The 57,671-nt window shown below is 37.1% G+C and carries 49 protein-coding genes and 1 tRNA gene (2 of these 50 running past the window's edge); 25 read left to right on the top strand and 25 right to left on the bottom strand.

Annotated features, from left to right (window positions below; genetic code table 11):
• The 11 genes from HDE68_RS17330 to HDE68_RS17280 all read right to left on the bottom strand — a co-directional run.
• A protein-coding gene (locus HDE68_RS17330; RefSeq protein ID WP_183883475.1) for a hypothetical protein crosses the window boundary here: on the bottom strand, positions 1-328 show its start. It extends 809 nt beyond the left edge of the window; only the first 328 of its 1,137 coding nucleotides appear in the window; its start codon is at positions 326-328; its stop codon lies beyond the left edge, outside the window.
• A 117-nt stretch (positions 329-445) separates the two neighbouring features.
• Positions 446-1,585, bottom strand: coding sequence for an alpha/beta hydrolase (locus HDE68_RS17325; RefSeq protein WP_183883474.1), 1,140 nt, complete (start codon positions 1,583-1,585; stop codon positions 446-448).
• A 56-nt stretch (positions 1,586-1,641) separates the two neighbouring features.
• Positions 1,642-2,208: a TetR/AcrR family transcriptional regulator gene (locus tag HDE68_RS17320; RefSeq protein WP_183883473.1), complete on the bottom strand. Its 567-nt coding sequence runs from the start codon at positions 2,206-2,208 to the stop codon at positions 1,642-1,644.
• Between the two features lie 136 nt (positions 2,209-2,344).
• Positions 2,345-3,043: a hypothetical protein gene (locus HDE68_RS17315; RefSeq protein ID WP_183883472.1), complete on the bottom strand. Its 699-nt coding sequence runs from the start codon at positions 3,041-3,043 to the stop codon at positions 2,345-2,347.
• Positions 3,044-3,144: 101 nt separating this feature from the next.
• Positions 3,145-4,065 (bottom strand): helix-turn-helix domain-containing protein, encoded by a 921-nt coding sequence (locus tag HDE68_RS17310; protein WP_183883471.1) that lies wholly within the window; start codon positions 4,063-4,065, stop codon positions 3,145-3,147.
• Between the two features lie 57 nt (positions 4,066-4,122).
• Positions 4,123-4,950 carry an SDR family NAD(P)-dependent oxidoreductase gene (locus tag HDE68_RS17305; protein ID WP_183883470.1) on the bottom strand — a complete coding sequence of 276 codons (828 nt, stop codon included), beginning with the start codon at positions 4,948-4,950 and terminating at the stop codon, positions 4,123-4,125.
• 198 nt (positions 4,951-5,148) lie between these two features.
• Positions 5,149-6,282 carry an epoxide hydrolase family protein gene (locus HDE68_RS17300; protein ID WP_183883469.1) on the bottom strand — a complete coding sequence of 378 codons (1,134 nt, stop codon included), beginning with the start codon at positions 6,280-6,282 and terminating at the stop codon, positions 5,149-5,151.
• 30 nt (positions 6,283-6,312) lie between these two features.
• On the bottom strand, positions 6,313-8,481 hold the full coding sequence (locus tag HDE68_RS17295) for a hypothetical protein (protein ID WP_183883468.1): 2,169 nt from the start codon (positions 8,479-8,481) through the stop codon (positions 6,313-6,315).
• A 151-nt stretch (positions 8,482-8,632) separates the two neighbouring features.
• Positions 8,633-9,259, bottom strand: coding sequence for an NAD(P)-dependent oxidoreductase (locus HDE68_RS17290; protein ID WP_183883467.1), 627 nt, complete (start codon positions 9,257-9,259; stop codon positions 8,633-8,635).
• 13 nt (positions 9,260-9,272) lie between these two features.
• On the bottom strand, positions 9,273-10,085 hold the full coding sequence (locus HDE68_RS17285) for an inositol monophosphatase family protein (protein WP_183883466.1): 813 nt from the start codon (positions 10,083-10,085) through the stop codon (positions 9,273-9,275).
• 74 nt (positions 10,086-10,159) lie between these two features.
• Positions 10,160-11,023, bottom strand: a complete 864-nt coding sequence (locus HDE68_RS17280; protein ID WP_183883465.1) for a helix-turn-helix domain-containing protein — start codon at positions 11,021-11,023, stop codon at positions 10,160-10,162.
• Positions 11,024-11,406: 383 nt separating this feature from the next.
• On the opposite strand from HDE68_RS17280, the gene HDE68_RS17275 reads away from it, so the two are divergent.
• Positions 11,407-12,357 (top strand): alpha/beta fold hydrolase, encoded by a 951-nt coding sequence (locus HDE68_RS17275; RefSeq protein ID WP_183883464.1) that lies wholly within the window; start codon positions 11,407-11,409, stop codon positions 12,355-12,357.
• 39 nt (positions 12,358-12,396) lie between these two features.
• Here the strand turns inward: HDE68_RS17275 and HDE68_RS17270 are convergent, their stop codons facing one another.
• Entirely contained in the window at positions 12,397-13,449 is a 1,053-nt protein-coding gene (locus HDE68_RS17270; protein ID WP_183883463.1) for a hypothetical protein, read from the bottom strand.
• Between the two features lie 170 nt (positions 13,450-13,619).
• Entirely contained in the window at positions 13,620-16,007 is a 2,388-nt protein-coding gene (locus tag HDE68_RS17265; protein ID WP_183883462.1) for a TonB-dependent receptor, read from the bottom strand.
• 254 nt (positions 16,008-16,261) lie between these two features.
• On the opposite strand from HDE68_RS17265, the gene HDE68_RS17260 reads away from it, so the two are divergent.
• From HDE68_RS17260 to HDE68_RS17250, 3 genes are all read left to right on the top strand, one after another.
• Positions 16,262-16,855, top strand: coding sequence for a TetR/AcrR family transcriptional regulator (locus tag HDE68_RS17260; protein ID WP_183883461.1), 594 nt, complete (start codon positions 16,262-16,264; stop codon positions 16,853-16,855).
• A gap of 24 nt (positions 16,856-16,879) precedes the next feature.
• Positions 16,880-17,275 (top strand): VOC family protein, encoded by a 396-nt coding sequence (locus HDE68_RS17255; RefSeq protein WP_183883460.1) that lies wholly within the window; start codon positions 16,880-16,882, stop codon positions 17,273-17,275.
• Between the two features lie 215 nt (positions 17,276-17,490).
• Positions 17,491-18,849 carry an OmpA family protein gene (locus tag HDE68_RS17250; RefSeq protein ID WP_183883459.1) on the top strand — a complete coding sequence of 453 codons (1,359 nt, stop codon included), beginning with the start codon at positions 17,491-17,493 and terminating at the stop codon, positions 18,847-18,849.
• Positions 18,850-18,899: 50 nt separating this feature from the next.
• On the opposite strand, the gene HDE68_RS17245 is transcribed toward HDE68_RS17250, so the two are convergent.
• From HDE68_RS17245 to HDE68_RS17225, 5 genes are all read right to left on the bottom strand, one after another.
• On the bottom strand, positions 18,900-19,928 hold the full coding sequence (locus HDE68_RS17245) for an LD-carboxypeptidase (RefSeq protein WP_183883458.1): 1,029 nt from the start codon (positions 19,926-19,928) through the stop codon (positions 18,900-18,902).
• Between the two features lie 65 nt (positions 19,929-19,993).
• Positions 19,994-20,719: an ATP-binding protein gene (locus tag HDE68_RS17240; protein ID WP_183883457.1), complete on the bottom strand. Its 726-nt coding sequence runs from the start codon at positions 20,717-20,719 to the stop codon at positions 19,994-19,996.
• Positions 20,720-21,868: an efflux RND transporter periplasmic adaptor subunit gene (locus HDE68_RS17235; RefSeq protein WP_183883456.1), complete on the bottom strand. Its 1,149-nt coding sequence runs from the start codon at positions 21,866-21,868 to the stop codon at positions 20,720-20,722. It abuts the gene before it with no gap.
• A 14-nt stretch (positions 21,869-21,882) separates the two neighbouring features.
• Positions 21,883-26,247, bottom strand: coding sequence for a CusA/CzcA family heavy metal efflux RND transporter (locus HDE68_RS17230; protein WP_183883455.1), 4,365 nt, complete (start codon positions 26,245-26,247; stop codon positions 21,883-21,885).
• A gap of 85 nt (positions 26,248-26,332) precedes the next feature.
• On the bottom strand, positions 26,333-26,707 hold the full coding sequence (locus HDE68_RS17225) for a hypothetical protein (RefSeq protein ID WP_183883454.1): 375 nt from the start codon (positions 26,705-26,707) through the stop codon (positions 26,333-26,335).
• Between the two features lie 303 nt (positions 26,708-27,010).
• On the opposite strand from HDE68_RS17225, the gene HDE68_RS17220 reads away from it, so the two are divergent.
• The 7 genes from HDE68_RS17220 (at position 27,011) to HDE68_RS17190 (ending at position 35,836) form a co-directional block, all read left to right on the top strand.
• Positions 27,011-28,273, top strand: a complete 1,263-nt coding sequence (locus HDE68_RS17220; RefSeq protein ID WP_260171797.1) for an aminotransferase class I/II-fold pyridoxal phosphate-dependent enzyme — start codon at positions 27,011-27,013, stop codon at positions 28,271-28,273.
• Positions 28,257-28,931, top strand: coding sequence for a TetR/AcrR family transcriptional regulator (locus HDE68_RS17215; RefSeq protein WP_221300776.1), 675 nt, complete (start codon positions 28,257-28,259; stop codon positions 28,929-28,931). Before HDE68_RS17220 ends, HDE68_RS17215 begins: the two co-directional genes overlap by 17 nt.
• A gap of 328 nt (positions 28,932-29,259) precedes the next feature.
• Positions 29,260-29,883: a TauD/TfdA family dioxygenase gene (locus HDE68_RS17210; RefSeq protein WP_183883453.1), complete on the top strand. Its 624-nt coding sequence runs from the start codon at positions 29,260-29,262 to the stop codon at positions 29,881-29,883.
• A gap of 28 nt (positions 29,884-29,911) precedes the next feature.
• Entirely contained in the window at positions 29,912-30,184 is a 273-nt protein-coding gene (locus HDE68_RS17205; protein WP_183883452.1) for a UBP-type zinc finger domain-containing protein, read from the top strand.
• A gap of 280 nt (positions 30,185-30,464) precedes the next feature.
• Positions 30,465-33,515 carry a SusC/RagA family TonB-linked outer membrane protein gene (locus tag HDE68_RS17200; protein WP_183883451.1) on the top strand — a complete coding sequence of 1,017 codons (3,051 nt, stop codon included), beginning with the start codon at positions 30,465-30,467 and terminating at the stop codon, positions 33,513-33,515.
• A gap of 11 nt (positions 33,516-33,526) precedes the next feature.
• Entirely contained in the window at positions 33,527-35,107 is a 1,581-nt protein-coding gene (locus HDE68_RS17195; protein WP_183883450.1) for a SusD/RagB family nutrient-binding outer membrane lipoprotein, read from the top strand.
• Positions 35,108-35,371: 264 nt separating this feature from the next.
• Positions 35,372-35,836 carry an Lrp/AsnC family transcriptional regulator gene (locus HDE68_RS17190; RefSeq protein ID WP_183883449.1) on the top strand — a complete coding sequence of 155 codons (465 nt, stop codon included), beginning with the start codon at positions 35,372-35,374 and terminating at the stop codon, positions 35,834-35,836.
• 22 nt (positions 35,837-35,858) lie between these two features.
• On the opposite strand, the gene HDE68_RS17185 is transcribed toward HDE68_RS17190, so the two are convergent.
• Both HDE68_RS17185 and HDE68_RS26565 read right to left on the bottom strand, forming a co-directional pair.
• On the bottom strand, positions 35,859-38,318 hold the full coding sequence (locus HDE68_RS17185; RefSeq protein ID WP_183883448.1) for an outer membrane beta-barrel protein: 2,460 nt from the start codon (positions 38,316-38,318) through the stop codon (positions 35,859-35,861).
• A gap of 169 nt (positions 38,319-38,487) precedes the next feature.
• The gene (locus tag HDE68_RS26565; RefSeq protein WP_260171796.1) at positions 38,488-38,619 is read right to left on the bottom strand and encodes a hypothetical protein; all 132 of its coding nucleotides are present in this window, start codon (positions 38,617-38,619) and stop codon (positions 38,488-38,490) included.
• Between the two features lie 304 nt (positions 38,620-38,923).
• Between HDE68_RS26565 and HDE68_RS17180 the strand changes: the two genes are divergently transcribed.
• The 7 genes from HDE68_RS17180 (at position 38,924) to HDE68_RS17160 (ending at position 45,264) form a co-directional block, all read left to right on the top strand.
• Positions 38,924-39,949, top strand: coding sequence for a GntR family transcriptional regulator (locus HDE68_RS17180; RefSeq protein WP_183883447.1), 1,026 nt, complete (start codon positions 38,924-38,926; stop codon positions 39,947-39,949).
• A gap of 175 nt (positions 39,950-40,124) precedes the next feature.
• A tRNA-Pro gene (locus HDE68_RS17175) sits at positions 40,125-40,198 on the top strand.
• Between the two features lie 1,184 nt (positions 40,199-41,382).
• On the top strand, positions 41,383-41,940 hold the full coding sequence (locus tag HDE68_RS26560) for a phage integrase SAM-like domain and Arm DNA-binding domain-containing protein (RefSeq protein ID WP_260171795.1): 558 nt from the start codon (positions 41,383-41,385) through the stop codon (positions 41,938-41,940).
• 7 nt (positions 41,941-41,947) lie between these two features.
• Complete coding sequence (locus HDE68_RS26555; RefSeq protein ID WP_260171794.1) at positions 41,948-42,190, top strand: phage integrase SAM-like domain-containing protein; 243 nt, start codon at positions 41,948-41,950, stop codon at positions 42,188-42,190.
• On the top strand, positions 42,163-42,552 hold the full coding sequence (locus tag HDE68_RS26550) for a site-specific integrase (RefSeq protein ID WP_260171801.1): 390 nt from the start codon (positions 42,163-42,165) through the stop codon (positions 42,550-42,552). Before HDE68_RS26555 ends, HDE68_RS26550 begins: the two co-directional genes overlap by 28 nt.
• Before the next feature lie 593 nt (positions 42,553-43,145).
• Positions 43,146-44,462, top strand: coding sequence for a serine hydrolase domain-containing protein (locus HDE68_RS17165; protein WP_183883446.1), 1,317 nt, complete (start codon positions 43,146-43,148; stop codon positions 44,460-44,462).
• 619 nt (positions 44,463-45,081) lie between these two features.
• Positions 45,082-45,264: a hypothetical protein gene (locus HDE68_RS17160; RefSeq protein ID WP_183883445.1), complete on the top strand. Its 183-nt coding sequence runs from the start codon at positions 45,082-45,084 to the stop codon at positions 45,262-45,264.
• A 260-nt stretch (positions 45,265-45,524) separates the two neighbouring features.
• Here HDE68_RS17160 and HDE68_RS17155 read toward each other — a convergent pair whose 3' ends face one another.
• Both HDE68_RS17155 and HDE68_RS17150 read right to left on the bottom strand, forming a co-directional pair.
• Positions 45,525-45,953: a nuclear transport factor 2 family protein gene (locus tag HDE68_RS17155; RefSeq protein WP_183883444.1), complete on the bottom strand. Its 429-nt coding sequence runs from the start codon at positions 45,951-45,953 to the stop codon at positions 45,525-45,527.
• Between the two features lie 134 nt (positions 45,954-46,087).
• Positions 46,088-46,654: a TetR/AcrR family transcriptional regulator gene (locus HDE68_RS17150; RefSeq protein WP_183883443.1), complete on the bottom strand. Its 567-nt coding sequence runs from the start codon at positions 46,652-46,654 to the stop codon at positions 46,088-46,090.
• Between the two features lie 110 nt (positions 46,655-46,764).
• Between HDE68_RS17150 and HDE68_RS17145 the strand changes: the two genes are divergently transcribed.
• Positions 46,765-47,778 carry a hypothetical protein gene (locus tag HDE68_RS17145; protein ID WP_183883442.1) on the top strand — a complete coding sequence of 338 codons (1,014 nt, stop codon included), beginning with the start codon at positions 46,765-46,767 and terminating at the stop codon, positions 47,776-47,778.
• 71 nt (positions 47,779-47,849) lie between these two features.
• Here HDE68_RS17145 and HDE68_RS17140 read toward each other — a convergent pair whose 3' ends face one another.
• A complete protein-coding gene (locus HDE68_RS17140; RefSeq protein WP_183883441.1) occupies positions 47,850-48,698 on the bottom strand; it encodes a hypothetical protein in 849 nt (282 codons plus the stop codon).
• A gap of 183 nt (positions 48,699-48,881) precedes the next feature.
• Here HDE68_RS17140 and HDE68_RS17135 point away from each other — a divergent pair, with 183 nt between their 5' ends.
• Positions 48,882-49,952 carry a sensor histidine kinase gene (locus HDE68_RS17135; protein ID WP_183883440.1) on the top strand — a complete coding sequence of 357 codons (1,071 nt, stop codon included), beginning with the start codon at positions 48,882-48,884 and terminating at the stop codon, positions 49,950-49,952.
• Positions 49,949-50,716 (top strand): LytR/AlgR family response regulator transcription factor, encoded by a 768-nt coding sequence (locus tag HDE68_RS17130; protein WP_183883439.1) that lies wholly within the window; start codon positions 49,949-49,951, stop codon positions 50,714-50,716. Before HDE68_RS17135 ends, HDE68_RS17130 begins: the two co-directional genes overlap by 4 nt.
• Positions 50,717-50,734: 18 nt before the next feature.
• Here the strand turns inward: HDE68_RS17130 and HDE68_RS17125 are convergent, their stop codons facing one another.
• Positions 50,735-52,111: a M20/M25/M40 family metallo-hydrolase gene (locus HDE68_RS17125; RefSeq protein ID WP_183883438.1), complete on the bottom strand. Its 1,377-nt coding sequence runs from the start codon at positions 52,109-52,111 to the stop codon at positions 50,735-50,737.
• Between the two features lie 53 nt (positions 52,112-52,164).
• On the bottom strand, positions 52,165-52,644 hold the full coding sequence (locus HDE68_RS17120) for an OsmC family protein (protein WP_183883437.1): 480 nt from the start codon (positions 52,642-52,644) through the stop codon (positions 52,165-52,167).
• 181 nt (positions 52,645-52,825) lie between these two features.
• Between HDE68_RS17120 and HDE68_RS17115 the strand changes: the two genes are divergently transcribed.
• The 4 genes from HDE68_RS17115 to HDE68_RS17100 form a co-directional block, all read left to right on the top strand.
• Positions 52,826-54,868 (top strand): XAC2610-related protein, encoded by a 2,043-nt coding sequence (locus tag HDE68_RS17115; RefSeq protein ID WP_183883436.1) that lies wholly within the window; start codon positions 52,826-52,828, stop codon positions 54,866-54,868.
• A 25-nt stretch (positions 54,869-54,893) separates the two neighbouring features.
• On the top strand, positions 54,894-55,985 hold the full coding sequence (locus tag HDE68_RS17110) for a hypothetical protein (RefSeq protein WP_183883435.1): 1,092 nt from the start codon (positions 54,894-54,896) through the stop codon (positions 55,983-55,985).
• Between the two features lie 99 nt (positions 55,986-56,084).
• On the top strand, positions 56,085-56,459 hold the full coding sequence (locus HDE68_RS17105) for a hypothetical protein (protein WP_183883434.1): 375 nt from the start codon (positions 56,085-56,087) through the stop codon (positions 56,457-56,459).
• Positions 56,460-56,542: 83 nt separating this feature from the next.
• Positions 56,543-57,671, top strand: the 5' portion of a protein-coding gene (locus HDE68_RS17100) for a TolC family protein (protein ID WP_183883433.1). 263 nt of this gene lie beyond the right edge of the window; the window shows 1,129 of its 1,392 coding nt (coding positions 1-1,129); its start codon is at positions 56,543-56,545; its stop codon lies beyond the right edge, outside the window.

Here is a 57,671-nt window from a genome sequence, read left to right as displayed (position 1 = left end):
CAGGAGATAAGGATTTAATTTTTGCTGATATTGTATTGATTGTATATGGATCAATTTCCAGAATATAGTTGTCGAACTTAATATTATTGATAATCGCATTTGTGAAGTAAGGTACTTCATTGCTGAAATGTGACTCACCCAATAACACAGAATTGTTTTTGCTGATTTCATCCAGTAGGGTAATCCATCCTTTGCCTTCGAAAGCGTTGTTATTGTTTTTTTTAAAGGTGGAGTAGTTTTTTTGAATTAAACTATCCATTAATGTGGTTTGTGCGTAACTGAAATTGGCAATAAAAAGGGTTAGAATTAGTAGTTTGATTTTCTTCATATATTTTTTTCAGAAAGATACAATAAATTGAATTTATCATTCTGAAGATTATTTTTTTTATTACCTGATATTAAAATCAAGGAAAACGTGCCCTATTTAATGTTCCATTTTTAATTGTTACTTCAGCTCATTCAATTTAACCCATGAGCGTATAGTCTCTATAATTTCGTGTTTACGCTCCAAAGCTACCCAATGTCCCGAAGGCTGATCGATCACGGTAAGATTTGAACAGGCTGCCCGCATAGGATTTCCTATTTTACTGAGATTAATATTCGAAAACGGTTCATATTCATCATTGACAAATAGAACAGGCAGGCTCAGCTTACCCTTGTTTAGCGCAGTTTTAGCGTAAGCAATGTTGGCATCATCATTCAGATAATAGGAATTACATGGACGGAAACCTGTTTTTTTGAATGCAGCAACCAGGGCATCGAAATCAGGTTTAGGCCATAAAGTATAGTCTGGCTTCGTTGCGGGTGCCCGGTGCGCAGTACCATAACGTCCGCCATGGGCAGTCACTAACGCTGAAGGAGACAATTTTCCGGCTGAGGCAGCAACGCCCTTCGTAAAGATAGATGCAAGTGTTGCCGGCACATCAGCATCCATGTCGCTCACTGCCTGGTCAAAATGGGTCAGGTAGAAACGCCAGTAGTCCCATTGTCCGTCCGGATATTTATTGGCGGGGTAAAGGGTTCGGTCAACCAGCGGTATCAAATTTGGCAATGCCCAGCCATCCGGCAAATAAGGTACAGACAACAGTACTATCCCCCGGCTGATCTTAGGGTAATGTGCAGCAAGAGATCCGGCTACCACACTTCCCCAATCGTGTCCGACCCAAATTGCTGCTTTACCACCCAGGTGGGCATTAAGTTCTACCATGTCATTAACGATTTCCTTAATAGCATAAGCTCCTTTTACCCTGGGTACCGATGAATCACCGAAACCGCGCAGGTCAGGTGCAATACATCGCCATCCTTCGGCGGCAAAGGCTTCCATTTGTGCACGCCACACTAATCCAATCTCCGGCCACCCGTGAACAAAGATCATCAATGGACCATTAGCTGGCCCGGCTTCCCAATAATGCGTCGTAGTGCGCTTTGAGGTAAATGTATGCGAAGTTAATACTGGCTCTTTTTGCTTTAAACTTAGCCTTTGATCTTTGCTGGGAACAGCGTCTGCCCGAAGACTTAAGATACTTATGAAAATGCCCGCCGCAAAGGCAGCCCCTGCTTTAATAAAATCCCTTCGTAAACTCATGATTATGTGGTTTAATTGTTTTTTATCTGGCTATTTAATTTTTAATTTCTTTTCATTTAAAGTAGTTTTTGAATTATTGCCCTGGCCGACTGCAAATCATCTGCCTGTTTAAATATAGAGGCTGCGACAATGCCTCCTTCCAGCATCATGAATATCAGACCGGTCAATTCTTTATCCGTTAAAAGCTTTTGATGTCCTGAATTAACCACCAACTCAGCTATAAAATCCTTAAGGTGCTGCTTTGCCTTCTGGATCTCCGCTAATACCCGTTCATCACTCATCCCGGCTTCGTCATTTGCTTTTATAAAGCGACAGCCGTTGTATCCATTCTTTAGCTGACGTTCACGGTGATAGTCAAATAGCGTTAATAATTTTTCTTTGGGGTCGGCTATTTTATTGACATCGTCTCCAAGTCTATCAAACCAGCGTTCATGTGTACGCTGCAGGTAAGCTAGTAACAAGTCAGTTTTTGATTCGAAATGTTTATATAACGATGCTTTGGCAATGTCAGCTTCTTCTACCACCTGGTTAATTCCTGTCACATTATAACCCTGTTTAAAAAACAGTCTTTCTGCTGTATCCAGAATTTTATCAGCTACTACTTGTCCTCTTTTCCTGATCATATAGTAAAATAACCTATTAAATATACAAGTCTGTATATTTAATACGTAAATTATTTTGTCCTGCTATAGACCTTCGGTTCCATGGCTATATGTCAAGTATGCGTGTAAAGTGGCTGCGATTTTTAAAAGGCAGTGATTAACAGATCAGCAACAGCCTATTCTGTCCGGATTCTTCCTTTGGTGCACGGTGAAGACAAGGGGGAACCTGACTTCCAGGATGATCAACTGCCAATCTCCAAAGGTGACCAAGGCCTAAGCTTATTGGACGTGCATCAGGTTTAGCCTGATAGTGAAGATCAAAGAAATTTTCACTTAAGAAGGACTCGAAATCTTCATCTGCTCCATCATATAGTTTTTCGAGTTCAACGCGTATTTCTGGAATAAGTATTTTCTGTGTGCCTTGTGAATTTGGCAATATTTCACTTGAATCACCATAGTAAGTACATAAAAAGGTATCGGTTGGTATAGGAGAGCGATCTACATGAAAAGAATAAACATCAGTTGGAAAAAGCGGATAGCTATCATCCCGGTCATAGTAACTGATCACATTAAGAACTGGTGATGCGCCATGAGCTTTCAATACCTTCAAGTCATTTAAGAGAATTTCACGGGCAAATTGTCCTTGTTCGCTTAACTGAAGTTCACGAAGTTCTTCTTGTTCAACTTCAGTTATATTTCCATTTAGCGCTACCTTTTTAACGATTTCAGAAAAATCACCTATTAGCTTACGAGTCCAGCAAATCGCATTCATTTCTCCATTAAATGGCGTAGAAACAAGATCCTGAAAATTCGGGACACAATGAATTTGATGTTCAGCGTAAGATAAATCTATCATAGTAGCAATATAAAATCATTTCACAACAAAGCTAACAATCCTTAATCATATCAGCTGGTAAAAAGGGTCATTTCCTAACCCATCCAGACAATTGGGACATCTTAATTAAAGGAATGCCGAAATTCAAGCGGAGAAGTATTAGTCTTACTTTTAAAAAGCTTGTTGAATGATTGCGGATGTTCAAATCCTAACTGGTATGCAATCTCGCTTACAGATTGCGATGTGGTGCTTAGAATCTCTTTGGCCTTTTCAATGAGTTTATCATGGATATGTTGCTGTGTGCTTTGCCCCGTAACCGCTTTTAACATATCGCTTAAATATTTGGGTGACACATTCAGCTGGTCAGCCAGATATTGTACTGTAGGTAATCCATTTTGCGTAGTTTCCATACTTGAGAAATAGGCAGCCAGCAATTCTTCCAGCTTGCTCAGCATATCATTACTGGCCTGTTTGCGGGTAATGAACTGCCGGTTGTAAAAACGGTTGCAGTAATTTAAAAAAAGTTCCAGATAAGAAATGATTACATCCTGGCTAAATTGATCGGTAGCGGAAACGGATTCCAGCGCAACCTTATTAATAATATCTTCCAGCATAGACTCTTCATCTTCCGACAAATGCAAAGCCTCATGCACTGCATAGGAGAAAAAACCGTAACCGGCTATCTTCTTTGCCAGAGAGGTATGCTGAATAAAATCAGGATGAACAACCAGCCACCAGCCAGATAGCTTTTTGTCATAGTTGATTTCTGTGGTCACCACCTGGCCAGGGGAAAAAAAAGTCATCAGCCCTTCATCAAAATCATAATAATTCTGCCCGTATTTCATTTTGCCTTCAAAATTCTTCTTAACGGCAATGCAATAAAAATTATAGGACACGCTTCTCAATTTTTCCTCAGAGTAACACTTAATCCTTTCAAAATCGATCACACTTACCAGCGGATGCTTCGGTTTTGGCAGTTCCAGTATACGATGTAGTTCCGAGATCGATTGAATCTGATATGGAGTAAAAGCCTGTTTGCTCATAATACAAAATAATAAAGGAAAGCCTTTAGCTAAAAAGGACTTTTCCAATAAGGTGGTTTAATCAAAATCAGTTGACAAGGTAACATTTTTCCATACAGCTATTTCCAGCTTTTCCTTTTCACGATGTTCAGTAACCAGTTGATAAGTATCCGGGCCCAATAAAAGATGCAGCGGTGGTTCAGGAAGATTTACCAGGTCAACTATGATCTGCACCAGCTTTGCGGGATCTCCCCTTTGCATTCCACTGCACTCACGCCACATTTTCTCTGCCTCCGCCAACTTGTAAACCGGAAGTTTATTTTCAGCAAAAACCAGTGAATCCATAAAGCTGGTTCTGAATTGCCCTGGCGCGATTACTGTCACCTTAATACCAAACTGCTTTGTTTCCTCAGCCAGCGCTTCAGAAATACCTATCACAGCAAATTTGGCGGCGTTGTAGCTCGAAGCATTAGCAAAACCTATATAACCGGCATTAGAAGAAATATTTATTATATGTCCAGAACCCTGATTTCTGAAATATGGCACAGTAGCCCTGATCACGTTTACAGTGCCGAACAGGTTAACATCTATTGTTTCCCGAAACTCCTGATCTGTTAACTCTTCCATGCTTCCTACTATAGAATAACCAGCATTATTCACTACTACATCCAGCCCGCCAAAGTGAGTTATTGTTTGCTGAATACTTTCTTTAACATTTTCATCCGAAGTGATATCAACCGCTAAAGGCAATAAATGATTAGGATATGCTAACAACAGTTCATCAAACACACTCAAATTCCTGGTGGTTGCAACAACCTTATTTCCCTTAGAGAGGAGTAATTTAACAAGTGCCAGCCCTAAGCCCTTTGAGGCACCGGTTATGTACCATACTTTTTGATCTTCCATTTGTTTCTATTTTATTTATAAAACAAATTTCTACGATCTTCATGAAAGGAAAGTAGCCTGATTCCGTTAATATGTAGCCAAAAAGTAGCTTAAAATTCCCTTGATTATAACACTCTTTCCTGACAGCATAGTTAATTATTTCTGGTAAACGGTGCGGTAATTCTTATAAAATGAATAATGCTGACCGCAATTCTTTGATTAAGAACCAACCAATTTTGAAAAGAAATTTATAATATCTTTTGAAAGTAATTCAGGCTGTTCCACTGCAGCAAAGTGACCACCAACAGGCATCGTTGTCCAATGACGAATATTAAAACCTTTTTCAATATATGAACGCGGTGGAGTAGGCAATTCCTTTGGAAATTTAGCAAAGCCAACTGGTACTGCTATATACTCATCCTTTTTAAACACCAATGGTTTTTTACTGTTTTCATTATAAATCCTTATAGAGGAATGTATAGTTTGTGTGATCCAGTACAAGGTGATATTGGCAAGCAATTCATCTTTGGTAAAACTATTTTCAATATTTCCGTTATTATCACTCCAACCATTGAATTTTTCCACGATCCATGCACATAATCCGGCAGGAGAATCATTTAGACCGTATGCTACTGTCAAAGGTTTCGTAGCATGTATATAAGAATATGCACCTTCCCTGCCAGACCACTCCGCTATGGATTTCTGAAAAGCCAGCACCTCATCAGAAAACTGTTCGCCATCTGCTATATAAGGCTTATAAGAACCAGAGATATAATTGATATGCAAACCAATAATACTGGATGGATATTTTAAAGATAACCATGTGCTGATTCCTGAACCTATATCACCACCCTGCGCACCATAACGCTGATAACCAAGTTCCATCATTAACTGATGCCAGATATCTGCAACAAATTCACCATTACAACCAGGATGCGTTATTTTACCAGAGAAGCCAAATCCCGGAACAGACGGAATAACCAGGTCAAAAGAAAAATCCGGATCCTCAGTCAGTAAGGGTATAACCTTCATCATTTCCAAAAATGAACCTGGCCATCCATGGGTAAGTATCAATGGCACTGACCGCTTACCTTTACCTTTGATATGCATAAAGTGAATCTGGTGCCCATCAATATCAGCCATAAAATTGGGATAAGAATTGATTTCAGTTTCTACTTTTCGCCAATCAAACGTATTCTGCCAGTACTTTATCAATTCTTTCATGTAAGAAAGATCAGCGCCATAATTCCAAACCGATCCCGTTATCTCATCTGGCCAGCGGGTTAGCTCTAACCTTAATTTTAGATCATCCAAAACTTGTTGCGGGACATTAACTGAAAAAGGTGTTATCATAGAAATAGGTGTAAAATCCTCTCTTGCTATTTACTTATCCATGCCAATATACGCAGGATATGATTCACGACCGGGCAAATCAAATTCTTCGTCATAAGGTTGTACACCTGTACCATTGTTATATAATGCCACACGTTTTACACCAGTTGCCGTGCTACCGCCAATACCATTGATAACATTCTGGATATTACCAGGACCAGCAAAACGGGTGGTACACATTTTTTCGAGTTTCACATTCGGGGTATTAGGTATTTCAAAACCATTTTTCTTATTCACATGACCATCAGTTCCTGTGATAACTGCATAAGAACCCATTCCTATACTATGATGTGCTTTTACAGTATTAGCGACCTTGAATGCTGCATAACCATCAACTCTGCCTCCCTGACTGGTCCAGCCTGCTTGATTTGGGGCATCGTATGGTGGTTCGTTCTGGAAAAAATAAGTTCTGCCACGTTCTCCCAGCCATAACACTTCATATTCCTGATAATGCTCGGCAAACAGGCCATAAAGTGTAACATCATTGCCAGTAACGATAAGCCCATTTTTACATCTATCCCTTAACCAACGCAAATCTCCGCCACGTTGCGAACCATGGTCGGCACGCCACAGCCAGAAGTGGTCACCTACCACATTGTTACTGTTTATCTGCATAGAGGTATGTATCTGAATATTTTTTGATTGAACCCCACCTACTCTACAGGTGATGTCTGTGAGTAAGATAGGATTTGCAGCATGGTCTGCCTTTGCCCCTTCCTCACCAATTCTAACCTGATAAGTCGTACTATTAAATGAATCCATCAAAAGTCCGGCAATGATAATTCCATCTTTGTCGTCAGCATAAATACATCCCCAGGTGTTTTTCTCCGTAGGCTCAAGCGTTACCGAAGCTATACCAGCACCTAAAAGTATTGCATCTTTTCTATTTACCTGAATAGGGGCATTTAAGGAGTAATGCCCTGGTGCGAAAAATATATTTTTACCTGCTTTTAGCGCAGTATTGATTTCTGCATCAGTATCACCTTCTTTGGCAATATACCAGTCGGTAAGTAAATCCTGAATTTTGCCTTCCCCCATAGCTGCTGATGACCAGGAAATCCCAGTTCTATCCTTTTGCCATGCCGGAACAAATACTTTGTATTCGCCATCTTTATCTATAAAAAGAAAAGGTTTTTCTCTGATAACAGGCGTAGCAGGAATTGGAGTATTGGCATTATCCGCTTGTGGAGGATTAACGCAACCCTGCCAAACCATATTATACGATCCACCCATAGCTCCCGAACCTGAAGGGAAAATAGCATTTCTGGTGTACCATTGCTGCTGTCCACCCCAGTTTGGTCTGGATGATGTATAATGCGTATCGGCAATAAAACCACCGCTCCCCCAGAAGTTGGTATCTCCAACATCCGAAATATATTTCGAAGTACTTTCAATCAGCATTCTTCTTGCACTGGTTGATTGAGAAACCGTCCAGGCAAAATCCCGCATTACTGACACGTTTTCCATAGAACGCCAAAATGTACAGGTAGCATTTGCTCCACCCGAAAGATGAGGTCTGGTAAATACAGAACCCAATTTAACATCTGCAGGCACTCTGCCCAAACCTCCAATATGAGAATAGAACCCTAATTCTATGGAGTTAGCCTCTGCCGATGATGCAGAACCCGACCCACCCGAATCGTAAGTCTGACCACCAACATTTGCTTTGAAATAATATGCCTGACGTTTTGTAGTCCACTCGCCATTTGATCCGCTTAAACCAATTGCACCAAAGTGCGAATTAATTTCATTTCGTGCTGTTTCTGCTTTTTCATGTTTCCTATCATAGAAATACATATTGTCACCAAAAATCTGCCCCTCCAGCGAAAGTATTAATGTGATGGAATTACGAGTAATTTTATAATAGTTTTCATACTTATCTGCATTTGGTTTATTATCTGTAAACGTCAGTTTGGAAGTTGAGCCCACTGACATAAAATCTGATGCCAAACGACTGCCCCCTCTTACGATTACATAATTTCCTGAAGAGCCAAATGCTGGCCAGGATAACGTTACGCTATGTTTCTTCTTATTATAAGCAATCTTACCTTCAATCTTATTTTCCTGTTTTTTTTCATCAGACGGATAGGATATCACAAAACTGCATAGGATCAACATACACGCAAATGCTATAAATACGGAGACTATTTTTTTACTCATAAGAATATTATTTCTTTTTAATGATTTCTATTACTTGTTATAATATTAGATTTTCAGGTTTCCGAAAATAATAAATAATCCTTTAACCTGTATTTTAATTTCCCCGGCATAAGTCTAAATTACAAAGCTCATTAATCGTTGCCGTTTCTTTTTAGGAAGTCAATGCAGGATATTTTTGAAGCATGGTGGGTCTTTCTGCTTCATGCAGTAAAAAATCTGCCACATCAGCTCTTGAAATTTTCCCGATTTTAATCCCTCTGTAAAGATTTGGCAACACTTTATACTTTTGCGTTAAGGCACCATTGGTAAGCATTCCCGGTCTGACAATTTCCCAGTTGAGGTTACTTTTCGCAATAATCTCTTCCATCATTGTTTTATTCTTATATTGATGTTTCAGGAAAATCCGGATCACTGTCCGCATAAAAAAACTTAAAAAACCACTGCTGGCACCTGCACCAAAACCAGTAATAACTATAATTGGTGCCTTAAAATCCAATGCTTCACCCGCTTTAACCAACGCAGTGGCAGTATCTGAGAACAAAGTGTTAGGCTTTTTATTTTTAGTACCAATAGCAATGATTAACGCCTGCGCACCAGCCATCACATTTTTCAGGTCGCTCACAGACGCAGCACTTCCATTAACCTTGTTCAAATGAGGGTGATCAGGTATACTTGCTGTCTGAGTAGATAAAGCTGTCACCCGATGTCCCTGATTCAATGCCTGTTGAACGGCAGCAAATCCTACACCCGCTGATGCCCCTATAATAGTAATGTTCATGTTTGTTTTAATTTTAAAATTGTGAACTGTTAATTTCTCCTTTAAAACTGTCTGCAATACCAGGTGCAGAAACAACCAGGCTTTCATCTCCCCATTTCCAGCTATTCCCATCAGCGTTCAATATATCAGCACCGGCTTCTCTGGCAATTAAAATACCGGCAAGCCAATTAAAGGTATCTAACCCTAATTGATGGAATACATCGATTCTACCAGCACCAACATAAGCCAGCTGCAAACCATGCGGGCCATAATTCCGGACTACACCAAATTTATTCAACAGATCAGTCACAGCAGCACCGTGCTTTTGATTAAACCCCGGGATAACAGGTTCCTGATGACCATATTCAAAAACAGCTAACATAATAGCTGTATCTGTTTTAACTACAGGCCGAATCGGTTTATCATTCATAAATGCACCTGATCCCTCCCGGGCCCAAAACATTTCATTTGATAAAGGATCATAAATCACTGAAAAGTGAAGATTTCCATTTCTAATCAATGCCAGATTGATCGTCCATCCCGGAATATGCTGCAGATATTGTATAGCACCATCCATTGCATCACAAACCCAATATTCTGGTAATAGTAATGGTTCTTTTTGCCCATCATTATCAAATTCATCAACTGTATTCCATGGAATATCTGGAAATTCATCAGTTAATCCTGCCCTTAAGATCGCCATACAGCGCTCGTCAATTGCTCCAAGTTCCAGAAAGAACTGTTCTTTATTGGTAGGGATAGCATGAAGCTTATAATTTTCAAGAAAGAAGTCTCCTGCTTGCCTCACTGTATCCAAAATAGTCTGAATATTTATCTGCTTATTCATATTTATATCTTTTATAAGGCAAAGAACGCAGATATAAGTATCAGAAAATATAGCTAAACCTTGTAATGATAGTCCTAATCGAGGTATTGCCTGCGAAATTGCAAAGGAGTTAAACCCGTAACTTTTTTAAACAACTTACCAAAATATACAGGTTCTTCATAACCTAATTGATAACCAATTTCCTTCACTGTAAATTTGGTAAAGCAAAGCAGCCTTTTTGCTTCAAGCATGCAATATTGCTGAATATAGACAGATACAGAATCACCAGTTATAGTTTTTATAGTATCGTATAAATGTGCAACGGAAATATTGAGTTCAGAAGCATACCTCGCTGGCTGCTTCCAATCTTTATAATGTATTTTAAGCAATTGCATAAAAGACTGTTCAATTATTGCACCCCGATTGGATTTTGTCTTGCCATGATTATTAACTGCTGCAATTTCACCTGCAAGTAAACCAAGAAAGGCATCAAGTATAGAATGCGTGGCGCGTACAGCATATAGATTAGCTGCTGTTGTCTGTAATTTCTCCATCTCTCCCATCAAAGTCACTGTATGATTGTAGAAGGCCGATTGTCTGTCTAATGATAATGAATGGTGAAAACCTCTTTCCATGATGATTTGAAATTCTTTATCAATAAGTGCCTGATCTATGCTAATCCCCCAGCCTGATGGTTCCCTGGCAGAAACAATATGGTGAATCTGGCCTGGAAAGATAAGCACCATGGCAGGTGCCGTTATAATGTTGTTTTCAAAATCTATGTTAATTACAAAATGACCACTTGTAGCAATCATCAGCAGATAGTGATCATCACGGTGAGGCCTGGAATGATCATGCTCAGCAGCATGACTATTATCCTCCATATTCTTGATCAGAACACCTGCTTTAGCCAAAGGCGATATAGGAAACTTGATAATATCTATCTGCTGACTTTTCAATTCGTAAATATTAATTTTTATAATATGTAATGATTATAATATCTCATCATTCACAATGTTCAACTCATTAATGTTATGAAATATTATAATCAATTTTACAAAAAATATCAGATCTGGTTTAAATAAAAATCATTTTCAGGTTTTCTGCAATCAATCCGGGAAACGTTCAGTTTAGGGCTAAACGGAAATGGGATTAAGCCATCACTAATTCCACAACAGAATAAATTCAATTCCATTTAAAAATATGATCCGGTAAATTTTTATTACACATCAGTATATCATATATTAGCTAATCAGAAACAAAATATAACCTGAATTTAAATATCACCAGCAACCAATCTTAAGCACAATACATAAAGCAACAAAATATATTATAATAAAAGATGAAAAGCAGAATCCTTATCCTATTTATTACTTTATTATTTAGTAATAATTTATTTGCACAATCTCAGCCCGGCTATGATACCCTAATGGTTGGCAATATTAAACAGGTTATCTCTTATAGTGGAAATAAAGACTTACCAATTATACTGTTTTTGCATGGTGGCCCTGGAAGTTCAAGGATGAAACAGGCAGAAATTTTCTCTGACATTCTTCAAAAAAAATTTCTGGTAGTTCAATGGGATCAGAGAGAAACAGGCAGAACACTTGAACTAAACAAGTCTTCGGTTCCCATTACATTAAAATTAATGGAAAATGACACCTATGAATTAATAAAACTACTTTTGAACAAATTCAATCATAAGAAATTATACCTCGTTGGGGAGTCCTGGGGGACCGTTCTTGGATTTAAAATGGCCGAAAAACATCCTGAACTTTTAAATGCCTATATCGCATTCAGTCCAGTGATTAACCAGACAAAAAGTGAACAGATATTGCTGGAAAAATTAAAACTTGATGCAAAAGAGAAAGGTAACATTATAGCTCAAAAAGAATTGAACACCGTTAAAATTCCTTCTAATAATTATGAGCATCTCTACTATTCAAGAAAATGGATGTTTAGCTATGATGGCCATCCATTTGCAGATAAAGACACTACTGTTGTAAAGCAATATGTTGAAGACTGGTCAAAAACATGGATGCCAACATGGAGTGAGGCAATCGGGCAAAATCTTTTTGTACAATTACCAAAAATCAATTGTCCGGTATACTTTTTTCTAGGGGAAAAAGACTTACAAACAAATTTCAACGTCGCAAAGGATTACTTTAAAATTTTAAAAGCACCCGAAAAAAATATATTTCTATTTAAAAATGCCGGACATTCCGTGCTAACAGAAGAAGCAAAACGAGTTCAGGAAATAATTATAGAAGAAATTCTAAAAAAAGATGATTAACTGCAATAGATATATTTAGAGGTTATTCATTAAATCAACCTAATTTAATGAATGCCTCTTTTTCTTTTGTTCCCTTAAAAGATAAATTATGCAGACCATAAGCAGGACAACAAAAACTATCAAACAAACTGTCCACTTTAAATAAGTTAGTAAATATCTATAGTAAGAAATATAGTTACTTAAGATATACTTACTCAGTGGCCTTAGCTTTTTATAGGGATTCATGGGATGCGCCCCACTATCAGTAAAGAATTCACGTTTGCCATCTATTTTCGAATACCAAACCTTTCCCAGTGAATATCTGGTTAACGTATCTGTCAGATCAATTTTTTTTAAACTATTTAAAGTCCGGAGATTTATGGGAATAATAGTTACATTTTTGATCTTTTCATCACACTTAACAGGCTCATAATGGCTGCCTGTCCAATACATACATTTTTCATCTGCCAATGGCTGTCTGATAGTATCAGTTGTAATTCCCATCGAAAAAAAACCACCAACTCCTAAAAACGTAATACAAATGATAGTAGTTATTTTAATTGAAAGCGGTCTTTCGATAATTTTGTCAAGAATTTTCTGTAAGGGATTACGCACTTCAGAAATATCAACAGGAGCATTAACCGGAGGATTAACAACAGTACCGGGATCAACAATAACAGGAGAATTAACTGTGGGAAGCTCAACAGAGGGGGGTTCAACAACGGGAGGCTCAACAATAGGGGGCACTATTATTGCCATTCCTTTTTTGGATTTCCATTCCTGGTAAGAGTCAAAATCCATTAACCATGCAAGGAGTTTTACCGATGCATCATCCCTGATATTTTTCCCTTCCAGTAAAAAGCTAATTAAAGGTCTGAATTTATCTAATCCGACTTTTTCAATACTTCTTACAGGATCATTAAATTCGCCTGAAGGATCAAAAAAAGCCTTTATAATTTCCTGATCTTTATTGGTATTTTTCTCTGCAAAAATTCTAAGACACTCATTTCTTAACTTCCAGCGCTGGACATTTTCCAAATTATCGGAAAGTTGATTTCCTATCTTTCTTTGCCGGTAAAAATCTAACAATTCTATTTTGTACTCTTCAAACATCCGTTAAAAATTAAAGCACAAAAATAAAATGAGGATATCTCCGATTATTACGGGTTTCCGGAATCAGAGCACAATTACCAGACACAAAATAAACACCGAAATATTGGTATTGAAATAAACACAGGCTATACTGTATTGTATAAAACGATAGCAGTATAGCCTGTTAACGGTTAAAAGTGGTAACCGATTGATCCTACTGCAGTTCTTGGTCGCATTGGTTCGATTGTGCTCCAGCCTTTATAATATTCTTTATTTGTCAGGTTATCCATTTTAAATGCAAAAGTAAAAGCTCCTGTACCATAAGAAACTGATGCATTCAGGACAGTATACGAAGGCAAAGTAAATACACCTGTTGTAGCCCTGTTTAGTATCAGATTTTTCCCGGCATAATTTCCACCAAAGCCAAAACCAAGACCTTTTACTGTTCCATGCATTATTTTGTAACTCAACCATACATTGACAAGATCTTCGGGACCTGCACTTTCAGGTCTTCTGCCTTCATAATCATCACTTGCACCTGTAAGTTTACTTTTGTTTTTACTATAGCCTGCATTAATATTAAAACCTGGAAATGGATTAGCCTGTACTTCAGCTTCAAATCCTTTACTGTAATTATTACCTCCCTGCGAAACATTATTCTGGCCACTGTTCAAAACTACATTAGCTACCTGAATATCATAATAACTTAATGAGGCTGTTAATTTACCATCAAATAAATTGGTTTTCACACCTGTTTCCCATTGATTTGCATGTTCTGGTTTAAAAGTCTTTGTAGAAGTAACCCCATCAATAGAAACATTTGCGGGAGGAACATTCGTAAAGCCATTCATATAATTTCCAAAAACAGAAAGTTTATCTTTTAATACCTGGTAGACTAATCCAAACTTAGGTGATAATGCTGTCTGCGAATATTTGTCGGCTGCAGCAGCAGTTTGTCCACCATTTTGAAATCTGTCTACTCTTAAGCTAAACATCCCCGAAAGCGCCGGTGTAAAGTTTAAAACATCAGAAACATAGGCACTATAAACCTGCTGATTTGTATTACTCTGATTAGCACTGCCTGCTGCAGCAATTGCCGCATCAGCATTTTGCTTTGTTAATATACCAGTATCCGTTCCACCAAGGGTGACAAGACCAAGACCTGCATAAGCAGAACTATTATCGATAAATGTCCTGTTAAAATAGTCTAGTCCTGCTACAATTCTATTTCGGAGCCCACCAATACGGAAATCACCTGTAAAATTCTGTTGAATATCCGTTGTTTCTGTTGTAGAATTCTGATCGCTGATATAACGGTCAAATTTAGAAGATCCGGCAACTGACTTAGATGATTCATATAAATAAGAATAATAACCATCAGACTTTGCCGAACCTCTGGAAACTACAGTTTGAGAGTTCCACTCATCAGATAGTTTATAATTCATTTGTATTTGCATACTGGCAACCGGAGTTTTAATACTCAGATTATTATTGGTAAATGATTGTTTCGGATCATAATTCAAGCCAGCCAGTGTATTAACTTTCAAAGGGGTAGCTCTGTCAAAAAACAACATTGTTGGATTTGTACCTTCCGAACTTAGAAACTGGGTATTCAATAAGAATGATAATTTATCATTTACCTTGTATGAAATAGAAGGCGCAATAAATCTTGTTTTCTTAAAACCTGCATCCTGAAAACTATTTTCATCCTGATAAGCTGCGTTCATTCTAAAAAGCACTTTATGATTTTTATCAAGCGGTGTATTCACATCTGCTGTTACCCTATTCAGTCCATAACTTCCTGCTGTATAAGTAACATCTGTTGCGGTACCATCAAAAGGCTGCTTGGTCACGGTATTGATAAGTCCGCCATAAGAAATCAGGCTACTGCCATATAATGTTCCGGAAGGACCTTTCAGCACTTCAATACGCTCTATATTAGAAACATCCAGGCTACCGTTAGTTAGTCCTGGAAGTCCGTTTACCAGTGTAGGTTGCACTGCAAAACCTCTTAAAGAGAAATAACCCGCTCCATCGCTCCCTCGACCTGTAGAAGACCATAATTTATCAATTCCAGGTGCATTTTTTAAAGCATCATCATAATTGGTAATCACCTGTTCTGTCATCAGCTCTTTAGAAATAACTGAATAGACTTGTGGGTTTTCAAGATTCTTTAAAGGCATTTTTGCAACAAAATTACTTTCCTTTACGGCAAACTTATTGGTCTTTCCTCCACTCACGACAACTTCTTTTAATTGCTCACTGGAAGCATGAAAGATAATATCCTGCTTTGTTGTTTTTCCTGCAATGACCACTACATTTTGAGTTACAGAATTTAAACCGACTAAACGTGCACTGATGGTATAATTACCAGCCGGAATATTTTTTAATTGATATTGACCGTCTTTGTCCGTTGCTGTACTGCCAACGCCCTTAATCGCTACTGTGGCCAGTTCTACTGGCACACCATCCGATGTTTTTATATTTCCCTGAATTCCTCCTTTTTGTGCGAAGGAAACTGATGTAAACAACATAAGGAGAATTGCTGTTACAACGATTTTTGATGTAGAAAAAAGCATAAATACTGGTGTGTTTATTTAGAATAATTTTAAACAGCAAACATACAACATGATCCAATTCCAGTTCAGTTGTTATTTATAATGATTTAAAATAATACGTTTGACTGACAAATAAACTTCAAAGAGAAACTGACGTTAAGATCTTTAAATTGTATAACTGTGATTATTTCATCATAAAATAATGTATTAAATTATTAATATTCTTCTTTAGTAAGAGATCAATCACTTATCTTTGATAACATAAATATAAATTCATGCGTCCCAGGAATAAAGAAAAAGAAGAGCTGGTTAAAGAAAAAACGATCGAAATGTTAGTGACAAACGGTTTTGAAAGTTTCAGTGCAAACAAACTGGCTAAAGAATGCGGCATTTCAATGGCCACCTTGTATATCTATTATAAGGATAAGGATGATCTTATTGTACAGATTGCCAGTGAGGAAGTCAGTAAAATGCGTCAGGCTGTCATCCAGGGTTTCGATCCGGAATCTCGCTTTGAGACAGGCCTAAGGGTACAATGGAAAAACAGATATGAATATCTGATAGCCAACCCTGTTTTAAGTTTGTTCTTCGATCTGCTCCGCTCCTCTTCTTATCAGGATAAGATATATAATGGTTTTCGTGATGATTTTGACAACCAGTCTGATCTGTTTATCAAAAATGCAACCGAACGCGGAGAAATCATATCACTGCCAGTTGAGGTCTATTGGTCTGTAGCATTTTCACCATTACATGCATTGATCAGGGCGCATTATGAAGGACAAAGATCAGGCGGAAAACCTTTTATACTATCCGAAGAAATTATATGGCAAACATTTGAACTTATTCTAAAAGCTTTGAAAGCTAAATAAACTCACCTTTTAATTTAAAAAAAAATGAAAATTAATCACATTGGATTCGCAGTTACTGAAGTTCCTGCAACTGTAGAAATGTTTGAAACTTATTTTGGGATGGTACGCGCACCACAAACTCCGGTGAGTACGAAAATGGCATTTTTACTGGATAAAAATGGTTCATTAATTACGATGTTCAAAACTGACGACGCTTTCTATCCTGAAATCTTTCATATTGGATTTATGCAGGATACTGTTGAGCAAGTCGAAGAGATCCATCAAAAACTTACTTCTGGTGGTTATAATCCAGAAAACATCAGAGAAGAGCATGGAAGGATGACTTTCTATTTTAACGCTCCGGGAGGATTTATGGTCGAAGTAAATTCTTTGATAGAAGACAAACGTCCCGAATTAAAAGACCAGGTTAACAGTAATTAAAGATCTGTATTTTAACACTTTACTTAATCTTATTACTTGTATCTACAAATAATAAGATTATATTTATGTAAGTGCAGGTATATTTTAATTAATATACTGAATTGAAATTAAAGGCGAGGGTGTATAGTGACCGTTTGAATATTAAGAGTTGATACATCTTTTATTTATAAAAGATTGATATAAAGACTAAAATTTCTAACCTAAAAACTATCAACATGAATTTAATTGAGCTATTAAAAAGTCAGGTGAGTGATCATGTAATCTCATCTCTGAGCCAGAAAGCTGGCGTAACTGAAGACCAGGTAAAAACTGGTTTCTCTGCCGGCATTCCCGCCGTTTTAGCCGGTATTATGAAAAATGGGACTGGAACAGATTCAGGCTTTTTAGGGAATATAGTACCTGGCCTTACTGGTGCACATGCAGAAAGTAAACCTGAAGATTTATTAAGTGGTAGTGATGATTCTTTACTGGATAAAGGAAAATCTTTGTTAGGTGGCTTATTTGGACATGATACCGGTACAGTGACTAATGCACTTTCCAATTCTACAGGATTAAGTGCTGAAAAATCATCAGGATTACTGGCAATGATTGCCCCACTGGTTATAGGCTTTATTACAAAGACAATGACCAGTAAGGGCTGGAATTTTTCAGAGTTATCAGGTAAAATCTTCGAGAGTAAATCAGAGATTGCCGCCGCACTACCGAGTGGTTTAAGCGACTCTTTAGGTCTGGCCAGTCTCAGTCTTCCTCACGTGGATATACCAAAGGCAGAAATTCCGAAAGTGGATATTCCGAAAGTAGAAGTTCCTAAAGTAGATTTGCCAAATGCCCCGCCTTTAAATTATGGTGCGGTTGAGAAACCCAAATCTGGCGGCAGTTTTTTAAGATGGCTGATCCCTTTGCTTATCATCATCATCGGAGCGTGGTGGATTATGAGCAGATCCGGATGTAATAAATCAACGGTAGGCAATGCAACAGACTCTTTATCATCCAAAGTTGACTCCATGGGCTCTAAAATAGATTCTGCCGGAAGTGCAATGAAAGCTGGTGCGGCTGCAATGGGCAGCACTGTTGCCGGGAAATTAAATGAGGCAGGGGATTTCGTCCGGGATTTAGGCGCTAAAACCACTAAAAAATTACCCGATGGCACAGAAATCAGTATAGGTGAGAATTCTGTAGAGAGCAGATTGATTGCATTTATTGAAGACAAAAGTAAACCTGTTGATAAAACTACCTGGTTTACATTTGACAGATTATACTTCGAAACCGGAAAGAGTACGTTAAAACCAGAATCACAGGAACAATTAAAAAATATGGTCGCTATCTTAAAAGCATATCCTGATGTCAATTTAAAATTAGGGGGCTATACTGATAATACAGGTGATGCTGCAATCAATAAGAAAATATCTAACGAGCGGGCAAATGCAGCTATGCAGGAACTGATAAAATTAGGTGTGGATGCTAAACGCCTGGAAGCTGAAGGTTATGGGGCAGAACACCCTATCGCCAGTAATGATACAGCAGATGGAAAAGCTCAGAATCGTCGTATTGATATACGGGTGACTAAAAAATAATGTAATTGATAATATTCATTGGGCTGGAATTCTGGTCCGGTGAATATTATTTAATGGAATGAGCTCAGCGTACTCCCTTCTGTTCCTACTTCAAGAACATGCTTGCTCCCGCATTTAAGTGCGAAATTATCTCTCTGATGCCCTACCGGAAAATCAAAACAAACAGGATAGTTATAATCCTTTACCTTTTCCATGACAATTTCATAGATTGATTTACCGAATATTTCATCCGGATCATCTGGTTTTACACTAAACCCTCCAATGATTAATCCGGCCAGATGAGCAAGTTTATCTGTACGTTTTAAATTCCAGAACATCCGGTCAAGGTTATATAAGTATTCTCCGGTATCTTCTAAAAATAAGATCTTACCCTGCGTATTCAGGTCTGATTTTGTCCCCGAATTACTGGCAATGATACTTAGATTACCCCCTATCAACAGGCCTTCTCCCCTTCCTGACCGGTTTGATACTGAAACTGGTGCAGTGTATTTAAGATTTTCACCGGTAAGCGCCTGTTTAATAGATAAGATTGTACTTACCTGAATTGGCTCTGCCTTAACCCACTCCTTTGGAAAGCTATTACACATTTTAGAATGGATGGTTGCAATACCAAAATTCTGGTTGATATGGGTATGCAAAACGGTGACATCACTAAACCCAATTAACCATTTAGGATGTTTGATAAATTCATCAAAATTTAGCTGATCAATAATACGGACAATACCATATCCGCCTCTGGCACACATAATCGCTTTTAGAGATGGATTGTCAAGCATTTTTTGAAGATCTTCCCTTCTTTGTTCATCTGTACCACCAAATGTAAAGTCCTTTTTCCCTATGGTGAGGCCAATTTCTGTTTTAAAGCCCCACCCTTGTATCAGCTGAACAGCTGGAAGAATATTCTCCAGACTAATAGATCCTGCCGGACTTGTAATACCAATAATATCACCTGGTTTTAGATATGAAGGTATTTTAACTTTACCTGCATCTTCTTTTATAGAAAGATTTGCCCAGCCTTTGAGGGTTGACAATACTGCACCTGAGGCGACCAGAGAAGAGATGAAATATTTTCGGTTCATGTATCTTATTAAGGCTATCAGTTAAAATTACTCTTATTTTCAAGAAGAAAAAATTAGCTGTTGCTTCATGGCAATAAATCACAGAACCAAAATCCACTGTTACTTTTCAAAGGTTCAGATGAACATGAATCAGCATCTGTCTTAGGAGTCTGATATTCCCTGTAAACCTTTTCACCTATTTCAAAAGGAATAGGATTTTTGAAGACCGGGCCGTCAAAACAAAAGGTATGGAACTCACCATTTTCTCCGCAGATATCTACATTTGAAGGCAAATCTTTAATAAAATCTGCATCAATAATTCTGCCTGCAAATTCCTGATCCAGCAAATCTGCTTTAATACAAACTAAAACTGATTTAAAACCAAGATCAATAAATTCAGTTAGCAGTTCTTTAGTGTCCCTTTTCCAAAGTGGAAAAACAGATTGGATATTTAAAGCAGATAATTGTTGTTCTCTGTATGTTCTTAGGTCTTCTAAAAAGATATCACCAAAAGCAGCATGGGTAAACCCACGCTGCTGTAAGCTCAAAACTTCTTGTTCCATCAGCATTTCATATTCCTGCATTAATGGTTGTTCCGGTAATTCTATGGTAGAATAAGGTAAGTCTATTTCATTTAATTGCAATTCCAGCAATTCTCTTCGTAAACCGTGCATACTTACCCGATTATGCTGCGCATTTACAGAAGTAAGTAAATGTTCTACACTATAATTCTTGTCTTTCATCAGGTGATACAACACAAGAGCTGAATCCTTTCCCGTACTCCAGTTAAAATATGTTTTGAGTTTATTCATCTATCCTTCTTCTTCACTATTCTTCATCTTCATCAAAATTGCATAAGCATTTTTGACAACAATTGATTTTACATCCATTGCCGACTTAATTTCTACAAACCCATTATTAATAACTCCTGTTTCTACTTTTCTCATTCTAAATTTATTGCCACCCTCCGCAGAGAAAATATACTCTTTATTTTCCCATTTCACTACTGCTGCTTCCGGAACAGCAGTAACGCTTGAATTATTTAATTCAATACTTGCATTCATAAAAGTACCTGGTAGCAGATCTTTATCATAATCTTTCAAATCACAATGTACACTGGTTGTACGATCCTCTCCAATATTAGGGGTGATCAGGTGAATAATAGCCGTATATTTCTTCTCCGGATGTTTGTTTGTGGTACAAATAATCTTTTGCCCTTCTTTCAGTTTAGAAGCATCATTCTCGAAAACAGTCAGGTTCACATGTAAAGCCCCCGGGTTAATCAACTCAAATAAGACATCAGAAGAAGTCACATATTTACCGGTATTCACATTCACTTTAGTTACATACCCACTGATAGGTGCATAAATATTGATCGCCCTGGAGATATTATTTTCATTCAATACTGATGGGTTCAAGCCTATCAATCTGATTTTTTCGGCCAATGAGCGCACCAGGATCTTCTGATTGCTAAACTCACTTTCTGATTGCTGAAAAAGTTTATCACTCGTCGCTTTAGTAGCATTTAATCCCTTTTGACGATTATAATCTGCTTCAGCAAATTTCAATCTGCTCTTTGCGGTCAGATAATCCTGTTGTAACTGAATATACTGCTGATCTTCTACAGTAGCCAGCACACTTCCTTTCCCCACCTTCATCCCTGGAATAAGCGCCATCTTTTTCACATATCCACCCAATGGAATACTGATTGATACAATATTTTCTGGCGGTACATCGATTACCCCATTTACTTTTAACGTAGTATGCATTTCCTTATTCTGGAAATCACCAACTTCAATTCCCGAGTTTTTAATTTGTGCAGGTAATAACTGCACAAGATCTTCGTCCGTTTTCAGTTCTTGTGTTTGTTCTTTTGCTGCTGTCTTCTCTTCCTTCTGCTCATTTTTACAGGAAGAAAATAAGATAATCAGAGCGGACGTTAATATTATTGCTTGTTTCATTTTAATCTTTTTATTTAGTTAACGGCACTTATTCTTTCTATTTCAAAAACAGCTTCGTTCAATTGCTGAACAGTATTAAAGTATTCACTACGAAGCTGAATGGACTGATTAATTAAAATCACCCAATCCAGGTAACCAATTTCACCAGCATTCAGCTTATCAGTAGTTATGGTAATGATCTTTGTTGCATTAGGTAAAATAGACGTTTGATAAGATTTAATCAGCCTGCTATGCTGATTGTAAACTTTCAATGCTGTTTCCAGTTCTGATTCCAGCTCCTGTTTAGATACAGAAAGTTCCTGTTCACGCTGCCTGATCAATACATTTGACGCTTTAATTTTCGCACGCTGTGCACCAAAAAACAGAGGGATACCAATTCCCACATTAACCGAAGAGAATCTTTTTCCCTGATCAAAGTATAACTCTGAACCTGAACTTATAGTCTGCCATCCAACAATACTTGTATTGCTGTAGCCTAAATTTAAAGAAGGCATGAGTCTACTTTTTTCCAGCTTATATTGCTGTTGTGATAACTGTAATTGCTGCTGCTGCAATTTCAGCAAAGGGTTATTCATTGTTTGATCAGCTCCTGGCAGGGAAGAAAATTGATACAAGACACTATCCATTTCAGGGACCATCTTATTTTTACTGTTTAATAATACATTAAAGCGGTTCAGTAAAACTTCATAGTCTGTTTTCAAAATCTCCAGTTGATTGGAAATTTGTGAACGCTGATTTCTTGCTGTTGCCAGTTCCAGTGCATCAACATCTCCCGAATTAAACCTTTGCTCTGCTTTTTCCAGGAAGCCACTGTAAATACTGTCTGCCTGCAATAATAACCTGCGTTTATTTTCCAGTACCAGTAAACCATGATAGGTAGATTTAACACGTGTTTTCACATCCAGCTGATGCTGCAAGAGCGTAGTTTCACTAATCTGGAGATTTGTTTTATTGATTGCCGACTGCCGCGTATAAACACCTGGAAAATCAATGCTTTGAGAGATTGAAAATCTGTTGTCATTTTTCAAGCTGTTGAATTGACCATATTCAAATCCTGCATTCGCTTTTTGAACATCAAAACTGCTCTTCCTGAGTTCACGCTGGTAATCTGTCTGAAGCATTGAAACCCTTAATGCATTGTTATTTTTCAGCGCACTGTCAATCGCTGCAGGCAGATGTATTCTTTCCTGAGCGGTTGCATTCCAGCCAAATGAAAATATAATCAGAACTGCAGTCACTATACTTTTCTGTGGCCTGAAGTATTTAAATCCTTTCTCAAAAACGATGTAAAGCATAGGTAAAACAAATAGTGTTAATAAGGTAGAAACGATTAAACCTCCTATAACGACAGTTGCAAGCGGTTTTTGTACGGCACCACCTGCTCCGGTACTGATGGCCATGGGGATAAAACCCAGAGAAGGAACAAGCGCAGTCATTAAAACCGCTCTGAGTTTTGATTTCGTAGCATGTATAACTATACGTTTAACATCTGTCCAGCCCTCTTTTTTTAAGCGGTTAAATTCAGTAACTAAAAGAATCCCATTTAAAACTGCTACACCAAACAGGGCAATAAAACCTACTCCTGCAGAAATACTAAAAGGAAGATCTCTTGCCCAGAGTGCCAGAATCCCACCAATTGCAGATAAAGGAATCGCTGTATAAATTAATAATCCTTGTTTAACAGAACTGAATGCAAAATATAAAAGCAGGAAAATCAATAAAAGAGCAATAGGGACTACGATACTTAATCTTGCTTTTGCCGCAGTCATGTTTTCGAATGAGCCTCCGTATTGTATAGTATATCCTTTATTCAGCTGGAGTTCACGATCAACCTTTTGCTGTAACTCTTCAACTATGGATTGCACGTCTCTATCCTTGATATTAAATCCAATAATAATTCTGCGTTTAGTATCTTCCCGCTGAATCTGATTTACACCTTCTACCTCCTCAACTGTTGCTACAAGTGACAAAGGGATCTGTACGCCGGTTTTAGCCGGGATCATCAGGTTACGGATATCAGCAATATTTTTACGGGATTCACCATCTAATCTGACCACCATATCAAATCTTTTTTCCCCTTCATAAACCTGCCCGGCTATCTGCCCTGCGAAAGCAGTATTGACCACCCTGTTTACATCGCTCACATTTAATCCGTATTTAGCCATCCCCTCTCTGTTGTATTTCACAACTACCTGTGGCATACCGTTTACCTTTTCTTCATAAATATTAATTGCCCCCTTTACAGTTTGAATAATTCCAGCCAAACGGTGGGCATAACTGGAAAGAGAGTCAAGATCTTCTCCAAAAATCTTACACACTACATCTTGCCTTGCCCCTGTCATCAGCTCATTAAAGCGCATCTGAACTGGAAACTGGAAGCCAACTGTAATTCCCGGAACAACCTCTAAGGCCTTAGTCATTTTTGCACTTAATTCAGGAAATGATTTAGCCGAAGTCCAGTCCTTTTTATCTTTAAGGATAACCATCATATCTCCTGCTTCGAAAGGCATTGGGTCTGTTGGAACTTCCGCACTTCCTATTTTGGTTACTATTTTTTGCACTTCCGGGAACTCATTTAAAAGAATTTTAGAGGCCTTCTGAGTAGTTTCAATAGTGTTATTCAGATTACTACCTGTCAATAACCGGGTTTCAACAGCAAAATCCCCTTCTTCGAGCTGAGGAATAAATTCTCCACCCATTCTGGTCAGAATAAATACAGAAATAACGAATAAGGATAAAGTCACCAGGATAATGGTTTTAGGGAATCGCAGCACTTTAGCAAGCAAAGGCTGATATCTTCTTTCCAGCCACGCCATCAATCTGTCTGTAATATTTTTCTCGTGTTTCAGATTTTTACTCAGACATAAGGCCGACATCATCGGGACATAAGTAACTGACAAAATAAATGCACCTAATATGGCAAAAGCAATTGTAAATGCCATTGGTTTAAACATCTTTCCTTCAATACCTTCCAGAGATAAAATGGGTAAATAAACTATCAGGATAATGATCTGGCTGAAAACCGCCGATTTAATCATAGAGCCTGTAGACTTACCGACTTCTTTATCCATCTCCTCCTGAGTGATATGACCGGCTTTTCTAAACTGTTTAGAATGCACAAACCTGTGTAATATGGCTTCTACAACAATTACAGATCCATCCACAATAAGGCCGAAATCTATAGCCCCCAATGACATCAGGTTCCCTCCAACTCCAAATTTATTCATCAGAATAATTGCAAACAGCATAGAAAGCGGGATAACTGACGACACAATAAGTCCGGCCCTGAGATTACCCAGAAAAAACACAAGTACAAATATGACGATCAGCGCACCTTCCAATAAATTAGATTCTACGGTATGTATAGCATTGTCTACCATCTTGGTACGATCCAGGAATGGTTCGATCACTACACCTTTAGGAAGCATTTTTTGTATTTCTGCTATTCTGTCTTTAACTCTTTTGACTACGAGTGATGAGTTTTCGCCTTTCAGCATCATAACTACAGCACCAGCAACTTCTCCCTTATCATTATAAGTCATAGCGCCATACCTGATTGCAGAACCGTATTGAACAGTAGCCACATCTTTCATCAGCAAAGGCGTACCATTTTCCAATGTTTTTACAACAATCTGCTGAATATCTTCGGGCGTAGTAGTTAAACCCTCACTACGTATATATAACACCGTAGGCCCTTTTTCAATATAAGCTCCACCGGTATTTTCGTTATTCTTTTCTAAAGCTTCAAATACATCAGCAATCGTAATCCTATGCGCTTTTAGCTGATCCTGGCGGACAGCTATCTCATATTGTTTGAGCTTGCCACCAAAACTGGAAACCTCTGCAACCCCTGGTGTCCCTAAAAGCTGACGACGTACTATCCAATCCTGAATGGTACGGAGTTCTGTCGCATTATATTGACTTTCGTATCCCTTAAGCGGCCTTACTACATATTGATAAATTTCACCAAGACCAGTAGAAACCGGAGCCATTTGCGGGGACCCTACTCCAGCAGGAATCTCCTGTTGAACCTGTTGCAGCTTTTCACTAATTTGTTGCCTGGCCCAGTAAACATCTGTTTCTTCGTTAAAAACTATGGTAACCAGGGAAAGTCCGAACCTGGAAAAACTTCTGATCTGTTTAAGTCCGGAGATACTGCTACAAGCCTGTTCAATTGGAAAGGTAATTAGTCTTTCGATATCAGGGGCCCCAAGAGATGGCGATACGGTAATGACCTGAACCTGGTTATCAGTAATATCAGGAAGTGCATCTATAGGTAATTTTGTGACCTCATATGTACCCCAGCCTATCAGCGTAAGTACAAAGAGACCAATGATCAGCTTATTCTTTATAGAAAAGCTAATAATCAGATTAAGCATAAATTCAATTATTTAAAAATAAAATACATGAGCTATACACAGACAGAATTGTCCGTATAGCAATTAAAATTTTCAATAAGGAATATTATGCTCTTGGAGGTCTGAACAAGTCATCCAGCGCAGGATTTGATACCCAATCCTGTTCCGGCTTATATGCAGGAACTAAAAGAAAGAAGTAACGCTGTTTGAAAAGGGTGAGTTTTGACGAAGCAATTGCCTGTGAAATATGTACCTGGCTGTTTATCTTTTTAAATGGCAATTTCATATCGTCTTCGTCATCATTATCATTGAGATCTTCACCAAAATAATGCATGGATAGGAATTTGATAATTCCAACCTGGTTATTCAGCTGATGGTGATGATTAAAATGTGAGACAAGATGAGGCAGCTTGAATACTTCCGAAAAAGAGGTATTCAAAAAAAGTATTGGAAATAGTACGTATAAACATGCCTTTTTCACTTCGCAAAGATAAGCTCACAGCGTTAAAAACCAACTTTAAAATTTTCAATTTTGTTTCTCTCTCTTTTTCAGCTCGCTGGCGATAAATAATAGCATGTAAATAATCTCTTTACTGATAAAAAAAAGACAGAAGACAGGTAAACAAGAAAATAAATGGTAAAATAAACGCCTTTTTTAAGTTAAAAAACAAATAAACAAGATATTTTATTCAAAAAATGAAAAATATTTGCAAATACAGATATCAATACCTACAATTGCATTGCATTATTTTCGCTCACATCTCTTCCTAAAACAACCCTGAAAATGGATTTTGCAACGGCCACATTTAAAAATTTTGAAAATATAGAAGGTCATGATATGTATGACAGAGCAGAGGTCTTTGGTGACTTCCTTCAGTATATGAAGGATAATGGCCATATGAATTACCGATTGCAGAATTTCTCAGGCTGCGGCCCGGCAATGCGTGTAAAAACGTCAATGCATCAGAATGGTCATGATTATATAAGTTTCGTATCAAATGATTATCTGGGATTTACGCAGCACCCAAAAGTAAAAGCTGCAGCTATGCAGGGCATACTGGAATTTGGTACAGGGGCCGGTGCATCTCCTTTAATTGGTGGACATTTTGCCTACCATGAGATTCTTGAAGAGAAAATTGCAGGCTTTTTTAAACGCAGCAAAGACTCTTCTGTAATCTATACTACAGGATATACTGCAAATAGCGCTACATTAATGAGTCTGCTTCAAAAAGAAGATTTAGCGATTGTTGATATGGCTGTTCATACCAGCGTGTATGAAGGCTGCATCTTAACTAATACTAAAACCTTCCTTCATAACCATACCGAGTCTCTGGAGCGGATATTGAAAGACGCAAAAGATAAATACAGAACTAAACTGGTGATCATCGATGGTGTTTATTCTCAGGATGGAGATATGGCTCCTTTGAAAAAAATTATAGATCTCGCAAGACATTACGGTGCATATGTTATGGTAGATGATGCGCATGGAATTGGTGTTCTGGGAGCAACAGGAAGGGGCGCACTGGAACATGCTGACCTGTTGCATGAGGTAGACCTTATTTCGGGAACATTCAGTAAAACATTTGCAAATATTGGAGGTTATGTTATTGCAAACCCCAAATTGATTAACTTCCTGAAATTTCAATCCAGACAGCAGATTTTTTCAGCGACAAGTACACCAGCAGCGGCAGGAATTATTAAAGCAATCGAATTAATTGATGAAGAACCCCAATGGCAATTAAAATTATGGGAAAATATCAATTATTTTAAGAAAGGACTTACTGATATGGGAATGGATATAGGTACAACTGAATCTGCAATCATACCTGTTAAAATAGGTGACGCACATAAAACAGGCGATGCAGGTAAATTATTACTTAAGGCAGGTATTTATACGAACCCGATATTATATCCTGCAGTAGCCAAGAAAGATGCCAGAATACGTATGAGCCTGATGGCAACTCATACAATTGAACAATTAGACAAAGCACTGAATGCATTTGAATATGTAAACCAAAAACTAGATATTGTTGGACAAGGAGTATAAAATGGTCAGAAAAACTACTGAAGGACCAATAAGAAATAAAGAAAAGACCAGGCTGAAATTACTTAACGCTGTTGGTGAAATTATAAGAACTGAGGGCTATAAAGGTTTAGGAGTGAACAATATTGCTACCAAAGCCAAAGCCGATAAGAAACTTATTTATCTTTATTTTGAAAGTGTTGACAAGCTTGTAGAAGCATATGTCAGGCAGAAAGACTATTGGGAAACCTTTTCAGAGGGTATTCAGATCTTAATCGAAGAGCATAAAGGCAACTTTGGTAAAGACCTTGCCAGTAAAATACTGGTTGACCAGTTTAATTTTTTCCTGCAGGCCGAAGAAATGCAAAAAGTCATTCTATGGGAAATCAGTGAAAAAAATGAACTGATGCGCGAAATTGCCGATGCCAGAGAAACTTTAGGAAATGAACTTTTTAAACTAACAGACCCACAGTTTGAAAATACAAATGTAGATATAAGGGCAATCCAGGCGCTGCTCATTGGCGGCATCTACTACCTGGTTTTACACGCTAAATCAAATGGCAGTACCTTTTGTGGTATTGATATTAATGAACAAACAGGTCAGCAGAGGATCATCAATAGTCTTAAACAAGTTGTTGAATGGACCTACAATGAAGCTAAGAACCAAAAGAAAGATTTATAAAGCAGAGATCTAACCTCTGCTTTTCAAATTGCCCGGAAATAATACATTCCGGCCGCGATCTCCCCTTCTCTATTTTCACTAAATCTGCCTTTTCAGCAGAATTTCCAAATAATTATGTTTGCAGGCATCGTTATTGGCGATAAACATAATTATTCACCAATAGGTGAAATATTTTTTGGAATATCAAAAAATAGTAATTATTCTTGCATAGAAAGATTAACAAATAACTATTAGCTATATAAATAGCCCCGAAAGAGAAATCTTAAGAATCAGACGTTATTTCAATCAATACTATTCTTACATCTATATCTATCAAAAATTTATTATCATGCATATAATTGATCTTCAAAATGAAAAACCGCAGCATGACCATATCTCTGCTATTTCCACCTCATTATCAGAGAATTTGCACAAGGACGATTTTGGATGTATTATTAAAAATAATTCAGCAAATCCATTAGATCTTTTTAAAAGAGTCTGTGATGAAGTAGGTTCACCAATTACAGAACAATATTTTGATATCTCAAGTGAAGATTCTTATATTCATGATGTAGTTGCGCATTTATGCCTGCATACAGACACGACAGAAAAAGACCAGGCTGTATTGTGCAGCGTGGATAAAATATTAGCTCATCTGTCAGAAATAGACATAGATATTCTCAGCACTCCTATATTCGAGTTTGGTTCTGGCAAAGGGGCCGTACTGACAAGACATGAGGATAATTACCAGCTTCGTTATAACGGAGAAAACATTAATACGACTACATTGTTACACATTGCCAAAGATGTACTTCAAAAACTGGAAGAACTCATCCATGAAATTGGTGAACAGCATACGCTTAACAAAGGGGATCTTCTGGTGATTAATAACCGGAGAATTGTACATAGCAAAACGAACTTCTCCAATGATAGCGGGTATAAGTTTAAGAGTGCAAGGTTGTATTATAAATAATATCTGAATAGCCTAAAACAACAAGAGAATGGATGAACAAGAACCTTGCAGTCATATCACTGCGATCAAAAACGTCAGATTAAGTGAAGATTATGTTTGCGAAGAGTGTATTAAACATCGTACTGAATGGATGCACTTACGGACTTGTCAAACCTGCGGAATCACACTTTGCTGTGATGATTCTCCACAAAAACATATGACCAAACATTATCATTCAACTCAGCATCCGGTAATTTCCTCAGCCGAACCAGGTGAACGCTGGTTATGGTGTTATCCGGACGAAGTATTTGCAGAATACTAGCATAATATATACCTATTGTAAAAATTAATGCAGGCTACGAATCATTCTGCCTGCATTAATATGTTATCTGGCCAAAGGCCATCTTCCCCCGATTTCTCCTCAAATCTGTACTGACTGTTTATTCAGCTGGTCATTTGCTGTCATTAATTTCAATGACACTCCATCGTCTGTGCTCAGAAAAACAAAAAAATAATTTTACATCAATCAGTTTACCATAACGCAATAGAATTTAATTATTTTACTTGTTTACTAACCTAAAATCAACCTAAATCATTTAAAAATGAAAAAAAGACTACTTCTATTCTTTATTTCTGTTCTATTCCTCTCCCTGCATACCAGCGCACAGGAAAAAACAGTAAATGGAAAAGTTATTTCAGCAGAAGACGGGCTACCGCTGCCTGGAGTAACTGTAAAAATCAAAGGGACTTCTTCGGGGGTAATGACAAATAGCGAAGGAAATTATTCAATTAAAGCAAAAACCGGACAACTATTGGTATTCTCCTTTATTGGCTCAGTCAACCAGGAACAGGTCGTTGGAAATTCAACAGCCATAAATATTAGTCTAAAAGAAGATTCGAAAGGTCTTAATGAGGTCGCTGTTACTGCTTTTGGTGTAAAACAGCAGGTAAGAGGTCTTGGCTATGCCACACAAAATGTAAAAGCCAAAGAAATTATTGAATCTAATCAACCTAATATTGTAAATGCACTGCAAGGAAAAGTTGCAGGTGTACAAATTAACAATTCGAGCGGTGCTCCTGGCTCCTCTGCCAGTATTAATATCCGTGGCGGCTCTTCTCTGAGCGGAAACAACCAGCCCCTTTTTGTGGTCGATGGTATTCCAATTGATAACAGTACACCTGTTTCACAGGGCGGATTGGTAGCAAGTGCAGCGCCTGCCTCAAACAGGGCGATAGATATCAATCCAGAAGATATTGAAAGTATTACAGTATTAAAAGGCCCTTCGGCCGCTGGATTATATGGTTTACGTGCAGCTTCCGGAGCCATCGTAATTACGACCAAAAAGGGAATTTCTGGCGCAGGTAAAATTAGCTACTCCAATAATTTTTCTTTCGACCGGGTAAATAAATTACCAGAACTTCAAACTGCTTACGGACAAGGAGAACAAGGGATTTCGAATGCAGTAGCAACTGGTTCATGGGGTGCTGTATTAGATCAGGGAGAAAGGATTTATAATAATCCAGCTAACTTCTTTAAGGATGGTTTTTCACAAACCCATGATATTTCAGCAAGTGGCGGCAATGAAAAAACTACTTTTTTCACCTCTGCCGGTCTATTGAATCAAAAAGGGATTGTAGAAAATACGAGCTATACCCGAAAGTCTTTCAGACTTAGCGGTGACAGCCGGATTTCGGATAAGCTAAAAGTAGGTGGAACGATAAATTATGTAGAATCTGACCGTAAATATGTATTGCAAGGTAGTGGCAGTGGTGTTATGGGCGCTGTACTCTGGCCATCAAGTGATAATATGAGTATTTATTTAAATCCTGATGGCAGCCAGCGAACCCTTACCGGAATTGATAATCCGTACTGGAGCAGAAATTACAAACCTGTTACTGACAAAGTAAACAGGATTATTGCCAACGGAAACATTGCATATGATCCATTTTCTTTCCTTAATATAACTTATCGCTTAGGAACGGATTTCTATAATGAAAAGTTCAAAAGTATCAGAGGTGCCGGAACAACCGTTGTTGGTGAAGAAAAAGGGGCTATTTCGGAAGTAGCTTCTACCAATCAGATTACAACTTCGACCCTTTTGGTGACAGGAAAAAAAACTTTCTGGAATGATTTCAATACTAGCCTTACACTTGGACATAATTTAGAGTCAACTTCATACGAAGGCGTAACTACAACCGGACTGGGCTTTATTGATCCTACATTTCCTTCATTAAATAATACTTTACCTAATACCAGAACAAGTATTAACAATATTTCAAAAAGAAGAATAATGGGCGTTTTTGCAGATCTGAATTTAGATTACAAAAATCTGGTATTCCTAAATTTTCGTGGCCGTAATGACTGGTCATCTACAGTACGTAAAGATGCCCGCTCTTTCTTTTATCCAGCAGTCAGTACTTCTGTTTTATTTTCCGATATCCTCAAAGAAATGGGGCTTAAATCTGATGACAAGGTCTTTTCATTTGGTAAATTCAGAGCATCATGGGCCAGAGTTGGCAAGGATGCACCACCCTATGTACTGGCAACCACCTTAGGTACAACAACTAATAGTTCAACTATAAATCCCAGAGGTTTCATTATCAATTCAGGGGCATACTATGGAAATCCCCTGCTTGAACCTGAGTTTACCAACTCTTTTGAAATTGGTACAGACATCAGGTTTTTCAAAAGCAGGATTGGCCTCGATGTAACTTATTATAATTCTACTTCTGACAACCAGATTCTTGCCACACGTACCACTCCTTCCTCTGGTTCATTTCTAGCTTATTTGAATGGTGGTTCTATCAATAGTAAAGGCGTTGAAGCCATTTTAAATGTACAGCCCATCATTCATAAAGATTTCAAGTGGTCAATAGACTTTAACTTTGCGAAAAATAAATCGACAGTAAAATCATTACCTGGTGAGCTGGATAGAATAGAATTATCTGATGCATGGGTAGCTGCAGGAGGCACAAACGTCGCACAGGCTGCTGCATTTTTGAACGGTTCTCTTTTTGGCATAAACGGTACCGTATGGAAAAAAAACAGTGATGGCAAATTACTCTTAGATAATAATGGTGCGCCTCAGGTCGCTCCTGCACTAACTGTAATCGGAGATAGAAATCCAGATTTCACAGCTGGCATTACCAATACATTCACTTATAAAAATCTATCATTATCTTTTATGATTGACATCAGAAGAGGAGGAGATATTTTCAATAATACAGAAAATGCGATGGTTTATGCAGGTACAAGTACAAAGACTCCTGACCGAACTTCTAAAGTTTTTGATGGGATCATAGAATCCACAGGGCTTCCAAATACTAAAAGCATAAAATTAGACCAAAACTATTACCAGACTCTATATACTAAGCAAGGTTATGATTTCGTAGAGGACGGCAGCTGGTACCGCTTAAGATATGCGACGATCAGTTATAATTTCCCAAAAACAATGATTCAAAGAATCGGGCTATCAAACCTTCAGGTCTCAGTAACCGGGCGCAATCTAATTCTGATCACTAAATATTCTGGTGTAGACCCAGAAGTTTCAGGCAGCGGGGCCGGAGTTAATGGTTCCGGATCATTTGGTTTTGACAATTTAGGTATCCCGGCAACAAGAGGATTTGATTTAGGTTTGAGATTATCATTTTAATATTATCAATTATGAAGACATTACATATAAAATTCCTATCCGTTTTAAGCATCACTGCACTGACAATAACAACATCCTGCAAAAAATATCTGGATGTAAATACAGATCCAAATAATCCTACATCAGTTTCTGCAGCAAATCGTTTAGTGGGTGCAATCACAACTACTAACGGTGCATCGATGTGGCGTGGCTCCAGAGAAATTGCAGGATTAGTCCAATACGGAACTACACAGTTAAATACCGGAACTAACAGAAATGCCGAACAATGGCGTTATACAGCCTCTTACTTTTTCTGGCAAAATGCCTATGTCTATACCATGCCTAATTGTGTTGATTTAATCAATTTAGGTAAGTCCGAAGAAAACCCGCATTTTACAGGAGCCGGAAAAACTTTACTGGCTTTGAATCTGGGTATGTTAACCGACCAGTACGGATCAATTGTAGTGGACGATTTTTACAATGGTGTTTCAGGTATTAATCTTGTCCCTTCATTTAATGATCAGCAAACAGTCTATCAGCGTATTCAAACGTTACTTGATGAGGCTATCGTAGCATTTGACGGAACAAATAAGACAGCTGCATTAAATTCAAAAAACGGAGATATCATGTATCAGGGCGATGTGAATAAATGGAAACGTTTTGCTTATGCTTTGAAAGCACGTTATCTGAATCATTTAACTAAAAAAACTTCACTATATAATCCTGCAAAAGTGATAGAAGCTTGTGAAAATGCATTTAATGCTGATGGAATGGATGCACAATTTGACTATATCGCAGGAGCGCTGCAAACTGATGAGAATCCATGGTCAAGCTGGGGTGGTTTTACCAGCACTACAGATCCCCGATACTTTACCTGGAGCCAGTTCTTTGTGAACATGCTAACCAGCTTCCCGGTTACAAACAGTCTATATCAGGATCCGCGTATTTCAAAAATCATGCTTCCGGCAGCATCTGATGGAAAATACAGGGGATTGAGATCTGGCGGAGCCTTAGCAGGCGGACAAGGCATATTAGCTGACGGGTCTAACGGAGATCCAACTAAAACCGAAGTTACTGACTATGGTGCTTTTAGCAAAAGTGGTTATTATACAAATAAAACTTCTGCTTTTCCTTTTATCACTTACTCTGAAGTGAAACTGATCGAGGCTGAGGCTAAATTACGTTCAGGTAATGTAGCTGGTTCTTTAGCTGATTATGAACAGGGGGTTAAAGCCAACATGAGAAAACTTGGTGTGACCGTAGCAGATATTAATAATTACTGGACAGCGCAACTCAATGATGGGATTGCCTCGCATTTCGCAAATATGACACAGGGCCTGAGCCACATTTTCCGTCAGAAATATATTACGCAGTGTTTAAATAATGAAACCTGGGTTGATATGCGCAGAATGGATTATAGCAAAGATATATATGGACCAAGTCTTAAAAAGCCCCTCAATATCAATACAACTATCTTTTCATCAAATGATAGCGATCCATGGATTCAGGCTATGGTTTATGAAACCAATGAAGCAACGAGAAATCCAAAAAATGTAGGTGATAATTCTGAAAAGACAAGATTACTTACACCTGTCTGGTGGAATCAGCAGTAATAATATTCCATTAAATTCTAAATATCCTAAACGAGTTGCCTTGTAAAATGCAGAAAAATTCTGGTTAACCACGATCAGCCAGAGGAGAAGTTTAGGATATTTAAAATCGTTTTACCAACCTATTATTCTATATAGAATAATACACTATCTACCTGTTAATCATATTTTTTTATAGTATTTATCACCTATTCAATTATGAAATACTTTATATTTGGCTAATCATCAACCTGCTAATAAATAACACTAAGCCAAATAATCAGATATATGAATTCGCATTTAGACCCTACTGATTTGGGAATACTAAATCTTTTGCAGGAAAATGGAAGACTAACCAATAAAGAACTTGCACATCATCTCAACAGAACAATTTCTCCAATCTTTGACAGAAGAAAACGATTGGAAGAAATGGGTTACATTAAAAAATATGTTGCTGTACTGGACAGGGAGAAAATAACAACATGCCTGATTGCTTTTCCTCAAATCGCATTGAACAGTCATGGTGAGGATGCACTGGCTTCTTTCCAAAAAACAGTTATTTCTTACCCCGAAGTTTTGGAATGTTATCACATAACCGGAAAGTATGATTTCATGTTAAAAATTATGATTCCTGATATGCATGCTTATAATGCTTTTCTACGCCAAAAAATCGCGCCACTTGAAAATGTTGGTAATGTACATAGCTCACTGGTTATTTCCCAGGCAAAAGGTGAGATCGGATTGCCTTTATAATAGCAGGAGAATAGCTTAACGCCTACCCTCCTGATTTAACACGATTCTCTTCTTCAGAAGATCCTTTAGAGCGCTGGCGAGCACCTTTTATAGCTGTACTTCCAAATTTATAGCTACAGGTCAAGCGAAAAACCCTGGTCTCACTTTTCTCATTCACTGAATAAGTCTGTGAAGGGAGCGCACTGGTAATGCGGAACTTTTGTAAATTAAACACATCATTTGCTGCCAGTTTTATATTCAGCTTTTTCTCCATAAATGATTTGCTGACTCCTAAATCAATACCATAAATAGGCTTCACTGCTAATGTTCCATCTACCTGGGCGGAACGATAAAAACCTGATAACTCAAAATTAGTAGTACTATTAAGTGTGATAGTCTGATTACTGTTAAAATTAAAAGCTGTTTTACCTCCTTTATAAGGTACTCCCAAAAGATTTGGGGTACTAAATTCATTGTAAAAAATAGTTAGATTGTTATTGGTTTTCCACCATTTAAATAGGGTTAAAGGGGAATTGATATTCAGACTATATGACTTTTTCTCCGCAAGATTCTGAGATGATATAAATAGTGTCTTTTTAACCGTATCTGACACCAGTACTCTTGATATAGCATTACTGGTATGACTATAGCCAAGGGTAGCGTTTATAGTTTTTTTATAAGAATAAGAAATCTCAAATGAGTTTGTGTATTGCGGATTCAAATATGGGTTTCCCATACTATAGGTATATAGATCTACAAAAAATACAAAGGGGTTTAAATCCTCATAATCCGGACGGTCAATCCTCCTGCTGTAAGAGAAACCAACTTCATGGTTTTTGGAGAGTACACGGTTCACAAAAATACTCGGGAAAAGATCAAAATAATGACGATCAGAGATTTGTTGTTTTGGTACGGAATTTCCTTTAGAGTTGGTTTGTTCTGCTCTTAAACCTAATTGAACAGTTAAACCAGTAAATTCACGGTTCAGATTCACATAACCTGCATTTATATTCTCATCATAGATAAAATGATCGCTTCTGGTCAGATCACTTTGCCAGTTATTATTCAGGAAATTTTCAAAAGAAGAGACATTGTCTGTACTTACTTTACTGCTTTTAAGCCCCGTTTCTAATTTCATCTTTTTATTAATTGGCAAAGTATAATCAACTTTCCCTGCAAAGATCTTAACTAACGAAGGTGTTCTGTTTCTAAAGATATAGGGATCTCTGGAAGTTTGTCCTGCTGCATTTAAATACACATTATTATATTCTGTATTTTGTAATCCACTATACCTTGAATAGTCAGCATCGGCCGATATTTCCTGACCAGCAGTGTCAATGGTTCCTTTATAATTCATATTGTAAGTTATACCTGAATATTTAAACTGGTTAGGATTATTGGCAACAACTGATGAATCGGTTTGTAAAGGCTTACTTCCTATCAGCGTTAAAACCCTGGTCTTATTGTTATCTCCGGTACTTCTATATCCGTTTACAGCAACTCCAACTGTATTTTTATCATTGATAAAATAATCAACCCCTGCCTTATAGTTATAGTTTTCCCTAAGACCTACCTGAGAACTTGTTTGTCTGAAAAAGGTTTGATCTGTAGCCGTATTGTTCACCCGGTCAATATTCAAGTCATGGAATCTTTTCTGTTTTCCATAATTAAATTCTCCAAATGCATTGAATTTTTTCTCTCTGTGGTTGAGTGATATTCCATCGTTGGTTTTATAGTACCTGCCATACCCTGCTCCTGCAGTTACTGAACCGTTAGTACCATAGTTTCTATTTTTCTTTAACTTAATATTAATAATCCCCGAATTTCCGGCAGCATCATATTTAGCTGAAGGATTGGTAATGAGTTCAATAGACTGTATCGCATTCCCTTCTGTAGAGCGCAAAAGATTAGCCAGCTGGTCACTGGAAAGATAAGTAGGTTTACCGTCAATCATTACTGTTACGCCTGCTTTTCCTCTCAGACTAACGTTTCCATCTTTATCGACACTGACACCAGGAGCCTTCTCCAGGATTTCTAAAGCAGTATTACCAGCAGCCAGAACACTGTTTTCTACATTAAGCACGGTCTTATCAATTTGTCTTTCGATCAATGGTTTACTGGCAACAATATTTACACTATTCAATTGTTTTGAGGTTGGAACTAATTCTACGTTTGCTACGTTATAGGTTTGATGTGCTGCATTGATCAGATAAGGGCCCTTGAATACCCTGGCATAACCTATCATGTTAAAAGCAAGAAGATATTGCCCTTCTGGTAAACGTTCAAAAAGATAATTTCCTTTATCATCTGTAACAGATCCTTTGATCAGTACTGAATCTTTAGCAGCCAGCAGGCTTACTGAAACATACGAATGATCGGTATGTTTTTCATCAAGAACTTTACCGCTCAGTTTACCGGTATTATTGGTGGTTTGCGCACCCGATGTGAAAATTGTAAAAAGACTTAACATGCAAGTCAGAATAGAGGTGGTTCTTTTTTTCATCTTAAAAAACATATGTCTTTAAGATGACAGAAGAGATAAAAGGTTACAGCAGTTAAAAAAAATAAAAGAGACAACCACAATAACAGGTTAATTTCCACTTTTAGGAAAGAAACCGGAATAAAGCGGATTGTCTCTTTTTATATTATCCAACGGAGATTTTATGTTGGTCCTAATACCCTCTGCGCCAATAACCATCATGATAATGTCTGCGGTAACCATATCCACCACGATCCTGTACTATACAGGAACTCAATAAGGATGCTACTAATGTCAATAGCATCAGGTTTCTGAATGTTTTCATAGCTGTGTATTTTAATTTAACCTGTTTTATTTTAACCTATATCCTTATGACAGTATAATCGCTTAAAGGATTAATCATTATTCTTACCTGTACATACAGCCATAATAGGCTATAAGAAAAATAATTACAGCTATATGTGTACTGATTAATAGCACATTATAATCTATTGATAATTTTAGATATAAGACAACAACTCTTGTAACCTAAGACAGTTTTATATCTCCCTAAAGCGAAATTGTTTTCTAAATTTCTCCTTCGTATTCTATTTCTGTAGCTTTATTAGTCAAAAGAATTGTCATTAAACATGAACAACATCCTTAAAATTGCGAGGATTGATGCATACTCTATTACACCTAAGTATTTGCAGCTTATCAATTCAATTCTCCAGGGAATCCAATCGGGGCAGATTAAAAAGAATGATGTACTTCCTTCCATCAATGAGTTTAGTTATGCACTTGAAACAGCCAGAAGTACAATAGAGAGGGCTTATAATGAGCTCAAAAGAATGGGATTAGTACAGTCAGTTGCTGGAAAAGGTTTCTTTATTGTGCATACCCATTTTCAGAAACCAGTAAAGGTTTTACTACTTTTCAACAAACTAAGTATACATAAAAAAATTATTTATGATGCTTTTGCAGAAACTTTGGGAAATGAGGCGGCAATTGATTTTTATATCTATAACAATGATTTCAATGTTTTCAAGAAACTGCTTTTGGAAAAGGTTGATCATTATGCTAAATGTGTAATTATCCCTCATTTCTATGAAAACAGGGAAATGGGTTATAACCTGATCAATACGATTGCTAAAGAAAAGCTGATATTAATGGACAAACTTGCAGAGGGAGTCACTGGTGAGTTTGGAGCAGTATATGAGGATTTTGAAGAGGATATCTTTTCTGCACTGGAACAATTGACAGAGAGGTTATCAGGATATGATACATTGAAACTGATTTTTCCTCAAAACACCTATTATTCAAAGAAAATCTTAATTGGTTTTTTGAATTTTTGCCAAAAGTATAATTATAAAAATGAAATACTGAATGGTCTTCATCGTCATAAAATTGAACCTGGATCTGTATATATTAATCTTGCTGAAGACGACCTGGTTGTTCTGATTGAGAAAATCATTGAGGGTAATTTACAAATCGGAAAAGATATTGGCGTAATTAGTTATAATGAGACTCCTATCAAAAAGATTATCCTCGACGGAATCACAACAATTTCAACTGATTTTAAAATGATGGGAGAAAAAGCTGCCGAATTATTACTGGAGAACTCAGTTGAGCACATAAAAATCCCTTTTAAAGTTACTTTAAGAAATTCTCTTTAATGAGGTAACCAACAAATATTAAGAGGTTTACGGATACAGATTGAATCTGTTATGTTTTTTTATATTTATTTACTCCTAAAAAAAGAAAAATAAATTTGCTAACTAAATATATTATTGTACTTTTGCAATCCCAACAACAACGAAGGTTATTTATAACTGAAATGTTGATCAAGTTCGGGGTGTAGCGTAGCCCGGTATCGCGCCTGCTTTGGGAGCAGGAGGTCGTAGGTTCGAATCCTGCCACCCCGACACAAAAAGTGCTAACAAGCACCGAAACCCCTTAAAATCAAAGATTTAAGGGGTTTTTTGTTTTTTCTCAGCCCTATCTATATCAATCGAAATCAAGAAAAACGTGCCCTATTCGGTGCCCCATTTATAATATTTATATTAGGGCACTAATCATGGTTTATCTATCTGATTATCAATAAATTATATATTTTATTTTGCTTGTTTTTGATGTCTGTTGGGATCAAGTCATAAACTTGTGGATTAGGGATTAAATTTCAAGTTTTGTGTTTGATATTTTCTTAGTTCAAAGCAGATGGTTACGATTCTTTAATAAGCTAATTACTTCCTGATTCTATAGTTCAATTTATCATTATTCAACGCCCTGATTACTTTGATCAGAGATCGGTCAACGCTTCAGCGGAATGCTTAGGCGGAGGAAAGATCCTGTTTTTTTCGGTTTCCATTGATTGTTTCATTGTGTCCGGTACAGAACTTTTGAAACAACCCGTACTCCAGACTGCTGCTTTAAAAATGAAATCGCCCAGGATTCCCTTTGAAAATTTACCCGTTAAACTTCCCATAATAAATAAATGCCTTTCTACCAATGTAAGCTATTCGCGTTAAAGATTATCCTGATGAGTAAAAAATGTCCGCAATTGTCCGCAGCTGTCTGCAATTGTCCGCTTTGTCCATGTTCGGGCAAAGGATAATTATAATTTCATCAGTCTTCAACGAGTTATACTTTGGTTGTGCCTGAATAGAGATCGGGGTGACACCACGTTGAGAACAGGTTTTAAGCATAGTAACTCTAAGTCATTTCAACTAGTTGTTTTTACTTGGACTTGCCATGCTCTCACGTTACTTTAGCATTGCTCTTACCCTAACGAGTACCCGAACAGTACCCGGGCAGTACCCGGCCGATATAGATTTATTATTTAGCTATTTTGAATTTATTTACTAACAGCACGGCCTTGTTTCGGCTGAGTCATTCCCATGCAAATTGAAAGCTTTCAGAGCAACTTTCATAGCCATCAGAACATCCCTGGCTCAAAGACTTTCTGTTTAGCGTGTCAAAATTTATGCTTAAAAATAGCCTGCTCCACAAGTTGATGACTTGATCCGTCTGTTGTGCCCCTTTTGAAATAGGGCACAATACCATTAAAGCCAATGACAAAACATTTGTAAACAAATTTAATGATATGAGTATGCAGCAGAACACATTTGGAGTAATCTTCTATTTGAGAAAATACAAGACTACCAGTAACGGAAAGACACCTATCTACGCCCGGATTACCGTAAATGGTAAAAGATCTGATATTGCCACCAAAAGGACAATTGAAGAGAATAACTGGAATGCAAAAAAAGGTATGGCAAAAGGGAGCAGACAGGAAATTACCCTGCTTAACAATTACCTCGAAAAATTCAGGTCAGGAATTGTTGAAAGCTATCAAATCCTGCTTTTACAGAAAAAGTTAATTACTGCTGATCTGATTAAGGATAAGTTTTTAGGAAAAGATCAGCAGGACTTCACTATCCGCAAGTTGATAGACTACCATAACGAGCAGGAAAAAGATAATTTGGAATGGGGAACGATGAAAAACTATTATACGACCCAAAAATATATCCTACAGTTCCTTAAAGATAAACAGGGCACAGCGAATAAATTCTTGTCAGAACTGAATTATAAATTCATTACCGACCTTGAAATTTACCTGCGTCAGGTAGAAGATAAAAACGGTGTATTTGCAATGTTTGCCAAATAATGGGGTCATGAAACATCTTGAACATTTCTGTAAAATGATCAACCTTGCTGTAAAACTGGAATGGCTGGACAGAAATCCATTTCACGCTTACCAGTTAAAATTTGAAAAGGTTGAACGTGAATATCTGACCACATGGGAACTGGCAAACCTTGAAGCGAAAACTTCCCCTATTTTGCGTTTGCAGACCATCAAAAACCTGTTTGTTTTAATTGTTATACCAGACTGGCCTATATTGATGTATTCAATTTAAAGCCGGAGCATATTGTTGAAGTTGCAGAGGGCGAATTCTGGATAAAAACCATAAGACAAAAGACCAATACCCCGGTAATAGTGCCATTATTACCAAAAGCACTGCATATCATTGAAAAGTATAGCAAGCATCCACAGGCATTGGCAGAGGGCAAAGTATTGCCTGTAATGTCTAATCAGAAGTTAAACGGGTATTTAAAGGATATTGCGGACATTTGTGGAATTACCAAGCCTTTGACCTTCCATATCGCCCGCCATACCTTTGCAACTACCGTCACACTGACCAATGGTGTGCCAATAGAGACCATTAGCAGGATGCTGGGGCATAAAAAATTGAGTACAACACAAATAAATCTACAGTAAAGTGGTAGATAGCAAGCTGGGCGGAGATATGGCCAGACTGAGGGAGAAACTAGAGGCATGACAATAAACATAATGAAATGGAGGCCTAAATTGACAAAAAATTTTGTAACTGTTTATGCACGCCTCGTTTCTGTTAAAAATACACTTGCAGAAAAAAAAGACGAATATAAGTCAATTATTGCCTCTCCCCCCATTTACGGTCTACAAAACCGAGGGGCCATTGCTTGGATATCCACGGATGTAGTACCGTGCGATCCGCAAGACTAGTCCATCCGGAATATTCAATTTCTTTCTTATAAACCTAGGTTATTCTTAAGCCACAAAAGACAGGCGCCCTATTTACTGAAATAGCGATAGGAACATGATCATCAACTGGCTGGTAAGCCTCCTAATTGAAGAAGCCAAAGAATTACGCAACCGTTGTAATACCTACTGAGATAAAATTCATCAAGATGGTAATAGAAATAGTGATATATTAGCTGTAACGAAAACCACTATTTTAGCATGATGCAGTATAAAATAGGCCTTATAAATCTATTTTACATCTAATACAAGCTAGGTGCGTAATATTTCCCCATAAAATTGCAGAAAAAATGATAAAAAAACTTTGGATTACACTAGTTTTTGGGATTGCATTTCTAAGTTCTTATTCACAGAAACTTAATGTGACTAAACTTGACAGTTTATTCAGAGCTATGGACGAGAAAAATGTATTCATGGGAAGTATTGCCATTTCGAAAAATGGAAACTTAATTTACTCCAACTCTATTGGTAAAGCTGATATAGCAACTAATGAAAATTTGTCGTTTAAAACAAAGTATCGCATTGGCTCTACTACAAAAACTTTCACTTCCGCATTAGTATTCAAAGCAATTGAAAACAGAAAAATAACGTTGAACCAAACCATTGAAGAATTTTTTCCAACTATTGAAAATTCAGAAAAAATAACAATAGAAATGTTATTAAAGCATCGAAGTGGAATAGCTGATTTTTTAACAGCAGACGATTTTGCTAATGGCTATACTGAAGCTAAATCAAAAGAAGAAATGATAGCCATTATCAGTAAGTTAAAAAGTGACTTTAATCCCAACAGTAAAGCAGCTTACAGCAATTCAAATTATTATTTACTAACCGTAATTCTTGAGGAAATATATAATAAATCATATCAAGCGCTGTTAAATGAACAAATCGTAAAACCATTAAAATTGAGAGATACTTATTTTGGAGGCAAAATAAATTTGCAAAATAATGAATGTTACTCTTATCATTTTTCAGATAAATGGGAAAAAGATACGGAGGGTGACACATCTGTTCCACTAGGCGCAGGAGGAATAGTTTCAAATCCAAATGATTTGACGATTTTTATTAAAAATCTATTCAAAGGAGAAATCATCACTCTTGAAAGTCTAAAAACAATGACACAAATTCAAGACAAATATGGAATGGGTATTTTTGAACTTCCATTTTATGACAAAAAAGGATTTATGCATAGAGGTTCTATCGATAGTTTTGGTTCAGTTCTTTGTTATTTTCCGGATGAAAATCTTGCTATTGCCATAACATCAAATGGCGCTATTTATGATAAGAAAAAGGTATTGATTGCTGCTTTAAGTAATTATTTTAATAAACCGTATAAAATCATATTTGAGCCTTTTAAACCAAATCAAGAAGACCTTGACAAATATGTAGGAGATTACATGAGTTTATCCTATCCCAGAACAATAGCAATAACAAAGAACAACACCAACATTCTTGCTAATTTTAGTGATCAATCGGTGCTATCAATTGAGCCCGTTGAGAAAAATAAATTTGAAAATTTATGGGAAGGAAGTAAAATTGAATTTAAACCAAGCACTAAAGAAATGATTTTTGAGGAAAACGGAGAAAAGTTTATCTTCTCTAAAAAATAAAAACATCGCAAAGCACCTAATAAACTACCAAAGCCAAAAATGCCACTTAATAACGAATGTCGAGGCCATTTTCAGCTTCCTGCTCGGTCTCGCACAGCCCAAACTTCAAAGCAGGAAACTGATGACTACCACTCCGTAGATGCAAAAGCGGGAACGCAGAGGTATGAGCATGGGGCTCCGCAGGCCGCAAGTGAGCGGGGAGAGATTTCTATAATTACCCGTCAAATTGTAGCCAACATTAATCCAAAAAGGGCAACGTAAGTGAGCTTAAAGATCGTAATTTTGAATCCGGAGACACGCACCCACTAACCTATCGCGCAGTTAAATTCAAGGCCAGCAAAATCGTTGTTTTTACAACGGGCAAAGTTACAAAAGAAGCACGTAACGTATTTCAGGATATGTCCCGCAATTCAAGAATCGGAACGTCACATCGTATATCCACATATATTGAAGGCCTACTATCACTTAAAGCGGCGATTGGTACATTTCTAAAAAAATAATCAATCTATATCGGCCGGGTACTGTCCGGGTACTCGTTAGGGTAAGAGCAATGTTAAAGTAACGTGAGTCTATGGCAAGTCCAAGTAAAAACAACTAGTTGAAATGACTTAGAGTTACTATGCTTAAAACCTGTTCTCAACGTGGTGTCACCCCGATCTCTATTCAGGCACAACCAAATCATAACCGGATGAAGATTAATGAAATTATAATTTTCCCTTTGACTAACCCATGGACAAAGCGGACAATTGCAGACAGCTGCGGACAATTACGGACATTTTTTACTTATCAGGATAATCTTTAACGCGAATAGCTTACATTAGTGGAAAGGCATTTATTTATTATGGGAAGTTTAACGGGTAAATTTTCAAAGGGAATCCTGGGCGGTTTCATGTTTAAAGCAGCAGTTTGGAGTACTGATTGTTTCAAAAGCTCTGTACCGGGCATAATGAAATAATCAATGGAAACCGAAAAAGGCATCAGAGAACTTTCGTAAAAGTAGTTTATGAATTGATCCCAGGTTCCGGAATAGTTTTAAGTCTCCTAAAACAGAAATTTATCCGTTTAATCAATGATACCAGGAATAAAGAACCGGTTAATACCAGCCACATCAGAAAGATAAGTAGCCATTGATACAATCTTTTCATTCATCACCTCAAATACAATAGCTACCTCTTCATCCAGTATCAGCTCTTCGCGTTGGGCGGTATTGTGTAATGCCAACGTAAAGCCATTAAGTCCAATAAGAATATGCTTCAGATTAAAATTAACCCCAAACTGTTTCAAATTCTGTACGCGTTTAACAATAGCTTCCGCTCCGCTGGCAAGTCCAGAAAGTAAACTTATACCTGGTAGCGTCCATGTGGCATCAGGGGACAAAACAGAGCACATATTCTCCCAATCGTTATTTTTTAATGCGGCGACAAAAGTATTGGCAATGGCTAGTTTTTGCTCATCGCTTAAAAGGATGTTATTTTCATTTGATGTTTTCATGATATATTATTTATTAAGTCAAAATTACATCAGCAAACTATCATCGAACATGGACAAAAAAAGAGATCACATGGACAAATCTAACATAATGGATGTATAAGCAATTTCTTATACTCTGCCAGACTATAAAAAAACTATTCTTCAGTATACAAAATCACCTTGATTAACAATTTGATAACAGCTTCCTTATTTAAAGGAAGTATAGAACCCATAATTGCATAGCCTTCTACATATGGAACTAATAAACTTACCAATTCATGTGGTTGCTTAGAGAAAGAAGCAATCAAATCAATCATCCAAATGCAGTAGTTTTTATAATAGGTTTCAACAGCCTTTTCAAGCTGTTCATTTCTTGATGATAATGCCCATATTTCCCGAAACATAACACTTTGCTCACTATCCTTACCTTTCACCAATAGTAAATCCAATACCTTCTCCAGAAATTTCTCAATAGAAAAAGTAGTTTCAGCCTTTAAAAGATTTAAAGTTTGGGTCACTTCCTGCGCACAGGATTGAAAATAGTATTGAGCCGTCGCGATTAGCAACTCATTCTTATCTTTATAATAATACTGAAGATTACTTAAAGAAAGATTAGCAGCTTTAGCTATTTTTCTCATAGACAACTCATCCGCACCCTCTTGACTGAGAATACCCGTTGTAATTCTTAAAATATGGTTTAATCTCTCTTCTTTCTTATCCATTTGTCACACAAAAATAAAGTAAAAATATTTATTACAGCAATTAGGTCAAATGACCTACATTTGAATTAATAGGTCACCTGACCTAAGTCATAAACTATTATTTATTCAAAATGGAATTACAGAAAAAGCGTATTTTAATTGCTGGTGGTTATGGACATGTAGGAAGTAACATTGCACGTCTCATCAGAAAAAATTATCAATCTATCGAATTAGTTCTGGCTGGTAGAAATCCACAAAACGGAGAAGAATTTAGTAAAGAACTGGGTAATGCAGAAACAGCATATCTAGATTTAGAAAAAAGATTTGAACTCAAAGCATATGGCGCTGTTGATCTGATCATTACAGCAATGGAAGATTACAACAATATTTTGCAGGAAGCTGCTGTTGCAAACGGAATTGCATATATCGGTATCACTGGTCTTGCCGAAGAAATTTCCCCAATAGTATTTCTTTCGCTGCAAAAGACTCCCTCTGCTCCTATTGTGCTGGCAAGCCATTGGCAGGCAGGAATATTAACATTGGCAGCAAAGCAAGCCGCAAAAAAATTCAGTAGCATAAACCGGATAGAAACGGCTTGTCTATATGATGAGTTAGACCCTATAGGACCAATGGTAGTAGCTCAGTGGGATAGTTTTGTTGGCAAGGCTTTATTACGTCAACAAGGGAAATGGCAGGTCGTAGAGGCTAAAGAGGAAGGCAGAACATTTCATTTACAGGAAGGTACAACAATTACAGGCTATCCAATGAGTACCCTTGATGTTCCGAGTATTGCAGGTATAACTGATTCTCCAAATGTCCGCTTTGACCTGGCTATAGGCAAATCCATAGGTACTAATAATAACCTGGAAGCTTCTCACGATTTATATATTGATATAGAAGGTGTTTTGTTATCTGGTAAAACATCCAGACTACGTACACTGGTTTCTGATCCTAAAGGACAATCTCATTTAACTGCAACAGGTGTATTTATCATCATGGAAGGTATTTTTGGTTTAGGTGGTCAGACTGCTCCAGAAAAAGGAGGAATATTTATTCCTGAAACGCTTTTATCAATTGATACAGCAATAACCCGTTTGCAGGAATTTGGAATCATCATCACAGAAGAAGAAACACCAGTAAATTAACTTATTTAACCCGTAAAGCCCCTAAATTCAGATTTAGGGGCTTTACGGGTTTTAGAACTGAAATATTATTGTTATTTCTTTGTATAGCTTGAATATTCTGTAGTTGTCTGTATAGGTATAGCCTGTCCCATAAATTTCGCCGAAATATTGAGGTCCTCATTTACAGAGAAGTAACGTTTCGCTTGCTCATTCCAACTGTACTTGATCACAAGATCAAGTTTTTCAGCATTAAGTATTTTAATTTTGATTGGTTTTTCGTTCAGCGCCTGCACCTTTTCCAATTTTTTAGTTCTAAGATTAACTGTCATATACAGTCTGCAGTCTTTCATAAAAGCAGCATCCTTATCAACAGAACCAGGATCTGCCTTGTAACTAATCACCAGATAATCTGATGTTTCTTTCTCAATCTTATAGCTTGATTCGTCTGCCTGGTTAGATGCAGGCTGTTTGCTGTGATTTTTTCTAAACGAGTTAATGTCCGACTTAGAAGGAGATTTCCCATCTACAGAAATTACCGTCCACTGTTCTTCCTTTGGGCCTGAAGGATCAAATCGGGCTACAGTAACTGATTGTTTACCAGTTGTTACCGTTGTCTGTTTAAAGTCAAAGGCGAAGTCGTCCGGTTGCCGAAGATTATCTCCATTGAGAATACCGACATCAATACCATGTTTAGAAAAAGCATCTACTACAGCCGGCTTTTGGGCCGAAGCAGTAAGCGTTGCTATCACCAAAAGAAAAAGAGCAAGTAATTTCTTTCCATAATTTTTTGATTCAAAACCAGTTAACTCACCATTACCGTTTATATTTTCCTGATTGGCAGGATTCATTCCAATTCCTGGAAGCACTTCCGTATTTTGAATTTTCTTCTTGATTGCGCTAAGCACTAAGTTTGCAAATGTCATTGCTTTTGTTTTTTTCATTATTTCTATGTTATCTATTATTACTTTTATAGCGCAAAATTATAAGCAGCTAAAGCTTCTTAATAGATTTCCTGAGTGAAACAACAATAATCCCCATTGAATTGTCAATCGGACATATTGAATTGATATGTAATTTGGCTTTTATACTAAAAATTAATTCTATGGATAGTTAAAATCCAAAAAATGAAAAGAAGTAAAGCGAAGAGTGCATTATTGACTGCATTCACTTTTATAAGTTCATATATAACAGTATTTATTATATTCCCCAATTCATATTGGAGGGATTATTTTAATCTGCCACTTTCCGGAATAATAACAGACATTCTGGTCAACCTGTTATTTTGTGTGTTACTCGTAGAACTAAGTCTGTTTATAGACCGGAGGCTGAATAAAAAAATCTCTTGGATGGTCCACCCTTTAAAACGTTTACTTACCCAAACACTATTTCAGGTACTGGGCGTATTGTTTCTTATTATTTGTTTGGGAGCTATTTATCTGATATTCGGAAATCACGCCAACACCCAACCTCCTTATCTCAATATAAGGCAATCCCTGTATACCATTGTTTTAATTATACTATGGCCCTTAATGGTTAGCGCACTAAATACAGGCGATTTTCTACTTACCAATTGGAAAACTGCAACTTTGAAATCAGCCGAATTTGAGATAAAAGCAGCGCAAAACAAACAGCTGGCATCCGAAATAGAATTACAGGCCCTCAAATTACAACTTGATCCGCATTTTGTTTTCAATAATCTGAGTGTACTTTCAGAATTGATATTACAGGATCAGCAGCTCGGCTATGAGTACACAAAGAATTTCACGAAGGTATACCGGTACCTGCTGGTCAATTCCAAAAAAAAACTGATTCCGCTGCATGAAGAACTTAAATTTCTGGATGCTTATCTTTTTCTAATCAAAAACCGGATGGGGGACGGATGTATATTTCAAATTGATATTTCAGAATCCAGACTTAACATGCTGATTCCACCGGTTACACTTCAATTGTTCATTGAAAACGCGCTGAAGTATAACCGTACAGTAGAAGAAGATCCATTAATTGTCCGTATCTATTCAAATGATGATGATGAACTGGTGGTGGTCAATAACTTGTTACCCTTAATAAAAAAGCATGATTCAACAGGTTTAGGATTAAAGAACATCATAGACCGTTATGCGCTATTAGGTGATAAAATGCCCGAAATAGAAAAAAACGCCCAAACTTTTACCATAAAAGTACCGCTGATCAAATGAATATAATAAAGAAGATATTAATTCTGGAAGATGAGAAACTCAATTCGGACAGAATACAACGGTTAATGCTCAAAATAAGACCGGATATTGAAATTGCCGGTGTTCTTACGAGCGTTAAAAAGACGGTGGACTGGCTTTCTGAAAATGAGTGTCCTGATCTGATCATGATGGACATACAACTGGCAGATGGCCTGAGCTTCGAAGTCTTTAACCTGGCAGATGTTAAATGTCCGGTTATATTTACAACGGCCTATGATGAATATGCTGTCAAAGCTTTTAAATACAATAGCATAGATTACTTACTTAAGCCAATTGAGCAGGAAGAGCTGGAAGCTGCCATTAAAAAATTTGAAAACTCTATACAAAAATCACAACAGCAGTATCCTTTAATACAGCAACTACTCAACCATATCCAACCAAAAGAATACAGAACACGCTTCTTTCTTGCGTACCGGGACAGTTATAGAAAAATCAATGTAGAAGATATTGCATTCTTTTATTCTCATATGAATATTACTTATGCAAATCTGATTAATGGAGAAAAAATTGTGGTACCACAGACACTGGAAACCCTGGAACAGGAATTAGAACCTAAAAATTTCTTCAGGATAAACCGTCAGTATATTGTCCATGTCAACTCCATCGAAAAAGTCCATAATTTTTTCAATGGGAAGCTAAAGCTTAAAGTAAAAAACCACGACGATGAAGATATTATCGTAAGCAGAACAAAAGCCCCATTATTTAAAACGTGGTTAGATTATTAGTCTAACCACGTAAAACTTCTATAAACCGTGCTGATCTATCAGATAGATCAAAGATGCCATACCTGCAGCGCCCAATTCAAGTTCACGCTTATTCACGTTCTCAAAAACATCATTTGCAGTATGGTGAATATCAAAATATCTTTGCGAATCTGGTCTGAAACCAATCAGAACAACTCCCGGAACTTTTTCTTTTAAAGGCCCGATATCAGTACCCGAATGTCCTATAGTTAATCTGTCAACCTCATAAGGCTCCAGCAATGGTTTCCACTTACTATTAATTTTACGCATAAAATCAGGAGATACATCTTCAAAACTGAAACCACGAGGGGTAAATCCACCTTCATCTGTTTCAATAGCAGCTATATGTTCTTCTTTATGTTGAGCCGCGAGTTCTGCATATTTAGTCCCTCCGTTATGCCCATTCTCTTCATTCATAAAAAACACCGCACGAACAGAGTTTTTAGGCTTGTAATTCAACACTTTGAATATGCGCAATACCTCGGCAGATTGTAATACACCTGTACCATCATCATGTGCACCTTCTGAAAGATCCCATGAGTCAAGATGTCCGCCAACTGTGATAAATTTATCAGGATGTTCTGTACCTGTCAATTCACCAACAACATTATAAGATAATACATCAGGCAGCATCTGACAATCTTGTTTAAAGTAAAATTTAACCAGCGGCAGCTTACGCATTTTCAGCATAGCACTTAACTTATCTGCTCCCCTGGTCGAAATCGCAGCTGCTGGTATGTTTTTACCATTTTTGTCATACAACGTGGCTCCTGTATGCGGGTAATCATCCAAAGTTCCTGTCAATGAACGAACTATAACACCAACAGCGCCATATTTCAAAGCGATTGACGGTCCCATAAAGCGCTGATCGCCAACTCCGCCGTATGCTTCACCAGTACTGATAAATTTCTGATCAAATGGACGGTTAAAGAAAACTATTTTGCCTTTTATAAGTTTTTCGCCAAGCTCCTCCACTTCTTTAAGACTGCGGACTTCAATAATATTGGCTGTAATTCCCTCTTTAGGTGTAGCAACACTCATCCCTAAAGCCACTATAGGTACCGGAATCCGGTTTTTACCATCAATGATATAGGCTGTTTCCTTTGCCCCTCTTACCCAATGCGGCACCATTACTTCCTGTAAATAAACCTTATCGAAACCATAGCTTTCCATCAGTTTTTTACTCCATTCAACCGATTTCTGAGCATTGACAGAACCACTTAAACGGGGGCCAATATTTTTACAGAGGTAACGGAGATTCTCATAGCATTTACCATTGACCAGGGCCTCATCATATATTTTACGTATGGTCAATGAATCCTGAGCATGCAGCTGACTTGTAAACAAGAGCGCAGAAAGTATTAATTTTAATTTCATTTATTAATTGGTCGTTTAGTTGTGTGTGTTTACTTCAGAAATGCCCTTATTTCCTAACGTTTAGGCTCTACAATACACTGCGGCAGATGTTTAATTGGAAAATTACATGAATTTGCAATAAAACACATTTTACGCGCTTCAGCATGCAGGCTGATTGCTTTTTCATGTTTCGCTTCATCAATAATTAAAACTACCGGCTGTAAAATAACTTCTGTAAACTGACCGCTTCCATCTGCATTTTCAGTCATTACACCTATTGCTTCATCCTTGTAGTCCATCACAATAATATCATTCTGAGAACATAAATGCAGATACCACAGCATGTGACAGGATGAGATAGAAGAAACCAGAAGATCCTCAGGATTATGCCTGGTTTTATCTCCTAGAAATGCAGAATCAGAAGAGCCTAGTATATCAGTCTTCTGATCTACCGAAACAATAAAATCACGATCATATGATCTGTAGTCCATTGTGCCAGATCCTTTATTTCCTGCCCACACAAGGTTTGTTTTATACTGATGCGTTTTAGCCATAATTGTTGATTTTATATTCGAAAACCCAATTTAAACATTCTTAATTAGTTACAAAATAAATCTTATGATGCTTTTCTAATTACAAGAAGGTAATCATCTATTATTGAAGATCATAGAGACGTAAATTTCGTCCGAAATTATACATCTGCCTGAATCATTATATTTGCAGAAATAAATTCTCATGCGCCATTTACTTGTATTTTTCCTCATTCTAACAAGCAGTTTCCAATCCATGGCTCAGGCTCTTCAACCAGGCATATATCAATTCCACCGGAACAACACTAATTTTTTTGGAGCCAGCCATTATGCCCGTTTCTTTAATTCCATAGATGATTTTCTTGCTATGCAGATCATTCCCTATAAAGAGGTTTCTGATTATGGTCTGGAATATGCTATCGTGGCTGTCAATCCAGCAAACACTCAACTTAAAATTACTTTTTTAAGAGATACTATAAGTACCAGGGGAAAACAAATCTTTACTTCCCTCATAAAACAAACACCTGCAGCTAAAGATGCTTCTTTTGCTAAACAGTTCACAATTCAAAAAGACTCCATCATTGTCAATAATTACATTAATTATCTTAAAAGTTCCGAAGATCTTCAGGAAAACTGGTTTTTCAGTAAAAGCAGCCGCGATTATTTCGCGATCTATAAAAACCCGCTGATTAAAAGTCAATCTGTAAAAGATAGTATTTCGGGAGAATATCAAAATGGTAAAAATTATCAATTTGAACAGGCATTTTTTGTATGGCGCGGAAAAAGGCCACTGTCCTATCTTGATTTACGTATTGCAGAAAATAAAATTCTGATATATAATCAGCCAAAATCTCATGCTGTTGTTCAGGATTATTTCAGAAAAGGAGAATACATAGCTATTACCTCAGATTCTTCTGATGAATGGTATAGGGCTGACAGAATTGAAATACGCAAAGATACTAACAGATACTATACAATGGATTCTGATATGCAGACAGGTACTACACTTCTTCAAACTACAAGCGGATGGATAAAAAAAGAAGATCTGATAAAAAATCCCTGGATCAAACAAAAGGAGCAGTCTAAGCTATTTCGTTTTGAAGTTTCCGCTGATGGGGAATCTGTAAAAGCCGTAAAGATCGTTAATAAAAAGACAGGTAGAAAGCAAATAATTCTTGATATATGGGCCGAACTCAGATCAAACCCAGACCATGTGATCAGTGTATCAGATTATAATTTTGATGGTTATCCGGATTTCATGTTTTTGATGCAGACAGGAGGAGCCGGTCCAAATGACACACATAACTTTTATTTATATAACGCAAAAAATGGCAATTTTGAATATAATGATGAATTATCTCAGCTTCCCCAAATACAAATAGATATGAAAAGCCGTACCATCAGTAGTAACTGGCGTGACGGCGCAGCACATCATGGCGGAGAAAAATATACTTTCATGAATGGCCATCTTCTCAAAATTGCCTACTGGGACCAGCTTGCTGCTATGGGATTTTTCACTGAGGAAAACAGCGGAGAATTAATTAACGGAAAATGGGTCGATCATCATTATAGAGGGGCCGAAGTCTTATATCCGGCAACTGCTGTCTATAAAACCCCAAATACCTCTGAAGTTCCTCTGGATAAATTATCAAAGGGCAGTTATGCTGTGATTAAAGATGAAAACCCATTATTCTTTTATATTGAAGTCAATACTTCTGATCATCGTTTAATTAAAGGCTGGGCCAAAAAAGAGAGTTTCCTGCCCCATCAGAAGTTAATTTATACCGGAACTACACCTATGTATTATTTTGAACTGATTAAGGATAATGAGTCTGTACCTGTTGCAATTAAAGTAAATAAAAAATCAAATAGAGAAGCAATTCAGTATATCACTGATCTTAATGGGATCGATTCTACTATAAACACACTTTACCCTGGCGATTACAACTTTGATAACATCATGGATTTCTCTTTAAGAACAAGTACAGGAGATGGTGCCGAAGCAGGTAATCTCTATGAAAATTATTATTTATATGACAAGACTGACGGTCTGTTTAAAATAGATACTACACTTTCCAAATTGCCCAATCTGGATTTTGAACCTAAAAACAAAAAGATATCCAGCACACAGTTTATCAAAGAAGAGAGTATTATTAAAAAAAAGGTAAAAAATTATACGATTATAGAAGATAAATACGTACTTGTAAATGAAACAGCCGAATCCGAACCAGAGAAAAAGGAAAATTAAATTATAAGACCTATTATTAGATAAGATGAACATTAAAAGACTTATTGTTAAGCCACTACTTTCACTACTATTAATTACAAATACTATACATGCTGATGCACAGTATTTCAAACTAAAAAAGGTACAGGATCCGGCGGGTATGTTCGGTGATTTAGACTTCCCCGTACTTACCGGAAAGACTGTTGCAGAAAACAAGATTAATACCTTTTTACAGGGTAAAGAACTGGATCTGCTGCCAGGAAAACAAAAAACCAGCTTATTTGAAAATATAAAACCAAAAAAAGGCTCAAATACCGGAACTACTTTAATGAATTATACCCTACTGGTTAATAGTTCTAAATTATTTTCTATACAAATAAACAGTGAATACTCGAATGGATCACTTAGTGACAATTCTAACACCTATAATTTTGATTCTCAAACCGGAAAATTAATCAAGTTTAGTGATCTGCTGACTAAAGAAGGGTATGATGCTGTTCGTAAATTCATCATCGACAGCCGCAAAACAAGATTGGCTATTCATTTGAAAAAACTCAAAAGCTCCGCTAACAAAGACCAGGGTGATGCCGATAATTATTCAGGGTGCCTGATTGAACAGAATAAGGACAATCTGGATGCTGATGATCTTTTATTTCAAAAAAACGGCTTATTGCTCACACGCAGATCTTGTCTGGGTTCACATAATGCCCAGGCATTAGAGGCTGATATCAGGATTTATGATAATTTATTAAGCAATCAATTCCTTCAGCCCTATTTAAATGAATATGGGAAATGTTTATTGTCGGCTGCAAACTCAAAATGTATTCAGTCTCAGGCAGCTGGTTTGAGCAGAGGTGTATTTAAAGGTAAAATCAATGACTTATATCCGATTACTTTATTGATTACCTCTATAGGAAATGAATCATTCTCTGCTTCTTATTTCTATGATCAGCAAGGGAAGAAAATCTTTTTAAAGGGTACTTTTGATAAAGATTCATCCTGGTTACTGAAAGAAATAGCGTCTTCCAGTCAGCAAAAGAATCAGGAATTATTTAAGTTGTCTTTGCAGAAAGACGGTAGCCTGACCGGCAACTGGAGCAATGGGAAAAACACCTTTTCTGTAAAACTAATTCAGTAAAATAGTTTTGTAGCAGTGCATTCATTTGTAATATTTCGGATACCCTTCAATTCCTTTAATCCGAATAGACATCTTTGTATACGATTATAGTTCAGTCTTATGAAATATGCTAAGTATCTAAAGATATTATTTCTGTTTGCAGGAATGATTCTTAGTGCTAAACCAATTCTTGGTTTTGGCATAGTTCAACATGCAAAAGCGGATAGCGGACTGAATATTGAATTACTTCAAAAACTTTTCAGCAAAAGAAAGCAGGATTACCTGGACGAAGATCTTACAGAAGTTCTGGCAATCCAACGTGGCTTAACTGATCCTGAATTAACATTCATCTGGAAAATATGCCGTTTTTTTATCGGCCTTGTTATTCCATTACTTATTTTCAGTAAGGCAACTCAACGATATCTGCGTGATATGTCCTTACAGCTCATCCCTGAAAGGGCAATCTATCTTTCCATCGGAAAGCTGACTATTTGAGATTTATAATTTAGTTTCTAATACTACCTGCCATAATCAATGTGCAGCAAATAAGCTATTTATAATTTCTCAAATCTAATTTTATGCACTTTTTAAAAAAAATTGCTGGCATAATAATCTTACTTATTCCTTTTCTGAGATTATCTGCCCAACAAAATTACCCTCCACTAAAATTATCAGATCTGCTTAACAGAGTTTCTGCCCAGGCTCCTTCTTTATTAGCTGATTCTTCGGCAATAAGTGTTCGCCAGGCTATTGCTACCGATACAAAATATAACTGGTTGCCTGCAGTAAAACTAAATTATCAGTCAGATATAGGAACCAATAATAATGTTCCCGGTGCTTATTTTGGTTTTGGAATAGTTCCTTCAAATTCTGGTGGAATCAGACCATCCAATATCTCCAATGCTACACTATCAAATTTAGGTATAGCTTCTCTGGATTGGGAAATTTACAATTTTGGTGGCTATAAAGCTCAGAATAAAGTAGCAGGTTCTGATGTAAAAGTCACTGAGAATCAATACCGGCTATCAAAATATCAATTGCAGGCATCTGTAATTGAGGATTATCTGCAATTATTTCAGTTTCAAAACCTGCTTCATATTCAGGAAGACAACATTAAGAGGAACCAGCAAATCCGAAACTCTGTTCAGTCTCTTGCCACAAGTGGAATTCGTGCAGGGGTAGATACAAGTATTGCAGAGGCCGAGCTTTCTAAATCAAGACTAACTCTTATCGAACTGACTAATAAATTTAAACAGACGCAATTACAGCTATCGGCCTTAAGCGGAATAGCTTATCAGAATATAGTGGCAGACACCACCTTAATGACTCCTCTGCATCAGATTAATAGTCAGCCAGGAGCAGAATTGAATAGTCCCCTATCCCATCCGCTCATCAGTTATTATCAATCTCTTTATCAGAATAGCAAAGAGAAAGAAAACCTGGTAAGGAAAACATACCTACCCAAAATCATGCTCGAAGGTGCATTTTGGGGCAGAGGCTCATCCATATCGACAGCTAACCAATTTGATGCACTTAACCAGGGATGGGGATTTACCCGTACAAATTATCTGGTTGGTATAGGTATAAGCTATAATCTGACTGATCTCAAAAGAAAACAGCTCAAATTAAACACACAAAGATATACGAGCATTTATGAGGATAAAAGACTGCAGGCTCAAAAAGTAAATCTGGAAACCAGCGTACATC

The organism is Pedobacter cryoconitis (genome assembly GCF_014200605.1).
Taxonomy (GTDB): Bacteria; Bacteroidota; Bacteroidia; order Sphingobacteriales; family Sphingobacteriaceae; genus Pedobacter; species Pedobacter cryoconitis_B.
Note: the sequence above shows the minus strand (reverse complement) of the source record. Positions and strands in the feature narration are given on the sequence as shown.

Bases quoted from the DNA above. Each gene is read 5' to 3' on its own strand.
- HDE68_RS17325 (WP_183883474.1), bottom strand. From the start codon at position 1,585: ATGAGTTTACGAAGGGATTTTATTAAAGCAGGGGCTGCCTTTGCGGCG.
- HDE68_RS17320 (WP_183883473.1), bottom strand. From the start codon at position 2,208: ATGATCAGGAAAAGAGGACAAGTAGTAGCTGATAAAATTCTGGATACA.
- HDE68_RS17315 (WP_183883472.1), bottom strand. From the start codon at position 3,043: ATGATAGATTTATCTTACGCTGAACATCAAATTCATTGTGTCCCGAAT.
- HDE68_RS17310 (WP_183883471.1), bottom strand. From the start codon at position 4,065: ATGAGCAAACAGGCTTTTACTCCATATCAGATTCAATCGATCTCGGAA.
- HDE68_RS17305 (WP_183883470.1), bottom strand. From the start codon at position 4,950: ATGGAAGATCAAAAAGTATGGTACATAACCGGTGCCTCAAAGGGCTTA.
- HDE68_RS17300 (WP_183883469.1), bottom strand. From the start codon at position 6,282: ATGATAACACCTTTTTCAGTTAATGTCCCGCAACAAGTTTTGGATGAT.
- HDE68_RS17295 (WP_183883468.1), bottom strand. From the start codon at position 8,481: ATGAGTAAAAAAATAGTCTCCGTATTTATAGCATTTGCGTGTATGTTG.
- HDE68_RS17290 (WP_183883467.1), bottom strand. From the start codon at position 9,259: ATGAACATTACTATTATAGGGGCATCAGCGGGTGTAGGATTTGCTGCC.
- HDE68_RS17285 (WP_183883466.1), bottom strand. From the start codon at position 10,085: ATGAATAAGCAGATAAATATTCAGACTATTTTGGATACAGTGAGGCAA.
- HDE68_RS17275 (WP_183883464.1), top strand. From the start codon at position 11,407: ATGAAAAGCAGAATCCTTATCCTATTTATTACTTTATTATTTAGTAAT.
- HDE68_RS17270 (WP_183883463.1), bottom strand. From the start codon at position 13,449: ATGTTTGAAGAGTACAAAATAGAATTGTTAGATTTTTACCGGCAAAGA.
- HDE68_RS17265 (WP_183883462.1), bottom strand. From the start codon at position 16,007: ATGCTTTTTTCTACATCAAAAATCGTTGTAACAGCAATTCTCCTTATG.
- HDE68_RS17260 (WP_183883461.1), top strand. From the start codon at position 16,262: ATGCGTCCCAGGAATAAAGAAAAAGAAGAGCTGGTTAAAGAAAAAACG.
- HDE68_RS17255 (WP_183883460.1), top strand. From the start codon at position 16,880: ATGAAAATTAATCACATTGGATTCGCAGTTACTGAAGTTCCTGCAACT.
- HDE68_RS17250 (WP_183883459.1), top strand. From the start codon at position 17,491: ATGAATTTAATTGAGCTATTAAAAAGTCAGGTGAGTGATCATGTAATC.
- HDE68_RS17245 (WP_183883458.1), bottom strand. From the start codon at position 19,928: ATGAACCGAAAATATTTCATCTCTTCTCTGGTCGCCTCAGGTGCAGTA.
- HDE68_RS17240 (WP_183883457.1), bottom strand. From the start codon at position 20,719: ATGAATAAACTCAAAACATATTTTAACTGGAGTACGGGAAAGGATTCA.
- HDE68_RS17235 (WP_183883456.1), bottom strand. From the start codon at position 21,868: ATGAAACAAGCAATAATATTAACGTCCGCTCTGATTATCTTATTTTCT.
- HDE68_RS17230 (WP_183883455.1), bottom strand. From the start codon at position 26,247: ATGCTTAATCTGATTATTAGCTTTTCTATAAAGAATAAGCTGATCATT.
- HDE68_RS17220 (WP_260171797.1), top strand. From the start codon at position 27,011: ATGGATTTTGCAACGGCCACATTTAAAAATTTTGAAAATATAGAAGGT.
- HDE68_RS17210 (WP_183883453.1), top strand. From the start codon at position 29,260: ATGCATATAATTGATCTTCAAAATGAAAAACCGCAGCATGACCATATC.
- HDE68_RS17205 (WP_183883452.1), top strand. From the start codon at position 29,912: ATGGATGAACAAGAACCTTGCAGTCATATCACTGCGATCAAAAACGTC.
- HDE68_RS17200 (WP_183883451.1), top strand. From the start codon at position 30,465: ATGAAAAAAAGACTACTTCTATTCTTTATTTCTGTTCTATTCCTCTCC.
- HDE68_RS17195 (WP_183883450.1), top strand. From the start codon at position 33,527: ATGAAGACATTACATATAAAATTCCTATCCGTTTTAAGCATCACTGCA.
- HDE68_RS17190 (WP_183883449.1), top strand. From the start codon at position 35,372: ATGAATTCGCATTTAGACCCTACTGATTTGGGAATACTAAATCTTTTG.
- HDE68_RS17185 (WP_183883448.1), bottom strand. From the start codon at position 38,318: ATGAAAAAAAGAACCACCTCTATTCTGACTTGCATGTTAAGTCTTTTT.
- HDE68_RS26565 (WP_260171796.1), bottom strand. From the start codon at position 38,619: ATGAAAACATTCAGAAACCTGATGCTATTGACATTAGTAGCATCCTTA.
- HDE68_RS17180 (WP_183883447.1), top strand. From the start codon at position 38,924: ATGAACAACATCCTTAAAATTGCGAGGATTGATGCATACTCTATTACA.
- HDE68_RS26560 (WP_260171795.1), top strand. From the start codon at position 41,383: ATGCAGCAGAACACATTTGGAGTAATCTTCTATTTGAGAAAATACAAG.
- HDE68_RS26555 (WP_260171794.1), top strand. From the start codon at position 41,948: ATGAAACATCTTGAACATTTCTGTAAAATGATCAACCTTGCTGTAAAA.
- HDE68_RS17165 (WP_183883446.1), top strand. From the start codon at position 43,146: ATGATAAAAAAACTTTGGATTACACTAGTTTTTGGGATTGCATTTCTA.
- HDE68_RS17160 (WP_183883445.1), top strand. From the start codon at position 45,082: ATGCTTAAAACCTGTTCTCAACGTGGTGTCACCCCGATCTCTATTCAG.
- HDE68_RS17155 (WP_183883444.1), bottom strand. From the start codon at position 45,953: ATGAAAACATCAAATGAAAATAACATCCTTTTAAGCGATGAGCAAAAA.
- HDE68_RS17150 (WP_183883443.1), bottom strand. From the start codon at position 46,654: ATGGATAAGAAAGAAGAGAGATTAAACCATATTTTAAGAATTACAACG.
- HDE68_RS17145 (WP_183883442.1), top strand. From the start codon at position 46,765: ATGGAATTACAGAAAAAGCGTATTTTAATTGCTGGTGGTTATGGACAT.
- HDE68_RS17140 (WP_183883441.1), bottom strand. From the start codon at position 48,698: ATGAAAAAAACAAAAGCAATGACATTTGCAAACTTAGTGCTTAGCGCA.
- HDE68_RS17135 (WP_183883440.1), top strand. From the start codon at position 48,882: ATGAAAAGAAGTAAAGCGAAGAGTGCATTATTGACTGCATTCACTTTT.
- HDE68_RS17130 (WP_183883439.1), top strand. From the start codon at position 49,949: ATGAATATAATAAAGAAGATATTAATTCTGGAAGATGAGAAACTCAAT.
- HDE68_RS17125 (WP_183883438.1), bottom strand. From the start codon at position 52,111: ATGAAATTAAAATTAATACTTTCTGCGCTCTTGTTTACAAGTCAGCTG.
- HDE68_RS17120 (WP_183883437.1), bottom strand. From the start codon at position 52,644: ATGGCTAAAACGCATCAGTATAAAACAAACCTTGTGTGGGCAGGAAAT.
- HDE68_RS17115 (WP_183883436.1), top strand. From the start codon at position 52,826: ATGCGCCATTTACTTGTATTTTTCCTCATTCTAACAAGCAGTTTCCAA.
- HDE68_RS17110 (WP_183883435.1), top strand. From the start codon at position 54,894: ATGAACATTAAAAGACTTATTGTTAAGCCACTACTTTCACTACTATTA.
- HDE68_RS17105 (WP_183883434.1), top strand. From the start codon at position 56,085: ATGAAATATGCTAAGTATCTAAAGATATTATTTCTGTTTGCAGGAATG.